This is a genomic window from Nonomuraea sp. NPDC050783, assembly GCF_040802095.1.
Taxonomy (GTDB): Bacteria; Actinomycetota; Actinomycetes; order Streptosporangiales; family Streptosporangiaceae; genus Nonomuraea.
The window spans coordinates 1-56,527 of sequence record NZ_JBFAHK010000030.1 but is presented as its reverse complement, the minus strand read 5'-3'; the positions used below and the strand labels follow the sequence as shown (position 1 = coordinate 56,527).

The following is a 56,527-nucleotide window of genomic DNA, read 5'->3' as shown; positions in this document are numbered from 1 at the left end:
GACGATCCGCAGGTCGTCCTGGCCGTACTGGGAGACGTGCGAGCGCGAACCCGGGGTCATCTGGCCGCCGCTCACCATGATCTTGATGACCGCGCAGCCGCGGTCGTGCCGTTCGCGGACCGCGCCGAGGAGCTGGTCGCGGCCTTCGGCCTCCCCGTTCATGAAGTGGCAGTGCCCGCCGTAAGTGGTGATCGGCGGTCCGGCGGCGAGGATCTCGGGCCCGGCGTCCGGGGTCGTGAGGGTCTCCCGCGCCACCGTGAGCGCGAGGAAGTCCCGCGCGCCGAGGTCGCGCACCGTGGTGATCCCGGCCAGCAGCGCTGTACGTGCCGCTGCCCGCATACCGCTCAGCAGGTCCTCGTCCTGCGCCTCGGCCATCGACTCCACCGGGTTCGTCCCGCAGTCGAAGGCCAGGTGCGTGTGGGTGTCGATGAGACCGGGCAGCAGGCACGCGTCGGCGCCCGGCTCGACCACATGCCCGTCCGGCGGGGGCGAACCCGTCCGGTCCACCGCCACGATGCGGCCTCGCCGCACGTACACCGTCGCCGGCCCCGACATCGTGAAGCCGTCGAACATCGAACCGGCGCGGACGGCGTACTCATCCGGCAGGCCGTTCATCGGACCGGCCGTGTCCGCGCGGCCATGAAGACTCACGGCAACTCCCTTTCCGTTGTACCGATCGCATCGACCACGGGAGTGGGTGGCATCGGGGTTCGTCAGGGCCTGACCCACCGGCCGGGGAGGCCGGCGAGGAGCCTGCGACAAGGGTGCCCGCGCTGTTCTACACCAGCAGCCCGCCGGTCGCGAGCAGGTTCTGGCCAGTCATCCAGCGGCCATCGGGGCCGGCCAGGAAGGCCACCACCGCGGCGATGTCGCTGGGCCGGCCCAGTCGTGCCAGTGCGGTCAACGGAGCCGCTTCCTGCAGGGACTCCGGCGAATTGGTGGAACGCAGCAGGTCGGTGTCCGTGATGCCGGGCGAGACGGTGTTGACGGTGATCCTGCGGCCACCCAGTTCCCGGGCCGCGACTTTCGTGAACTGCTCAACGGCGGCTTTGCTCCCCTGGTAAAGGGCTAATCCGGGGGCGGGTAACAAGGTGTTGACGGTGGAGATGTTGATGATGCGGCCGTCGTCCCGCATCACCCTGCTCGCCCATCGCAGGGCCAGCAAGGCCGCACGAGCATTCACGGCGAAAACGCGTTCGTACTCATCGTCGGTCATCTCAGCGATGGTTGTCTTACCACCGATCTCGCCGGCGTTGTTGACCAGGACGTCGAGCCCCGGCAACCGGGCCCGGGCCTCCTCGAACAAACGCTGCAGATCCTCTTTGGAGCCCGCATCGGCGCGTACGGCTTGGGCACCGCTTCGTCGGGTGACGCGTTCAGCCGCCTCCTCGTCATTGCGGTAACTGAAGACCACGGCGGCGCCCTCGGCCGCCAGCCGCTCGACGATGGCTCGGCCTATTCCTCTGGACCCGCCCGTCACCAGGGCACCCTTGCCTGTGAGCACACCCATTACTAACCTGCATCCGGCCTGCGCGTGTGATTCATCGGATTCGTGATGGTCGGCGCGACGCCACTCCCGTCACTCGGTCGCGTAGTTCCCACCCCGCTCGGGGATCCTGCCATCGCCGTACGAGGAGAAAAAGAATTAATACCGCCAATCTGTGCTTCCTATCGGCCAACCAGCCTCGCGCGGGCGGAATCAGTTCCGTCCTGCCGCAATCTGGTTGAGACATGCCGTGATGACAGCGTGGTGAGCTTGATCCGGTTTGGCGGACGTCCGGGATCAGGGGGCTCGTCCCCGGAAGGATGTCCTTGATGGAGAGCATGGGGAAGAAGAAACCGCGTCCCGCCGAGACGGCGGTGCCGACCAGCGGCGAGCGGCAGGAGCTGGAGGCGCCGAAGCGGAGCACGCTCAGCCGGGCCCTGCCCCGGTGTGTGGACACCGATGCCGTTGGCGTGGACACCTTGAGTACCGGATGTTGAGGTGTCCCGTCTCCAGACGAGGTAGGCGTCGCCGGCGGCTCCGGCGCGAGCGCCGGCATCGGCTCCTGGCGCGAGCAAGCTCTCAGTTACGGGCACGCGCCGGTGGCCAGGCGACTGGCCCCTGGGGCTGGTGGAGACCGTAGTCATCGACTATCCCGGCTCGATCGCGCCGCTCGATCGGTCCCGCCTCGGCGAACTGCTGGAGGAGTGGGTCTTCGGCGGCGCTCATCGGTACGTCGGCGTGCACGTGCGCGTGCTGCGCCGGCATACGGGGCGGGTGCCGCGCGGGGCGCTGATGCCGTTCCCGCTGCCCGAGTACATGCTGGTGCACGAGATCGGTGACGTGCACCTGTTCGCGGCGATGGAAGCCCTGCGGGAGTTGTCGCGGCGGCTCCTCGAGTCCGGCCGAGAAGCCGATCAGCCCGCGGCTCTGCTGGTGGCGTCCGGGCGCGTGCGAGGAGCAGCCCCCGCAGCCCCTGTACAGCACGCTCCTGCCGGGCCTGCGCCCGGTCGGCATCCGGATGGATCGACCGCCGTGAGAAAAGCGTCTCCTCCCTGGCCGAAGCCACTAATGAGCTGGTGGAGCTCTGGATGCGCGACCACGAGTGACCCGGGTCCCTCGTGCGCGCCGATCCGCCCGCCTGACAGCCTTTCGTGGCGTACATGGTCAAGACCCCGCGGCGCTGCGCTGCCGGCGCGAAGGACTCCCCCGAGGCGTTCCGGCGCCGAGCAGGGGTGGCCACGACAGCACGTCGGTGGTGCGGAAGCGAGTCAGGATCCTCTTCCGTCCGTCACCACGATCGCGGTGTCGTCGTCCTGGACGAAGGCCGCCCGCACGACCACCGAGCCGATCGCCCGGTTCAGCCTCCGGCTCGCTGCCGGGCAGCACCCACGCCCTGACCGCCGCCACCCTCAGCCGGGGCGTCCTGCACGGGCCGGCGCGGGCCGGCACGAGTTACCCAGGCGCCGAAGCCCCTGCTCACCACGCCGCACCAGGGCCACATCAAGCGCCTGTCGCAAAAGCAGGTGAGCCATGCGAAGCGAACGACTTCCCCTGTTCGGCGATCGCTCCGGCGAAGGCACCGGCCGAAGGGGCGTGGCCGTCAACAAGATCGTGGAGTACCGCTGGAGAGGTTCATCGGCTAGCGTGCTGCCCGGCGAACGTTGCGGGGTGCCTCGCTGTGGCGAGGAGAATCGGGAAGCCGGTGCGATTCCGGCACGGGCCCGCCGCGGTAACCGGGGAGCCGCCGCGCCAATGATTCCAGGCGCTGCTCGGTGCCGGTATCCGGCTGGGGGTTGTGCAGCAGGACCCGGTGGCCCGGCCAGCCGGGGACGGAGAGGCTGGTGTACTCGAAGCGCAGCTCGCCCACCTCGGGATGGATGACCGACTTGAGCCCTTGCGTGTTCTCGACCACGTCGTGCCGCTCCCACAGCCCAGTGAATTCCGCGCTCACCGTCGCCAGATCGCCCGCGATCCGCGCGAACTCCTCATCCCCGGGATGCCGTGCCGCGTCTGCGCGGAACTGCGCCACCAGGGCCGGTGCCACCGCCTTCCAATCGGCGAAGGACGCTTGGTACCGGGCGTTGGTGAAGAACGACACCAGACAGTTGTGGTCGTACTCGCCGAACCCGAACACCTCGCGCGCCATGGAGTTCGTCGCGGCCAGGCCCCAGTGCCGGTCCAGCACGTACGCCGGCCGCGGGAGCCACGAGTCGAGCACCCGCAGCAGCTGCTCCGGCAGCGGATCGCCCCGGTCCGGGGCTGCTGGAGGATTTAAGCCGGCCAGCAGGTACAGGTGTCTGCGCTCCGCCTCGTCAAGTCGCAGGGCGCGAGCGACCGCGTCGAGCACCTGGGCGGATACGGTGATGTCGCGACCCTGCTCAAGCCAGGTGTACCAGGACACTCCTACCCCGGCCAGCACCGCGACCTCCTCGCGTCGCAGCCCTGGGGTACGCCTGCGCCCCGCCTCCGGCATCCCGACGTCACGCGGGCTCAACCTGGCCCGGCGGCTGCGCAGAAAGCTCTTCAGCTCCTCGCGACGAAGCCTTCCACGGTCGGATTCCTCACGGCCGAAGCCGCGTACCACGGGAGAAAGCACCTCACCACGTTCCACCAGCTTAGATTACCGACGTAAGCGGTCCAGGCCAGGTGGGTGGGTCCGGCGCATCGATAGGCTGGGGCTCCATGCGAGAGCTGCTTACGCCCCGTCTGGCGCTGGTCCCTTGGGAGCAGCGGTTCCAGGAGGACCTCGTCCGGCTGTCAGGTGACGAGCGGGTGATGAGGTTCATCGGCAGTGGTCTGTGGAGCCGGGACTACGCCCTCCGCCGGCATGAGTCCGCCCTCGAACAGTGGGCGGATCGCGGATTCGGGATGCGGGCCGTCATCGACAGAGACGGCGGGGCCTTCCTCGGCCCGGTCTCCCTCGGCGACGCGCAGGCTTCTGAGCTCGCCCCGCCGGTGCTGGAGATCGGCTGGTGGGTGGCTCCCTCCGCGTGGGGTCGCGGCATCGCGACGGAGGCCGCGGCGGCGGTCAGGGACGAGGCGTTCACGCCGCTGGGCGCGTCGTCGTTGGTCGCCTGTTTCCACAGCGCCAACGCGGCGTCGGAGCGGATCATGGCCAAGCTCGGCATGAGCTTCCGCGACGAGGTGTCCGACCGGTACGGCCGGCCCGCCCGCAGGTACGCGCTGACCCGGGCAGAATGGGCAGCACTCAGCTCCGGGCGTTGCTGACGTAGCGGCCAGGTGTCAGGCCGACCACACGCTTGAACTGTCGGGTGAGATGCGCTTGATCGGAGAAGCCCGCCAGGGTCGCGCCTCGGGCGATCGGCACTCCCTGCCGCAGCATGGACTTGGCGCGCCGTACCCGGACCTGTCTCTGGTAGGCCTGCGGGGTCAGTCCGACACTCCCGTGGAAGACCCGGCACAGGTGGAAGACGTTCGGACGCGCGTGTCCTGCCAGGGCGCGCAAGGTCACGTTCTCCTGCGCGTGCTCCTCCAGATACTCCCGGCCGAGCCGGACGGCCTCGCGTTCACGGCCCGGCCGCCGAGGTGGCCGTGCGGAAAGGGCATGCCTGCCGACCAGCAGCACGAGCGCCTCAGCCAGGCACGCCTCCCGTGCCAAGCGGCTCGGCGAAGGTGACTTCGCCGGCCGATGTCATGATCTCGCGCATGAGGTCGAGACCGGGATAGAGAGCCCGATAGGTCCACGAGCCCTCGGCCGGGGGGCCGCCCGCGCCGACGCACGCCGGCGAGCCTGGCAACTGGCCGGAACCCGGGTTCCGGCGCCGCCGGACAGCTGATCCCGCTCGACATCGACGCCGCCCGGCTCGCCCTGGCCCAGCTACCCCGCCAGCGCCGCCGCCAGGTGCTGATCCGCACCGACTCCGGCGGCGGCACCCATGAGTTCCTGGACTGGCTGACCTGGCCCGGCCCGGCGCCTGGGTGGCAGAGCTGACCGGCCTGCTGGACCTGACCGGCCGGCCCAAAGGCATGCGCGTCATCGCCCGCGAAGAACGCCCGCACCCCTGCGCCCAACTGCGCTTCACCGACCTCGACGGGCACCGCTTCACCGCCTTCGTCACCAACACCAAGCGCGGCCAGCTCGCCGACCTGGAGCTACGCCACCGCCGCCGGGTCCGCTGCGAGGACCGCATCCGCTGCGCCAAAGACATCGGCCTGGCCAATCTGCCCCTGCACGACACCGATGCCCGCCGCTACGAACCCAAACGCCGGCGGCTGCGCCTGTTCGCCGTCGCCGGACGGCTGGTGCGCGGAGGCCGACGCCTGCGCCTGCGCATCGCCACGCGATGGCCCTGGGCCGGCACGCTCCTGACCGCGCTGGCCCGGCTTCAAGCCCTGCCGGCACCCACCTGACCAGCACCAAAACGCCCCCCACGAACCAGGAAGGACACCCCTCGGGCCCGTGGAGCCCCGCCCACCCGGCGCGTCAACCGGGCCTTTCATGCTGACCACACAGAGATCGTGAAAGATCGAGGCCAGGGCTTGAGCTGTGGCATTGACCGGCCGTACCACAGCAGAAGCAATTACTGGCCAGCGGTGCCGGTGGACCACAGTGCCTTTTTGTCCGCACTGACAACCACCACATTGCCGTCGTCCTGGACGCCCAGCCAGGCGCCGGGGGAACCCGCCGTCTTCGTGTTCCACAGCACCTGATGGTCCTTCTGGACGACGAGATTGCCGTCCTTCTGCATCACCGTGATCGCCCCGGGTGACGAAGCGGTCCTGCTGCTCCACAGCGGCTTTTGCCCATGCAGCAAAACCAGGTTGCCGTCTCCCTGCTGGACAAGCTTGTACTCGCGGTTGCGCGAGGTGACCATCTGCCCGGCCGTGAGCGACCTACCGGACTGCAGGCGGCCGACAGAGAAGGACCGGCTCCACAGCGCCACCTTCTCGGTGCTGTAGATGACGAGATTGCCGTCGTCCTGAACCGCGAGCCACGCCCCGGGGCTGTCCGCCGTCGCGCTCCCCCACAGGGCCTCATGATCCTTCTGAACGACCAGGTTGCCGTCCTTCTGCATCACCGTGATCGCCCCCGGCGACGAAGCGGTGTCACTGCTCCACATCGGCTCATCGTTGCTGTACAGGACCAGGTTGCCGTCCCCCTGCTGAACCAGGACGTGCTTACCGTTGCGCGAGCGCACCATCTGCCCGGCCTTGAGCGACTTGCCGGACTGGAGGCGGCCGATCGAGGCGAACCGGCTCCACAGCGGAGCTCCTTCAGTGCTGTAGATGACGAGGTTGCCATCGTCCTGCACCGCCAGCCAGGCGCCCGGGCTGTCACTGGTGTCGGTGTCCCAGATTCCCTTGCCGCCTCTGTATGACACGAGATTGCCGTCCTTCTGCATCACCGTGGTGACGCCAGGGCCGACTGCGGACTCGTTGCTCCAGAGCGCCTTGTGCCCCTGATAGAGAACCAGATTGCCATCTGTCTGCTGAGCCAGGAGGTACTGGCCATTGCGGGAGCGGACCGATTGCCCTGCCTTGAGGGTCTGACCGGGCATCAGCTTGCCGGCCTGGGCCGACTGCCTGCTCTGCGTGGCCGTGCGCGAGGTGACCCCGGCCTCAAATGGTGCGGCCCAGGCCGGACTCGAAGCGGTCGCCACTACTGCTGCGAGCATCAACGCGCCACTGGACTTCGCGATAACTGTCATCTCTTCCTTCTGCCACCATTACAGGCCAAACTTTTCGCGGGTAAGCGTACAGCAGCGATGATCGCGTTCAGCGGCCCTCGATAGACGATTTACCGCCAAAAAGCATCTGAATACAGCCAGTCATCGAGGTTCGCGCATCTTAGCTGTAACGCTGGCCAGGCAAGCGGCCATTGCCGCGCCCGCGCGCTCATCCGCCGGCGACGCCTCCTTTCATTGCGCCGGCGCTTGGGATCCTTCGCGCCGGCGCCACTCGCCGGGATGGATCCCCGGAGGAAAGTGACCCTCGAACGCGCCGGCCAGGCTTTCTCGGGATCATTTGTGTTGCTCGGGGAGGCGAACGCCGGTGTCACGATCCGGATGCATGCGCCATGAACTACAGAGGAGTTCGATGGAGCTGTCTCGGATTGATCTAGAGATTGTGACGGCTTTGCAGGAGAACTCTCGGCTGACGAACCGCGAGTTGGCCAAACGGCTCGGCATCGCCGAGTCGACGACACACGAGCGTGTCCGGCGCCTTGTCCACAGTCGGGTGATCAAAAGGTTCACTGCAGAGATCGATCCGGTAGCACTGGGGCGACCGATGCAAGCCATGATCGCCGTCAGGCTTCGCCCGCAGACGGAGGACGTGGTCGAGAGATTTCTCCGCACGGTGATGGACGATCCATGCGTGCTGGACGCGACCGTGGTATCCGGAGAGATCGATGTGATGTTGCGTGTCGCCGTGGCGTCGGCCGAACACCTGCGCACCTTCGCATGGCGCAAGGTCACCTCGACGAAATGGGTGCAGTCGATTACGACTCACCTGGTCTACGAATACCGTGCTCGTCCCGTCATGGCACCGTCGGAGGACAAGTACGCAGGATGAGAGTTCGGGGTGTCATGTCGATCCGGGGTTCGCGATCAAGCCCGTGTGTGCCAGGAAGGCGTCCAGGAGGCCGGGGCGGTACTGCAACTGCTTGAGCCGGCTGCGGATGGCCGCGGCCAGGTCGCCGAGGGTGAACAACGCCGTCAGCCATGAGCGCGTGTCGATCAGGCTGCGCATCAGAGCGTCCACGTGAGTGTCGACGTTGTCCCGGATGAGCACGATCGGCCCGCCGAGCCGCTGACGAGCGGCATCCAGCAGGCGCGCGTCATCGGTCTCGGTGAACCCCTCGCGTTCGTTCTTGCGCCGCCGGTAGAGCCTCAGGCGGTAGATCAGCCGGTTCCGCGGGTGGTCAGGTGTCCTTGACCCAGGTGGTGATCGCCTCTTCGTCGCGTTGCCCGGCGCGGTGCTGTGCGACCTGCGCCTTCACCGAGCTCACCCTGGACAGTGAGGACCGGCTGCGCCGGGCCAAGCACTTCATCACCGCGGGGCTGCGCACAGGATCACTCTCACCGGTGATCGACTGCACGTTCCCCCTGAACGAGGTGGTCGACGCCCACCGCCACCTGGAGTCCAACACCCCGTTCGGCAAGATCGTCCTTACGGTCGAACACCAGAGCCGGCGCGAGCGCACGTGCAGGAAGTGGATCTGCTGATCCTCGATCCCCGTTACGAACCGGGGGACTCGTTCGTGGCGGGTGAGCGTTGACGGCGCCACCTCCGCAGGAAGGCGCCGCGGGCTCGCTCCGGGTCGGCCGGCGCGCGTACAACAGGTGGAGCAGGTCGGCGACTGCAAGTCCGGGACGTCCCCGCCTCTCTTTCGACAATCATCGTACATCTGTGATACGACTTTCGTCGTACGACGAATGTCGAAAGAGGAGGCGGCATGCGCGCGCTCATCATGACCGGACCGTCCCGAGGCCCCGACCGTACGGAGGTCCGGGACATCCCCGACCCCCGTCCCGGTCCGGGCCAAGTAACCATCGACGTGGATCATGCCGGGATCAACTTCGTCGATGTCATGGTCCGCAGAGGCGACCTCGGATATACCCCGGCCTGGCCCTACGTCCCGGGCAAGGAAGTGACGGGCACGGTCCGCGTGGTGGGCACCGGAGTGGAGGGGCTGACTCCAGAGCAAAGAGTGGCAGCGCTTACCGCCGGAGGCGGTCTCGCCGAAATCGCCCTCGCATCGGCCGAGCTGACGGTCCCCGTCCCCAGCGAGGTTCCCTCTCCGGTGGCCGCGGCGGCTCCGCTGCTCCTCAGCAGCGCGCTGCTCCTGCTCACCGACGCGGCACGGTTCATACCCGGCGACGCCGTCCTCGTACACTCGGCAAGCGGCGGCGTCGGCATGGCCATCGCCCAGCTGGTGCCGGCCCTGGGAGGCGGACGACTGATCGGTACGGTCGGGCACCCGGGCAAGACCGCCCTGGCCCTGTCGGCCGGTTACCAAGCGGCCCTGCCCAGGACGACGAGCACAGGGACTGACGACAAGGAACTCATCAAGGCGATACGCACTGCGGCCGACGGCCCCGTCGACATCGTCCTGGACGCGCTCGGGACCACCATGCTGGATGTGGATCTTGAGGTTACCGCGCCAGGTGGACGCATAGTTCTCTTCGGAAACGCGGGGGGAGACGCGCCGGCTCCCCTCCCGCCGCCGTCACGGCTGCTGCGCGGCAACCTCGGGATCATCGGCTTCAGCATCAGCAGTCTGTCGGTCACCGCGCCGCACCGTGTGGCCGCCGCGCTCCGCCACGTGCTCGACCTCCTCGCCGCAGGGCGTCTGGACATGCCGGTGAGCGAGGTCAGCTCGCTGGGAGAGGTCTCGGCCATCCATCAACAGCTCGCAGAGGGGACAACGACCGGCAAGTTCGTCGTCCGGGTGGCGGGGTGACGAGAGCCGGACGCCGGGCCCCGGGCCAGGGGTGAAGCGTCCGAGTCACCACCTCCGCGAGACTCGAGGAACGTGTCGCGTCTACCACTGGCCGGGCCGACATCACGGGCAGCCGGCTGGAACGGATCCGGCCTCGGGCTTCCACGTTGTGGACCTCGTGCCACCCAGGACACGACGACTGCCCGTCGGCGGCGTTCCCCGACGGTGGTCGAGTCAGCCTGGGGTGCGGTGCCGCGATTACTCCCGGTCCGTTTCCCCAGACCGCTCGCCGAACCCGCCGTGTCAACGACGGCCGGAGTTCGGGATCAGGCACACATTCCATGATGGGCCCCGTCGGACAGATCACGGTTCGGGCGTTCCGGCCGGTAGCCGTCCCTCTGATCACGAGCACCCGCAGCGCGTTGATCAAGGAGCTGATCGCCGTCCTGTTCCCTCATCTGGTCGGCCTGACGGCGCGCACGCCCTGCCGGCCGAACTGCTCGGCGATCGCCTTGGTGAGTCCGCCCGCGGCCTGCGCCCGCCACCGCTGATCGTCTCCGACCGCGCGCCCGGCCTGATCAGCACCGCCGAGCAGGTCTTCCCGAGCTCGCTATGCCACAGGTGTCTCGTGCATCGCGCCAGAAACGCGCCGGCCAGGATCAGCGTCGGCGGCCAGTCCGGGGTCAAAGCCGCCTGCGGGCAGATCCTCGACCTCAGCGACCTCGGTATGGATACCCGGCATCATTCGACATCACCGACAAGCCAGCGAAGCATCTCGGGAGTTGCCGCGAAATGGCCCGCATGGCCCGCGGCCGACCCGCGGATCAACCTTGCCGTAGGGATGCGCTCGACAAGCCAGAGCGCATGGCTGACGGGGATGACGGTGTCGAGATCGCCATGCCACAGCAACGTCGGTGTGCTTATGGCCGCCGGGTCGAATCCCCACGGGAGTCCGAAAAGAGCGAGCTCATCATCGACCCAGCCGTCCAGGCCAGGTCTCACCGCCTCGGCGAAGGCGGTGGACAACATCTGCTGAATCTCCGGCCGGGCCAGGACCTCCTGCTCGGCGGGCGGGAGCAGTTCCACGACATTCACGGGTTCGCTCGCGGCGAGGTGTGCTTGGAGCGCGTCCCTCCCCTGCCGTGCCGCCGATGCGCTGTCCTGGTTGTCCTTCATCATTCCGTCGGCCCAGTCGAGCCCAGCAGCATCGCAGGGCGCGGGACTGGCCAGGGCGGCCACGCGGGTGACCCGGTGGGGATGGCGTGCGGCGAAGGCCAGCGCGTGCGGGCCACCGCCGGAAACACCGAACACGGGGAATCGATCCAGGTCCAGCGCATCCGCGATCGCCGCGATATCGGCCGCTCCATCGACAACCCGGCGTCCACGGTGTGGTGTCGAACATCCGAATCCGGGCCGGTCGTAGGTGATGAGCCGCACCTTGAGCTCATCGAACACGTGGCTGTAGGGGTACCGCGCCAGGCGGCTCATGGGGCTGCCGTGGGCGTACAGAACCGGCCTGCCGTCGGGCACTCCCCATTCCTCCACCGCCAGTGACCGTCCGTCGCCGATTTCTATCTCTCGCATCTGTTCCTCGCTTTCTTGGTGAGCGCGGGTCTGTCCACGAAAATGCGTCACTGCGCCTTTGCCATCGAGTCGGCTCGGCCGCGGGCGGCCGGCATTCTCGCCTTTCCTGCCCTCGCCGGCCGAACGCGGAGTCGTCGGCGAGATGCCCGTCGGGCAGCCGGTGAGCCCGCTGAGCCTCCCAGCTAAATGGACGGGCCGCCTACGCTCCCTGTCCCGACGCTGACGGCCGCCTGTCGACCAGCGTCGGATCGTTTCTGGTGTGCACCGACCAGAACCGAGTCCTGGTCGATCTCGGTCTTGGAGCGGTCGGCTTCGAGGTACCGGGGCTGGGATCGTTCGCCGGCGGGAAGCTGCTCGACGGCCTGCGCGCCGAGGGCCTGACGCCTGGCGACGCGGACCGTGACGTACCGGTCAAGGGGCTCACCTTCGCCAACGCTCGGCACATCGTCGATCGTGCCGAAGGGGACTGCTGGAACGGAACCGCAGAAATCATCGGCCCTGACCCGGCAGCGGTGCGGGATCCCGTCAGCGCCGTCATCGAGTTCCTGGAGCCGGGCGAGCCCGTCGTGCCCGGCCTGCCGGCCGTCCCTACGCCCGGCCACACCCCGGACCACACCAGCCTGCTCGTCACAGACGAGGCAAGTGATGATCGGCTGCTCGTTCTCGGCGACGTCATGCCCGCGCAAGCGCAGGTGAGCGAGACACACGGGAACTTCCTGTTCGACGTCAACGCGGACGAGGGCACCAAGACCCGCCTCACGGTGTCGCAGGATCATCAGGACGAGCACACTGTCGTCGCAGGCGGGCACTTCGCCGGCTCGGTATTCGGACGGTTCCTGCCGGCGAGGTATCAGTACGGGTGGGCGATCTCCAAGACCCGCTGACGGCCGCGGCGCAGCGGCGAGAATCGCCCCCTCCCCCATCACCTCATCGGCTGACCGTTTCCAGCCTGTACAGGTCTTACGGTGACTGCCCACGGCCGGTGGCCCGCCAGCGATCAGCGATGCGGATGGTCTCATCTTCGATGCCGCCGGTGGTGGGCTTCACCTCCAGGTCGCGCGTTCGAGGATCCTCGCCAGGCTCGGATTGTTCCAGCCGTCGGCGATGAGGATCTGCGTCTTGGGCAGGTACCACAGGCGCTGGGTGAACCGCCTGGTGCGCTTGCCGGTGGCCATGCTGTAGCACTCGCCCGCCCACTCGCGGTACTCGGCCCTGTGCCCGCGCCCCACCTTCCTGAGGCCCTGGGTGACGGGCTTCGCCCGGAGGAACCTCTCCCCTGTGTTCATGTCCCTCCCGAACCTGCAGGAGGACACGGAGGTGCCCGGCTCCCAAGCGCGATCCCTGCGGTAGCTCTCGATGTGGATGTCGTCGCCACCCTTGATGATCTTCGGCCCGACGAGGTCGAACCCCGGGCACGTGATCTGCCGACGATGGCACGCCGCGGTGTCCACACTCACCCACTGCCGGTGGTAGCCGCGCTCGTAGGTCACCTTCCACGCAGCGGGGATCGTGAGGGTCATACCGCGGAAGGAGAGCTTCTGGGACGCCGACGCATCCGACACCGCCGCCTCAGCCGAGGCGGCCGGCACGACTTGCAGGCTCGCAGCGATCGCCAGTGCCATGACGGCCGCCTTCGTCCAATTGGCGGCGAACCGGAGGCGAAGGTCACCGATCAACGACGCGGCACCGCTCGGACGGCGGCCACCTGCGCCGCCCGGCTCGTCCCCCCGCGTGCGTACTTCTGGGCTCATCCCCGGATCCATCCGGTGTGACACCATGCTCCCCCCGTCACAGCTGCAACAAATCACTTCGGAGTGTGACAGTCGTCCTCGCCGCCCGTCAGTACGAAATCCGCCAAAGTCCGTCGCCATAGCTTCGGTTCTCCCATGCCTGGTGTGGGGTTGCGGGGTTTCGGTCCGCTGGCAGGTGTGTCGTGCTGCACGTGACCCGGAGTGCGGGGCCGGGGCAGGGTCCGGTTCGGGGTCTGCCCGCACCGGCGGAAGGTGTGTTCGATGGCGAAGCGCCGGATGTAGGCACGCCACAACAGGTCCACATCGGGCAGGGTGGAGACCTGTAAGCGGATCATGGCGCCGGGCACGATCGAGCAGGAGCAGGAGTGGTCAAAGCCACGTCGAACACGTCTGCCCTGCTGGACGGAGGGTGACGTCCTCCAGGGCTGAGGTAGACGGCGAGGTTCGCGGCGGCCACCTCGCCCCGCGGCTTGACGGCCCACGCGGCGCCCTGACGATTGAAGATCGGGTAATGAGCAGCACCTTTCCACCTCGCCGGTCGATCGACCGCTCTCCACCGCCTCGGGACATCAGACTGCAGAACGGGAACTCGGGGCCCGGCACGGCGTCCGAGCCGTAGGCGCTGATCATCTGAAGACAGGACCTGACGGCCGCGGCCCGACGAGCCACTGGCCGCGGCGAGCTCGATCAAGCGCTGGCCCGCATTCTGCCGAAACCGCGCAGGACGCGGCCATACGTGCCAGGGACAGAACGGGTGAGAAGTGTCAGCTCAGGACCCGGATCGGCGTCCCGTCCAGAAAGGCGTCGATGTCCTGCACAGCCTCCCTGAAGTACCTGTGGTAGTTCCCCGCGGTGACGTAGCCGAGGTGCGGGGTTGCCAGAACATTGGGCAGTGTGCGCAGCTCGTGTCCGGCGGGCAAGGGCTCGGTCTCGAACACGTCGAGCCCCGCGCCCGCGATGAGCCCTTCGCGTAGCGCAGCGGCCAGAGCGGCCTGGTCGACGATGGCCGCGCGTGAGGTGTTGACGAGGTAGGCACCAGGCCGCATCAGCGACAGCTCGCGCTTGCCCACCAGCCCGCGCGTCCGAGCGCTCAGTACGAGATGGACGGAGACGACGTCGGACTCGGTGAACAGCTCGTCCTTGGTGGCCAGCCGCACGCCCAGCTCGTCGGTGCGCGTTTTGGTCAAGTGCTGGCTCCAGGCGATGACGTCCATGCCGAACGCCTGGCCGATGCGGGCCATCTGCGACCCGATCTTGCCCAGTCCGAGCAGTCCGAGCGTGCTTCCGTGCAGGTCCATGCCGATGGTGCTCTGCCAGGGCCCGTCAGAACGCATCGCCGTGGCTTCGGGGAGCAGATGGCGTGCGAGGCCGAGGATGAGCGCCCAAGTCATCTCGGCGGGCGGGATCGAGGAGCTGGCCGTGCCGCAAACCACGACACCGTGCGCGCGAGCGGCTTCGAGGTCGACGGAGGCGTTGCGCATGCCGGTGGTGACCAGCAGGCGCAGCCGGGGCAACCGTTCGAACACCTCCGCCGTGAACGGCGTGCGCTCCCGCATGATGACGATGATGTCGAAGTCGGCCAAGGCCGCCGCGAGCTCGTCGATGTCGGTGAAGTGGGTGGAGAAGCTCGTGGCCCGAACCCGTGACCAGTCGGCCAGCCCGAGGCCGACGCTCTGGTAGTCGTCGAGGATGGCACAGCGCAACATGACCGGAGAGCCTACTCGAGCCGGCAGGGAGGCGATCGACGCGCCCGGTCAGCTTATGTGGCCGACTGTCCGAAGGCCGGGGGTCGCGCAGAAAGGTGGTGGTGGCAGACCCAGGTTCGTCCCACACTGTTGGATCTCCGCCCGCCCGCGGAGGATGGGCGCCATGAAGCGATTCGCCAACCGCACAGTCCTGATCACCGGTGGCACCTCCGGCATGGGCCTGGCCACCGCCCGCCGGCTGCTCGACGAGGGCGCTTACGTCGTCATCACCGGACGTGACGAATCCCGGCTGGAACGCGCGGCCGGTCACCTCGACGCCGGGCCGCGCCTGCTGACCGTCCGCGCTGACGCCGCGAACCTGGCTGACCTGGATGCGCTGATGCGCCGCATCGAGACCTGGCGCGGCAGCCTGGACGTTGTCTTCGCCAATGCGGGCACGGGCGTCTTCAAACCCAGCGCCGAGCTCACCGAAGCCGACTTCGACCACTCCGTCGACGTCAACTTCAAGGGCGTTTACTTCACGGTCCAGAAAGCGCTCCCGCTGCTGAAGGAGGGCAGCGCGGTCGTCCTGAACGCCTCATGGACGCTGTATCGCGGCCTGCCGATCGCCTCCGTCTATTCGGCGACCAAAGCCGCCGTCCACAATCTGGCGCGCACCCTCGGTTCCGAACTGGCTCCACGCGGCATCCGCGTCAACTCGATCAGCCCTGGCTATATCGACACCGAGATGTACCGCGGCGCCAATGACGATCCGGAGGCCGACGACCGCAACGCCGCACAGGTGCCCTTGGGGACCATCGGGCACGCCGCCGAAGTCGCCGCCGCCGTGGCCTTTCTGGCTTCCGACGACGCCTCCTACATCACCGGGCAGGACCTGGTGATCGACGGCGGCCTCGTCGGCTCCTTCCCCAACCGTTGATCCCGGGAGCAGGACCCGGCTCGGTTCGCGGGAGTCGGTATCTGGGCAGGGGTTCGGTCCCGTCCCGCCCCGGGTTCAGGTGCCGCGCCAGGTGGGGTGTTCTCGCCGGTGAGGCGGCGGCTCATGAGGTCGATCACGGTGATGTGGATCATGGCCGCGGAGCGGCCGGGGCGGGTTTCGTGGTCGCGGGCCGGGCGGCGGTACGGCATCAGCCGGCCGAGGGCGCGCTCGGCCACCCGGCGGCGCGGCAGCGGGGTGAACCCCCGCGGATTCGGTAGCTTACGTGTCATCTGCCCCGTTGTGGCTGGGCGGTGGGGCGGACGGCGTGATCGGTGTCCAGGGCGGCCAGGAGCCGCAGCGCGTCTGCGGACGGGCTGCCGGGGGCCGCCGAGAGCACCAGCAGTTCGAGGCCCGACTCATCCGGCAGGGCGAAGTTCTCCTGGTGCAGCTCCAGGTCTCCGACCAAGGGGTGGTGGTAGGCCTTGCGTCCGTAGGTGCGTGCGCGTACGTCGGCGCGGGCCCACAAGCGGCGGAAGCGTTCGCTGCCCATCGCCAGCTCGCCGATCAGTGAGGCCAGGCGCGGGTCGTCCGGGTATTTGCCGGCCGCCAGGCGCAGGTGCCCGACCACGTCACGGGTGCACTGGTCCCAGTCGGCGTACAGGCCGCGCCCGGTCTCCTCCAGGAAGAGGTGCCGGGCCGTGTTGAGACCCTCCACGGGGCGGCCGTACAGCAGATGGGCGAGGTGGTTGCCGGCGGCGGCGTCGAGACGGTGGTCGACGATGAGCGCGGGCGCGTCGGTGATGAGGTCAAGGACCTGCCGTAGTTCCGGGCGCAGCCGGCCGGTGGGCGACTTCGCCTTGCGGCGCCGCTGCCGGGCCAGCCGGTACAGGTGGCCGCGTTCGGTGTCGTCGAGCTCCAGGACCCGCGCGAGCGCGTCGAGTACCTGTTCCGAGGGTTGCGTGGCGCGGCCCTGCTCAAGGCGTACGTAGTAGTCGACGCTCACCCCGGACAGGTGCGCGACCTCTTCGCGCCGCAGCCCTTGCACCCGGCGGCGGCCGTCGAGCGGAATGCCCGCCCCGGCCGGGTCGACCCGGGAGCGGCGGGTGCGCAAGAAGCTCGCGAGATCGTCCATTGATCCAGTATCTCGCGGGCGCCGGCGGCGAAGGTGGTCCTGCCGTTCCTAGGAAGCCGGGTCCGGTGGAAACAGCGTCCCTGAACGGCGGCTGCCGGGAGGCGGAGGATCGTAGGCACCCGATCCTGAAGGAGTTCCGATGAAGACGCTGATCGTTTACGCCCACCCGGAGCCGAGGTCGCTCAACGGGGCGCTGAAGGACCTGGCGGTGGCCACGCTGGAGAAGGCGGGGCACGAGGTGCGGGTCAGTGACCTGTACGCGATGCGCTGGAAGGCGGTCGTGGACGCCGATGACTACGGCCGCTCCGCCTCCAGCCCGCTGAAGGTCGCCGCCGACTCGGGCCGGGCCTTCGACTCCGGGACGCTGACCGCGGACGTGCTGGCCGAGCAGGAGAAACTGCTGTGGGCCGACATGATCATTTTTCAGTTCCCGTTGTGGTGGTACACGATGCCGGCGATCCTCAAGGGCTGGGTCGACCGGGTCTTCACGTACCACTTCGCCTATGGTGTCGGCGAGCACAGCGACGTCAAGTACGGCGAGCGCTTCGGCGAGGGGACCCTGGCCGGCAGGCGGGCGCTGTTGTCGGTGACCGCAGGCGGACCGGAGTCGCACTACGCCGAGCGCGGGATCAACGGCCCGATCGATGACCTGCTGTTCCCGATCCAGCACGGCATCCTGTACTACCCGGGAATCGAGGTGCTGCCGCCGTTCGTGCTGTACGGCACCGACCGGGTCACCGACGCCGACTTCCCCGACATCGCCAAGGCCTGGGAGGAGCGGTTGCTGACCTTGGACTCGACCGAGCCGATCCCGTTCCGGCGGCAGAACTTCGGCGATTACGAGATCCCGTCGCTGCACCTGAAGGAGGGGCTGGAGCCCGCGGGCCGCTCGGGATTCAGGCTGCACGTGCGGTCCTGAGCTCTGCCTTCGCATGATCGGGGATCGGCACCGGGCGCCGTACGAGATCGGGCTGCCGGGCCGCGACGCTCGCCGCGACGACCTGGTGGACCAGGAGGTCGAGGGTCAGCTCGCAGCCCGCACAGTGCCACGACGGCGGCGGCGATCGAGCTGAGCGCCTGCTGCGAGGTGCAGAGCCGCCGTGCGGCGGCCGGGAAGCAGGTCGCCAGGTCGCTGCCGTGTTCAGGCCAGTCCGCCACACGCCCCAGGACCGACACCCGGCGGCCGGGTCGATGAGTTCGGGATGGCCGGCGGGAGAATCCGCGCGTTGGACGCTTCAGCCGCGATGCCGTGAATGCCGTGAAGGGCGCGAAGGGCGCGCTCAAGGTCTCGTCCAGCACTCCGGGCCTGGCCTGGTTCACTTCCTTGAGTTCGGCGTCGAACGGCCCGCCACGTCCTGCCGGGCAGGACGTGGCGGGCCGTTCTCCTGTGGTGTCAGCGGGTCAGCATCTCACCCCTCCCGCACCGCTCGACTTGCAGTGGTTCTCGACGATGTTCATGCCGATCTGCTCGGAGAACTTCTGCCACTGCATGCGCGCGCCGGTCACCGCCGCGTCGCCCAGCCACGTCTCCCCCCATGCTCGCACCCTGAGGTTCAGGTGGCCCTGGTCGTCCTTCTCGAAGTTGAACGCGACCACCGAGCCCGGCTCCTCGAAGTGCTTCTGGCCGGCCACGAAGTGGAAGCCGTTGCCGTCCGGGTGGTAGTGGTAGGCGTTCAGGTGCGCGTTGATCGGCGGCACCCCGATCTTCTGCGCCAGCGGCTTGGGCAGGGGCGAGGCGTCCAGGGGGATGAACTCGCCGTCCGCCGGGAACTTCGACGGCGCGTTCCTGATCGGGAAGCTGCAGTTGAAGCAGCGCCGCAGCTCCTTGATCGCCACCTCGGGGTCGACGCTCAAGGCGATCGGGCTCGGCCCCTGCGGGTACTCGGAGCTGGGCGGGTACTGCGTCCCCGGGATGTAGGTGACCTTGAACTTGTAGTCGTACAACATCGGGAACTTGACGATGCGCTTGAAGAACTGGTCGAGGGCGCGCCAGTTCGGGTCGTAGCCGGTGCCGTAGGAGTTGCCGTTGACGGGGTTCAGGTTGATCGGCGCGGGCGGCGGTGCCGCCGCCGGCTTGGAGGTGTCGAAGCTGCCGCAGCCCAGGCACTGCATCGGGGCCAGGCCCGACGGGTCGGACTGGGTCACCGGCGTGTTGTTCGCGTAGGAGTAGGCGTTGAGGTGTTCCGGGGTTTCGGGATCGAGCAGCGGGTCCACGGCCAGGAACTTGCCGCCCGCGCTGTCGTAGTCGCGAGCGCCCAGCTTGACCAGCCCGGTCGCCTCCTCGGTGACACCGCCCACGAAACCGCGGGTCGAGGGCCACTTGGCGGGCGGCGTGCCGCGCTGCTTGCCGAACGGGTCCAGGCGCCGGTGCGCGACCTGCAGGGCACCCGAGTCGATCGCGGCGACGTCGCTGCCGTTGAGGTCCTGCGACAGCCAGGTCACGCCCTTGGCCGTGCGCATGCCGATCACCTCGCCGCCGTGCTTGTAGTAGCGCGTGCCGGTCAGCTCGCCGGTGGCCTTGTTCCAGCGCACCTCCCCGCTGGAGAGGTAGAGCGTGGTGCCGGTGTTGTCCCGGTTGAGCAGCCGGTCGCCGTCGGCCTCGTAGACGTAGCTCGTTCCCGACGAGGTGGTGGCCAGCCGGTCCTCCTCGTCCCAGGTCAGGGTCTGGCTCGTGCCGGTGGGCCCGGGGCGGGCGGCCGTCGTGCCGGTCGGGTGGTAGGCGAAGGTGTCGGTCCTCGACCCGGACGGGCCGGTGGTGGTCACCGACAGCGGGGCGTGCGGACGGGGCTTGCCGGTGTCCGGGTAGGTCGACTGGCGTACGGTGTCGCGCGCGCCGTTCAGGCCGTGCTCGGTCTCGGTCTTCCTGTTGCCGATCGCGTCGTAGACGTAGCTCGTCCAGTACGGCACCGGGCCGTCGATGACCTTGCCCGCCCCGAGCAGGCAGTCGTCGGCGGTCGTGCTCCCGGCCGTCCACGCCTCGGTCAGGCGCTTGAGGTAGTCGTAGCCGAAGCACTGCCGGTCCGGCTTCTGCCCGGCCGCGTTCGTCAGCAACGACGTGACGTTGCCCTCCTCGTCGTAGCCGTAGCGCAGGTCCGACTGGGCGCCGATGGTCTTGCGCGTCTCCACGACGAGCCGCGACAGGCGGCGGGTCGCCGTGTGGTAGTCCCGCAACGTCCACGCCTCGCTGTTGACCGCGCCGCGCCGGATCATGTCCAGCTCGCCGAACTCGGTGTAGCGGGTGTAGCCCACGTAGGTGCCGTCGTCGTTGCCGACGGAGCTCAGCTTGCCGAAGTCGTCGTAGGTGTAGCGGAGCTCCTCGCCGCCGAGGTCGCCGCCGAGCTTCGGCACGCTCTCCCACAACAGGGAGCCGTCCGGGCTGTAGCTCGCCTTCGACCGGTAGCTGCCCGCCAGTCCCTGCTCGCCGGCCGGGACGGTGACCTTCTTGTCGGTGACGTTGTATCCGGCGTCGTAGGCGAGGATCTCCGTCTTGTACTCCTGGCCGCCGGCGAACCGGGAGCTGGTGGCGAGCTGGCCGCGCGCGTCGCTCACGGTGTCGTAGGTCTTCTTGGTCAGCAGCGTGCCGGTGTCGGAGTCCTTGCGGGTCTCGTACTCGCGGCCGAGCTTGTCGTACTTGTGCACGACGACCTGGCCGCGGGCGTCGGTGAGCTTGACGAGCTGGTCGGCGTCGTCGTACTCCATCGTGGAGGTGCCCTTGTCCGGGTCCTTGACCTCGACCTGGCGGCCGCGGACGTCGTAGCGGTAGGTCCACTGGTTGCCGGCCGGGTCGGTCAGGCTGGCCAGGCGGCCCGCCTTGTCGTAGGCGTACTTGGTGGTGACGCCCGGGGTCCCGGTCAGGCTGCCGAGCTGGCGCAGCTCCGTCACCTGGTCGCGCGCGTCCTTGAACGTGGCGCGCGGCGTGCCGCCCTTCGGCGGTACCACCAGGGTGTGGTCCCCGCGGTGCTCGGTCGTGGTGGTCCAGCTGGCGGACAGGGGCCGGCCCTCGCTGAAGAGCTCCGACTTGACCTCCCGTCCGGCGCCGTCGTACGTCAGCACCGTCTGCGACGGGATCTTCGCGTCGCCGGAGGTCGGCGCGAAGAGGTCACCGCCCGCCGCGGTTCCCTCGTTGTAGTACCTGCCGTTGCGCTTGACCTCCAGCCCGCGCGAGTCGTAGACGGTGTCGGTGATCACCCGGCCGGTGCGGCCGCCCTCCAGCCACGCCGGTTCCTGGGTCTGCCTCGGCCGCAGGAAGCCGTCGTAGAGGGCGTACGAGGTCTGCGTGTTCTCGTTCGCCCGCAGCGACTCGGTCGACACGTAGCTGGTGCCGTCGTTGCGGATGGTGTACGAGAAGCGCACGTTCGGGCCCTCGCCGCCGGCCTTGTCGCGGCTCGGCATCCACACCGCCGTGAGCCGGCCGAGGCCGTCGTAGGTCAGGTCGGTCCTCCGGCCGTTGACGTCCTTGGTCGAGGTCGGCTCGGCGAAGACCGGGTTCATGACGCTCTCGGTGGCGTTGCCCGCCGGGTCGGTCATGGTGACCTTCGTCGGCGGCCCGGTCGCGGGCTCGTAGGTGGTGACGTTGGTCCGCTGCAGGGCGTCGGAGACCTTCAGCGGGCGGCCGTAGGCGTCGTAGCTGGTTTCGCCGTCGAGCACGTAGACCGGCTTGCCGTCGGCGTAGTCCTTCACCTTCTCCTTCTTGGTGGCGAAGCCGGAGGTCGGCGCCGCGTTCAGCGCCCCGTCGTCGTAGTAGGTCCGCTCGTCGGAGACGGCGTCGCGCGGGAACGACGGCGGCGTGCCGCAGGCCACGCCGACGGTCGTCACCTGGCTGGGCAGGTCGAGGATCCAGCGGTCGCGGTTCTTGGCGTAGGTGGTCGTCGTGCACCGGTCGTCGCCGGCCTTGTCGACGTCGCCGAGGTCCTTGAGCTCCTTGACGTTGTGGTCCTCGTCATAGGCGTAGGAGGTCTCGGTACGGCGCACGCCGCCGGCGGCGAGCGTGGTCCGGCCGAGCGTCCTGCCGGGCTTGACCACGTACGCCTGGGCACTGCCGGCCGTGGCCGTGTGCACCCGGTACGGAAGGCTCACCGTGCCGCTGACCTCGGGGCCGTCCTTGCCGTCCAGCGTGCGTTCCTCCAGCTGGAAGCCCTGCAGGCCGTCGGAGTCCTCGTGCTTGGCGGTCGTGGAGTCCTCGACCTGGGCGTTCTTGGTGCCGCCGTCGCGGTTGAGCCGGTCGCCGTGCATGCCCCGGAAGTAGCGGAACTCCTTCTCGGTCTGCTTCACGCCCGGTTCGGACGCCGGATTGCCGGTGCGGACCTTGACCCGTTCGTAGCCGCGCCACTGCGTCCAGGAGCGGTGCTCCGGCTTCTGCAGGGGGTCGTCGTTGTAGTGCCAGGCGCCGCCGCCGGCGTACTCGTAGGAGGTCTGCTCGATCTTGCCCCCGCCGACGCGCTCGTCGGCGTTGACCACGGCGACCACGTACTTGCGGAACCAGTCGTCGACCGCCTCGCTTCCCTTCGGCGTCCAGCGGGCGGGGAAGCAACGCAGCGTGTTGGTCTCCGGCTTGAGCTGCGCCAGCCCGCTCGCCGGGCAGTCGTCGGCGGCGTAGTTGATCTCGACGCGCCCGCCGGACTCGTTGTTGACGACGTGCAGGCGGTACTTCTGCATCGGCAGCAGGCCGTCCTCGGGCGTGTTCACCCGGTTGGGCTCGGGCGTGCCGCGGAACTCCACCGGCGGCATCGCGGTGCGCGTCCCGCCCGCCAGGCCGACGTGGTTGATCTTCTGCAGCCACAGGGCGGGGTCGGAGGAGTCACCGGTGAGCGGGAAGCCCTGCTCCAGGGTCCAGGAGTCGACGGGCTCGCCGCCGATCGACGTGGTCACCTTGGCCAGCCGCTTGGTGCTCCAGAAGGTCGGCGAGACCTTACCCGCGCAGGTGGAGTCCGTGCATTCCTGGTCGTAGGGGACGTCGGGGTAGCTCTCCTTGGCGTGCTTGGTGCAGTCGGCGTCCTCCCGGCAGCGGTCGGCGGTCTCGAACGCGACCTGTGCCGTGGCCGGGGAACCGGCGCGGGAGCCGTACTCGACGCGCTCCAGCGTCCCGCCCCGAGTGTACTCGACCTTGCTCTTGGCCATGTTGAGGCCGTAGTGGTTGGTCTCCTTGGCGTAGAAGTAGGTGATGGTGTTGCCGGCGCGGTCCACGACCCGGTCGAGGTTCCAGCGCCAGGCCTGCTGGCACCAGGAGTCGCCGAAACCGGAGGTCTTGTTGCACGGCTCGCCGGCGTTGTTGCCGAACACCGGCACCGTCCAGGTCGACTGGGTGCGCGGTTCGGCGCCGAAGTGGTACTGGGTGCCGTCGGTGGTGGTGACCCGCCAGAACTGGTTGCCGTGGTCGCCGTTGTCGCCGCCGGTCAGCAACTCCACGCGGGAGCCGTCGTCGTCCTTGAGCCGCCACAGCTTGCGGTCGGGGTCGTAGAGCAGGTCGGTCGCCTTGCCGTTCAGCGCGACGGAGGCGTGGTCACCGGCCCAGCACATGTCGCCGGTGTCGCCGCTCACGCCGTCGTCGGCGCAGGCCTTGAAGCGCCACTCGACGTAGCCGGACCACAGGTCCCAGCCCTCGCCGACCCAGGAGACCTGGTTGTTCGTCGAGGCGGTACGGCCGTCCACGCTGCCCGAGGAGTAGTTCAGCGCCAGCTCCGGCACCAGGCCGCCCGGCACGGCGGGCGCCTTCAGCGGGTAGGACAGGGTGAAGCTGCCGCTGTTGCCGCCGACCTCCCACTTCATGGCCGGCGCGAGCGACGTGGCCTTGTAGTCGCCGGTCTGCCCCTCCGGCGCGGGGGCCAGGGCGTAGACCGCCTCCTCGGCCTGCACCGCCACGCGGGCGGAGACCTTGCCCGTCTTCGCGTCGTTGCGCGTGGGCACGGCCGTCTGCGTGCGGCACTCGGGCTTGTCAGGGTCGGTCAGCGTGCACGCGGGCAGCGCGACGACCCTCAGGCGCGCGCCGAAGTCGCCGCCGTACGCCTGGCGGAACCCGGAGTAGTCGAGCTCCAGGTCCAGCGCGCCCTTGTCGGACCGGCCGTCGGCCCGGCGCACGTCCAGGGCCAGCCCCTGGACGCCCGCGCGCTCGGCCGCCGCGCGCTCCCACAGGTTGACCCGCACCTTGGCGGGTGCCGCGCCGTCCCCGCCGGCGGCGACGGCGGCGACGGAGACCGGGGACTCGCCGACGCGGGCGGGCCTGGCCCCCGGCTCCGTCTCGACCACGGCGGTGACCGCGGCCGGCCACGTCACCTGCGTCTTGCCGCGCAGCCGGTTCTCCCAGGCGGCGTCGGCCGGGACGGCCGGCACCTGCAGCTTCCGGCCGGCGACGGTGGCCGCCTGGCTCAGGCGCGCGGGGTCGCCCGGCGGCCGGTCCGCGCCCGAGGCGGTGGCCGGCAGCCCCGCCACCAGGGACAGCCCGAGCGTCACGGCCAGGCCGAGCGCTCTGAAGGTCGGTAAGGGTCTCATCTCGTCCCTTCCGGGATCTCGAACGTGATGGTCAGGACAGGGGCCTGGCCCGTGGCGCCCGTGCCGTAGGCGCGGTAGGCGTACCTGTCGCGCTCGTCGGCCGCGGTCAGGCCGAAGGTCGCGGTGGGCCCGCGGCCCGCGGCCTCGGCGACCTCGCCGGTCACGTCGAAACCGATCCACCGGCCGCCGCCGCAGAACCCGCTCTCGTACGTGGTCCGGGCCGAGTACACGGCCGGCTGCGTGTTCCAGGTCGTGCTCGCGTCGACGGGGCCGGTCGAACGCAGGGACACCGCCGAGCCCGCGCAGGTCGCCGAGTGCGCGCCGAACAGGGTCAGCTCCGCGCGCAGGACCCGCGCCTTGCCCAGCCGCGAGACGTCGAACTGGAAGAACGACCTGGCGATGGCCGGCTCGGTCCAGTCCTGGAAGCCGGCTCTGGCGCGGCCGTCGGCCAGGCCGGCGCCGTTCCAGTGACCGGTGGTGGGGAACGCGCTGTAGACGCTGGTCCAGCCGGTGTCGGCGCCGCTCACGATCTCTTCCTGCCGCTGCCGCAGGGTGAACGTGCCGTCGCCGTTGTCGGTGACGCCGGGCGGCGCACTGGCCTGGCCGGGCGCGGCGAGCAGGGCGAGCGCCGCGATCGCGGCGAGCACCACGGCCAGCGCTCTTCCGAGCAGGGGACGATCGACCCTCATGGGGCCTCCTTTGTGTGAGGGACTATCTGCTGACGCGGGCGGGATCGAGGCCGAAGCCGAGCGAGCCGAGGACGTCCTGGCCTTCGCACTCCGGGTCCAGCGACTCGAACCGCTCCCTGGCGCCGCCCACCTGCACGCAGCTGAACAATTCCTTGGCGGCGGGATCGGCGGGTTTGTCGGGCCACACCCCGCCGAACCACTTGAGCAGTTCGTTGTCCTTGCCGCCGCACGCGCTGTCCTGCGACAGGAACGTGTCCGTGCCCGCCCGGCACAGGTACAGGCCCTTCAGTCCCGCCGCGCCGGTGTTCGCAATCGCGACGAGGTCGCGCTGCGCCTGGTAACCGGCGGGCAGGTTGCCGATGTCGCTGCGCCGGTCGGCCGGGCCGTCGGTCTGCGCGTGACGGGTCAGCAGCGTGTACGGCAGCAGGTAGCCGAGCTCCCCGGCGGGGGCCGCGTCCACGATCTGGCCCTCGCAGTCGGAGGTGGTCGAGTCGAAGTGCTCCTGCCAGCCCTCGCGGACCCGGCACCGGATCAGCTTCCTCGTGGTGATCCCCTCCGGCGGGGTGGTGTAGGCCAGGCCGAGCGCGCCGAGGGACTTGTGGCCCTCGCAGCCGGGGTCCTTGCTGGTGAACGCCTGGACGCCGCCCGAGGTGGCCGGGGCGACGCAGCCGTAGAGCAGATGCGTGCCCGGAGTGCCGGCGGGGGCGTAGAAGCCGAGCGTGCCCTCCTTGCGGTACTCCACCGGCATCGGCCCGTTGCCGCCCCGGTGGTCACCGCGGTGGTCGATGTAGCGGCCGTGCGCGGGCAGCCGGGTGCGGTCGGGCACCGGCGAGCGGTACTCCGCCTGGATGTCGGCGGCGGTGCGCACCCCGCTGTGCACGCGGACCTCGTCGATCGCGCCCAGCCACGGGTCGAGGACGCGGCCCTGGAACAGGTCGCGCCCGATCTGCAGGTTGCCGCCGGCGTTCCACTTCTGCGCCGGCAGCGGCGTGGCCGCCCCGCTCTGCGCGCCGTTGACGTAGATGCGCAGCTCCGGCACCGACTCGTCATAGACGCCCGCGACATGGGTCCACTGGCCCTCGACCGGCGCCACCGACGCCATGGCCCGGTACCAGACCGGCGTGGCGTTGTCGGCGTCCGGCACCATGAAGCTCCACGTGGGGCCCTTCTCGCCCTCCAGCCAGCGGTACTGCAGGTAGAAGCCGCTCAGGTAGGTGCCCGACTGCGCGGCTATGGTCCGCGAGCCGACGGCCTGCTTCTCCGGCCGCACCCAGGCCGACACCGTGAAGCTGTCGTCGGTCCGGACGACCGGGCCCTCGGCGATCGCGTGGTCGGTGCCCTCGTAGGTGCTGTCCAGCCGGAAGCCGGTCGTGCCGTTGCGGCCCGCCGTCCAGTTCTGCGCCGGCAGGGTCGCGGCGCGCGGGTTGCCGGTCGCGTCGTGGGTCCTGGTGCCCGTGCCCTCGTCGAAGGCGAACACCGCCTCCTGCAGCGGGGTCCAGGCCAGCTCGTCCAGCTCGGAGGGGCCGTTGGCGGGACGCAGGTCGGACAGCGCCCGGTCGTACACCTTGACCTCGTCGATCGTGCCGGGCCAGTAGTCGCCGATCTGGCGTGCCCACTTGCCGCGGCCGATCAGCAGGGTGTTCGGCGAGTCGCTGGTCCAGTTGCCGTCGTGCGCGGACTGGCCGGCGAGCACGCCGTTGACGTAGAGGAAGATCTTCCGCTGCGCGCGGTCGTACACGCCGCTCAGGTGCGTCCACACGCCGACCCGGGGCAGGAAGCGGTCGTCGGTCGCGACGGCCGAGTCGATCCTGGGCGCGCTGGAGTCCTCCGACATCATGGAGAACGCCCACCGCCTGGTGCTCTCGCCCTTGTACTGCAGCGCGAACCGGCTGACGCTGTCGCCGTCCTGGGAGACGGCGGTCTTCCACAACGATCCCGGGTCGGCGTCCAGCCGCACCCAGGCGCTGACGGTGAAGCTGCTGGTGGTGTCGAGGACGGGGCCGTCGCGGGTGGTCACGAACGAGTCGGCGCTGCCCCGGAGGGCCAGGGCACTGCCGGACCTGCCCTTGGTCCAGGCGGCCTTGCCGGCGGGGAACGAGCCCGGATGGGTGCCGGTCGAGTCCCTGGCCTCGGTGTCCAGGTGCCGGCCTTCGAGTTTCCAGTGGCTGACCGGCGGTGTGGGCCCGTTGACCCGGATCTCGTACTTGCGCACGTTGCTCAGGTCGGGCCGCAGCTCGTTGTCCTGCCCGATGTTGCCGGCCTTGTCCTCGATGGTGACGTCGAGCCTGATCGGGTCGGCGGTGACCGGCGCGATGTCCACGGTGGCCGAGCCGTTCACGGCCGGCACGAACTGCCAGCCCTGCCCGCTGACGCGGTAGCGGAATCCGGCCGCGTCCCCGAGGTTGTCCGCGTCGAAGAAGAAGCGGCCCGACTTGCCCGGGGCGCCGCTCGACTCGCCCTCGGGGTAGTCGGGCGAGAACACCGTGGGTTTGCGGTCGGGCGGCGTCGTGTCGACCGTGATGTCACACCAGCTCCCCCAGCCCGACTCCGCCCCGTACGGGTCCCTCGCCTTGACCCGCCACGCGATCGTGTCGCCGTTGGCGTACAGGTCGCCCGGTAACGTCACCTGGAACTCCGAGCCGGACTCGTACTCGCCGACCACGAACTCGCGCAGGGGACCGGCGCCGCCAGGGCGCCAGACCTCGAACACGGCCGACAGGCGCCCGCCGTCGGGGTCGTTCAGCCGAGCCTTCAGCGTCGGCCGGTTCGTCGTGATGTACGGCTGGTCCGGGACGTGGAAGCAGCCGGGCTTCGGCGACGCGGTCTGGTCGGTGGGCGTCTGCGGGTACTGGTTGAACCGGATGATCAGCTTCGGGTGCTGGCCCTGGGAGGTGGTGTCCCACTTGCGCCAGCCGTACTTGTCGCCCTCGGGGCCGGTGAGCCGGAAGGTGACGTATTCGGTCCTGGCGACGTGGTTCGACCAGGACACGTCGGATCCGACGTCCCAGCCGACCCACCGGGGGGCGCAACCCGTCCGCCCGAAACCGTCCTCCCAGCGCTCCTGGACGTGCCCGACGCCGGGCTGGTTGTTCCAGGTCGTCCCGCTCCAGACGCCCTCGGAGTGCGCCAGCCAGTAGGTGCTCTTGGCGCAGGTCGAGGAGTAGCCGCCGAGAATGTTCAGCTCGGCGCCCAGCACGTGCTTGTCCCGCATGGAGCGCAGGTCGAAGTGGTAGAACGAGCGGACGGTGACCGGCGGCCAGTCCCAGTCCCCCGAGTAGCCGGCGCGGGCGCGCCTGTCGTCGCCCATGTTGGCGCCGTTCCAGTAGGAGTCGTTCGGGAACTCCTTGTACACCGACGTCCAGCCGAACTGGCCGACCGGCCACCACTGCTCGGCGATCCGGATCGGGAACCCGGCCTCCGGGTCGTCCAGGATCTTCGGGTCGGGCGTGATCGTGATCTCGTCGCCGTCGCCCCCGATCGTGGAGTGGCCGCGGCGGGACCCAGGACCGCCCGACGGCGCCGAGTCCTGCACGACCGACGTCGGCGACTGGAAGATCTCCTTGCCCTTGCCGGTGACGGCCTTGCGCACGCCCTTGTCGGTCCTCACCGTCAGGCCGTCGGCCTTGAGCCGGATCTCCCGCACCGCGGGATCGCGCGCCGCCTCGCGGTTCTTGACGATCAGCGCGTAGCCGAAGCCCTGCGTGAACGTCTCCATCTGCAGGTCCACGCCGGGCAGGACCTCGGCGTAGACGGCCCTGTCGCCGTCGAGCTTCGGCGCGGGCAGCTCGGCGGGCCAGTGGAGCACGAGCCGGTCGTCGCCGCCGAACTCCGCCAGCGGCGCGGTGCCGCCGCCGGAATAGACGGTCGGGGTGACGGTGGCGGCGGGCCCGACCCGGCCGTCCTGCAGCACCCGGACCGTCGTGTCCACGTCGGCCCAGCCCTCGCCACGCCGGACGCGGACCGGCTCCGGCGACTGCTCCATCGAGTAGGAGCCGTCGGGCTGGGCGAAGACCTGGCTGCGCTCCGTCCGCTGCGACAGCACCTCGGCCTGCCGCCCCGTGGCCCTGGCCTGCTGCTCGGGGGTCGGCGCCGCGGCCTGCGCCGCGGCCTGCGAGATCATCAGGTTCGGCAATAAGATCAACAGCGCTGAAACGCCGGCGAGGAGAGCTCGCACGTTCGCCCCCGAAAGTGAAGTGGCCCGACATGGCGCAGGCCGACGAGACGCACATCACCGCCGTGCACACCGGGAGCCTGAACGTGATCCATAGTTCGTGATCTTCGACCGACGAGGAAGACAGGGAACAGCCAATCTGCCGGAGGATTCGTGCCAACGGCTCCGTTCCGGGCGCGCCCAGCAGAGGACGGCGGCCACGCAGCCGTTCCCCGGCGCGGCCGGCCCGTGGCCGACCGACGACACCAGCGCCGCCTCCAGCAGCGCCGTCCGGCGCGGGCCGGGCCGCTCGCCGCGCAGCATGAGCCAGATCAGCTCGGCGAGGCCGATCCGCCCGACGAGGTCCTGGACGGGCCGCCCGCGCAGCTCGACGACGCGGGGAGCGCCTGCTCGGCCCGCTCGTTCACGACACGGCCTCGAACTCGTCGTTGTGCTGCCCGAGCAGCGGGGCGGCGCCGCGGGGGCGCAGGGCGGCGCCGTCGACGAGCACGCCGTTGCCGGTGACGGCCACCGGTCGCCCGCCGGATCCGGCGAACGGCACCTCGGTCAGGAAGCCGCGGTGGCGTACCTGGTCGAGGGCGAGTGCTTGGGGGACGGTGAGGACGCGGGCGGCGGGCACGCCTTCGCGGGAGAGCGTCTCCTCCCACTCCAGGGCGGTCCTGGCCCGCAGCGCCTGGTTGAGCTCCCGGTTGAGGGCCTGCCTGTGGGTCTTGCGCGTTTCCCGCTCGGCGAAGCGCGGGTCGGCGGGCAGGTCGGGCCGCCCGATGAGCCGGCACAGCGTCTCGAACTGGGCCTGCTGGTTGGCGGCGATGTTGAGCGGCCCGTCGGCGGCCTCGAACGTGCCGGACGGGGCGGCGGTGGCGTTCTGGTCCCCCATCGGCTCCGGCTCGACCCCGCTGACCAGGTAGTTGGAGACGGTCCAGCCCATCGCGGAGATCGCGGCCTCCAGCATGGACAGGTCCAGGAAGCAGCCGCGCCCGGTGCGGTGCCGTCCGGCCAGCGCGGCGGAGACCGCCAGGGCGGCCATCAGCCCGCCGACGGTGTCGCAGACGGGGAAGCCCACCCGCAGCGGGGCCGTGTCGGGGGTGCCGGTGACGCTCATCATGCCGGACAACCCCTGGACGACCTGGTCGTAGGCGGGGGCGCCGCTCATCGGGCCGCTCTGCCCGAAGCCGGAGATCGCGCAGTACACCAGAGCGGGGTTCAGCTCGCGCAGGCGGTCCCAGCCGTAGCCGAGCCTGGCCATCACCCCGGCCCTGAAGTTCTCCAGCAGGACGTCGGCCTCCGCGACCATCGTCTCGAAGGCGGCCCGCCCGTCCGGGCTTTTCAGGTCGAGCTCGACGGACTTCTTGCCGGCGTTCTGGGCCAGGAAGGAGGCGCCCAGGAGCTCGCGGTTGAGGCCGGGGTCCGGCCCGAGCTGCCGGGCGAGGTCGCCGGTGCCGGGCCGCTCCACCTTGACCACCTCGGCGCCGAACAGCATCAGCTGGTAACTGCAGTACGGCCCGGCCAGCACGTTGGTCAGGTCCACGACCTTGACGCCGTCCAGTGGCAACTGCTGACGGTGCATTCACGCTCCATAGAGTCAGGCCAGAGGGTGGCCGAAACCGCGCTCCGACATTCGCTTGGCCGCCTCACGCAGATCCGCGACGAACTCCTCGACCCGGTCGCCGGTGAAGCGGACCGTGGGGCCGCTCAGCGTCAGCGCGGCCACGGTCGCCCGCGAGCCGCCCAGGACCGGGACGGCGACCGCCGACAGGCCGGGCTCCCGTTCGCCGTGGCTGACCGCGAACCCGTCGGCCGCGGCCTGGGCGATCCATTCCCGCAACGTCGCCAGGTGGGCCTCGCCGTGGGGGGAGGAGCGGGCCACCCGGGCGAGCAGCCGCTCCGGCGCGTCCTTGAGCAGGATCTTGGAGGAGGCGCCGGCCCACAGGGGCAGCTCGTCGCCGACCCGCACCACGTGGCGCAGCGGCTGCGGGCTCTCCTGCTGGGCGATGCAGATGCGGCGGGTGTCGCGCAGCACGTAGAGGTTGACGGTCTCGCGGTGCCTGGCGCCCAGTTCCCGCATGAGCTGGACGGTCTCGGGCGGCAGCTCCCACGCCGAGCGGGCCAGGTGGGCCCAGCGCCACAGCGCGGGCCCGGCCGTGTAGCCCTTGGGCGTGGCCCACAGCAGCCCCATGTGCTCCAGAGTCTGCAGCAGGCGCAGGGCCGTGGTCTTGGCCAGGCCGGTCTCCTCGGCGACCTCGCGGATGGTCAGCGTCCGCCGGTCCTCGGTGAGCAGCGAGAGGATGTCGAACGCGCGCTGGACGCTGCGCACCCCCACGCTCTCCCCCGTGTCCGCAGGAATGTTCGGAGGCACGGATCCTCACAAGTGGCTTGAAGGTGAACCTGCTGCCCGCCCTCTCACGTGGTCCGTACGCTAACACCGAGTCCGCTTGGCGGTCCATACGCTCCATCAAGCGGAATACGCGACCTCCTGCCAGGACCTTTGCCACGCTCATCCGGCCCGGCCGGCGACGTGCGCGGTGTCACGGGCTGATCACCGCGACGTCGGGCGTACGGAGCGGGAAGCGTTCCAGCACCAGCGGGTCATGGCCGGCGACCACGAGCCCGGGGTCGCCGGCCAGCTCCCTGACGCGGTCGAACGCGCCGTACACGCCGGGCATGCTGTGCAGGATCGGGAAGGGACGGTCGCCCTCGATGTTCTCGTAGAAGTGGGCGGCGTCCGAGGCCAGCACCACCCGGCCGCGGGCCGTCCCGACCCGCACCACCTGCATGCCCGCCGTGTGCCCGCCCACCAGGTGCACGCTCAGGCCCGGCACCACGGAGGCGTCCCCGTCCACCACCAGGACCCGGCCGCCCTCGCGGGCCTCGCGCAGGCGGGCGAGGTCGTGGTCGTCGAGCAGCCAGCGCTCGCGGGAGATGCGCTCCGCCCACGGGCCCGTCCAGTAGTCGAGCTCGGCCCGCTGCACCACGTAGCGGGCCCGGGGGAACTCGTGCGCGGTGCCGGTGTGGTCGTAGTGCAGGTGGGTCAGCACCACGTGATCGACCGATTCCGCGCTCACCCCCAGCTCGGCCAGGGCCTCCACGGGCGAGCAGCGGTAGTCCAGGCCCGCCACCCGCGCGGCCCGCCCGGGGGCGATGCCGGTGTCGACGACGACGGTGTGCTCGTCCGAGCGGGCCAGCCAGACGTAGTACGCGGTCGGATGGGAGCCGTCGCCGCCGGGCTCGTAGCCGTGGAAGTGCTCGCCGCGGCGGGCGTCCCGCCGCGCGTAGCGGACGGCGAGCACCTGGAAGCCGCTCACGCCATCGTCCGCCGGGCGGGCCGGAGCCCGAGCCGGCCGGTCGGCACCTGGTACGTCTCCCGCCCGGTGGCGACGGCGGCCACGTTGACCAGGCACACCACGGCGGTGATGACCGAGACGCCGAGCCAGCTCCCCGGGCCGGTCCCGGCCACGGCGGTGGCCACGGTGGGCGCGAACCCGGCGATGGCGAAGCCGACCTGGGTGCCGATCGCCATGCCGGACAGCCGGACCCGGGTGGTGAACATCTCCCCGTAGAAGGAGGGCCACACGGCGCTGGTGGCGCTGTGCACGACGCCGAACATCAGGATGCCCAGGATGAAGATCAGCGCGTAGCTGCCGATGGAGATCGACCACAGGTAGGCGAACATCAGCACCGCGCACCCGAGCGAGCCGGCGATGAACACCGGCTTGCGGCCGATCCGGTCCGACAGCCTGCCCCACAGCGGGATGGAGATCACCGCGGCGACGTTGGCCAGCACGCCCACCCACAACATCGGCGAGCGCTCCAGGTGCATGGTGTTGACCGCGTACGACAGGGCGTACACGGTGAAGATCGTGCTCACCGAGGCGATGACGGCGGCGACGACCACGCGCAGCACGTCCCGCCAGTGCTCGCGGAAGAGCACGGCGAGCGGCATGCGCGCCACGGTGTTGGTGGCGACCTCCTGCTCGAAGGCCGGCGTCTCCTCCAGCGTGCGCCGGATGACCAGCCCGGCCACGGCCACCACGATGCTCGCCCAGAACGGCACCCGCCAGCCCCAGCTCAGGAGCTGCTCCTCGGGCAGCGCGGCGATCGGCAGGAAGACCGCGGTGGCGATGATCTGGCCGGCCTGGGTGCCGTTGAGGGTGAAGCTGGTGTAGTAGGCGCGCCGGTCCTCGGGGGCGTGCTCCAGCGTCATGGAGTTCGCGCCCGCCTGCTCGCCCGAGACGGAGAACCCCTGCAGCAGCCGGAGCAGCACCAGCAGGATCGGCGCCAGCACCCCGGCCTGGTCGTAGGCGGGCAGGCAGCCGACCAGGAACGTCGAGCCGCCCATCAGCACCAGCGTGGTGACCAGCACCCGCTTGCGGCCGAACTTGTCGCCGACGTGGCCGAGCACGAACGCGCCGACGGGCCGGGCCAGGTAACCGACGCCGAACGTGGCCAGCGCCAGCAGCGTTCCCGTGGCGGGCGACGAGGCGGGGAAGAAGATCTTGTTGAAGACCAGCGCGGCGGCTGTGCCGTAGATGAAGAAGTCGTAGTACTCCAGCGCGCTGCCGATCCAGGCGGCGACAGCGGCTTTGCGGGGTCTACCCTGCACCGTCACGGGACTCTCCTCACACTGCGATCGGGGAAGGGCGCAGTGTGAGGAAACTAACTCACCAGTTCGTACATTACAAGAGTGCCGGTACGGACCGCGGGCCGGAGATCACCCGCTCGTCCGGTGACCTTCCGCGTGCTGCACCGCGAGCCGGATGGGGGCGTTGCCCGCCCCGTAGCCCTGGTAGCCGCCGACGCGCTGGACGAGCTCGAAGAAGACCCGGCCCACGGTGACGGTGTAGCAGTGCAGGAACTCCCCGTGCTCGTCCCGGTCGTACAGGACGCCGAGCCGGCGCAGCTCGGGATCGACCTCGTGGCGGGCCTCCAGGTCGTCGTAGTAGTTGTCCGGGATGGGCAGCAGCAGGCGGGGGTGCTCGCTTCGCAGCCGGCGGGCGGCGGCCACGACGTCGGCGCAGGCCAGCGCGACGTGCTGCCAGGCGATGCCGGCCGAGCCGACCTGGGCCAGGTTGAGCACCATGCGGACCGAGCCGTCGTCGTTGGACATGGCGCGGCTGCGCAGCAGGCCGTAGGGGTCGGGCAGCTCCAGGCTCTCCTGCGGGCGCAGCCCGAGCACGCTGCGGTAGAACAGCGCCGCCTCGTCGAAGTAGTGCCACGGCTGGGCGAGGGCCACGTGGTCGACACCGGTGACAAGGCGAGGCACGGGTCGGGGCACGGGCTCGGGCACGGACTCCGGGTCGGGCACGGGTTCGGCGGGGGCGAAGTCGGCGAGCCAGGCGTCGTCGCAGAAGAAGATCTCGGTCCCGTCCGGTGCGGCCACCGCCTCCAGCTTGACCTCCTCCGGAGCGCGCTCGCGGGGCAGCACCGGCGCGAGCAGCGACTCCGCGTGCCTGGCCGCACCGGCGGGATCGGGGCCGTCCAGGCCGATGGCGATGAGCGCGGGCTCGGTGCCGGTGGCGTTGAGCAGCAGCCGCGCCCCGCCCTGCGCCCACAGCTCGACCGGCTTGGTGGGATGCGTCCCCGCACGCGCGAAGCCCAGCACGGACAGCACCTCGCCCAGCTCACCCCCGTCGGCCAGCTCCACAAAGGCGAACCCCGTGGGCGCAGGGGGCGCGGCAGGAGCGGCAGGCGCGGGCGGCGCGCCGGGTCCGGCGGACACCGCCGGCCGGGCGGCGCTGCCCAGCCTCTGCTCCAGCGCGATGAGCGAGCGCATGCCGTCCAGCGCGGTGCGCTCCGCCGACGCCTGGCGGAAGACGTCGTTGAACACCTCCAGCGACAGCGGCCCCGCGTACCCGGTGCGCAGCACGCTGGCGGTCAGCCCCGCCAGGTCGAAGTTCCCCTGCCCGGGGAAGCAGCGGTAGTGGCGGCTCCACTGCAGCACGTCCATGGCCAGCAGCGGCGCGTCGGCGAGCTGCAGGAAGAAGATCTTCTCGCCCGGGACGGCCTCGATGCCGATCGGGTCGGAGCCGCGCGAGAGGATGTGGAAGCTGTCCAGGCAGGTGCCCAGGTTCGCGTGGCCGGCCATGCGGACGACGCGCCAGGCGTGCAGGTACTCGTTGACGTGCCGGCCCCAGGCCAGCGCCTCGTAGGCGACGCGGACGCCGTGCTCGGCGGCCCGCTCGGCCAGCAGCCCGAGCTGCTCGGCGGCCAGCTCGTCGTCGCCGATCGCGGCCGGGGAGACGTTCGAGCAGACCAGCAGCAGGTCCGCGCCGAGCCGCTCCATCACCTGGAACTTGCGCTCGGCGCGGCGCAGGTTGCGTGCCAGCAGCTCGGCGGGCACCGCCTCGAAGTCGCGGAAGGGCTGGTAGAGGTCGATGCCGAGCCCCAGGTCCGCGGCTCTGGCGCGGATCTCCTCCGGGGAGAGCGGGCAGGCCAGCAGGTCGTTCTCGAAGATCTCCACCCCGTCGAACCCGGCGGCGGCGATCGCCTCCAGCTTCTCGGGAAGGGTGCCGCTCACCGACACGGTGGCGATGGACTTGCGCACGGTTCCTCCTTCACACGGCGATGAGGTCGGTGAGGTGGGCCAGCATCCGCTCGGCGTCCGGCTCGCGGCCGGTGAACAGCCGGAAGGCGTGCACCGCCTGGAAGACGACCATGCCGCCGCCGTCCAGCGTCCGGCAGCCGAGCGCGCGCGCCTGCTTGAGCAGCTCGGTCTCCAGCGGCCGGTAGACGATGTCGGCCACCCACAGGCCGGGGTGCAGCAGCCCGGCCGGCAGCGGCAGTCCCGGATGGCGGGCCATCCCGGTCGGGGTCGCGTGCACCAGCCCCTCGGCGCCGGCCAGCAGCTCCGGCAGCTCGGCGGCGCTCGCGGGGCAGGCGCGGCCGGGGCCGAAGCGGGCGGCCAGCTCGCCGGCCAGCGCGGCGGCCCGCGCCGGGTCGGCGTCGACCAGGGTGATCCGGTCGGCACCCATCGTGAGCAGCGCGTGCGCCACCGCGGCTCCCGCGCCCCCGGCGCCGAGCTGCACGACCCGGCGCGTGGGCGCGTCGGGCAGGCCGCGGGCGAAGGACTCGGCGAAGCCCGTCCAGTCGGTGTTGTGGCCGATGGCCCGCTCGCCGTCGAAGACCACGGTGTTGACCGCGCCGAGCATGCGGGCGTCCGGTGACAGCTCGTCCAGGTGCGGGATGACGGCCTGCTTGCAGGGGTGGGTGATGTTGAGCCCGTCGTAGCCGAAGCGGCGGGCCGTGCGGACCAGCTCGCCCACCTCGCCGCCCACCCGGTCGGTGTCCAGCAGCCGGTAGACGTAGGGCAGGCCGTGATGCGCGGCCTCGCGCTCGTGCAGCGGCGGGCTGAGGGAGGTGCCGATGCCCGAGCCGATCAACCCGACCAGGAACGACTTCATCAACTTCTCCCTTTCAGCGGTACGGCAGCCGCTTGAACACCAGCGCCCTCCTAATGTACGTACTAGTGAGTTACTTGACCAGCTCCCCTCCCCCGGGTCGCGATCGCCGTTCGCGACGGGGTCGGCTCCGGCAGGTGCCGTACCGTGCGGGCGGCGCCCGGACATCAGCCTCGTCCCGACGGACGCATGACGGGACGAGGGCAGAGTGGCGGACCAGGAGAAGGCCAAGCGCCGCATCACCAGCGTGGACGTGGCGCGGGAGGCGGGGCTGTCGCGCGCCACGGTCAGCTTCGTCCTGAACGACACGCCGGGTCAGTCCATCCCCGAGGCCACCCGGCAGCGGGCGCTCCAGGCGGCGGCCCGCCTGGGTTACACGCCGTACGCGCCCGCCCGTACCCTGCGCAGCGGCCGTAGCGACGTCGTGCTGTTCGTCCTGCCCGACTGACCGCAGGGCCCCACCATGGCGGAGCTGGTCGACCGGGCCGCCCAGGTGCCGGCCGACGCCGGGCTGACCCTCATCACCCACGTGCACATCGGCAGGGACGACGATCTCGCGCGGCTGTGGACCGCGCTCGCCCCGGCGGCCGTGTTCGGCATGCGGCCGTTCACGGCCGGCGAGACGGCCGCCATGAAGCACGCGAACATCGCGGTGGTGCTGCCGTCCCCGGAGCAGAGCGGCCACGATGTCGGCTCGACCCTGTGGCTCAACGGCGTGGGCCGGCTACCGGCGCAGTACCTGATCGGGAAGGGGCACACCCGGCTCGCCTACGTCCTGCCCGACGACCCCCGGCTGAGAGCGCTGGATCAGGGGCGTGCCGAGGGAGCGGCCCAGGCGTGCGCGGAGGCCGGCCTGCCGGTACCGATCGTCTCGACCATCCCCCTGGACACCGCCGCGGCCGAGACGGTGGCGGGCTGGCGGCAGCCCCCGGCCGCCGTGTGCGCCTACAACGACGAGGTGGCCCTGGCACTGCTGGCCGGCATGCGGAAGCTGGCATGCGGTACGGGCTGTCCGGGTGGCCCTGCCCGGCGTCGGCGTTCTCGTTGAGGTAGGCGAGCACCTGGCAGCTGATCGCCGGTCCGCCCCGGTCCCGCGCGGCCAGGGCGACCGCCGCGGCGAGGGTGCCGCCCGCGCTGTCGCCGGCGACGGCCGGCCTGTCCGGGTCGAGGTGCAGGCCGCCGGCGTGTTCGGCGGTCCAGGCGGTGGCGGTGTAGGCGTCGTCGAACTGAGCGGAGGGCGGCGACTCCGGCACGCGCTCGTCCAGGTTGGGCCGGTGGAGCGGGACGCTCGATCACCAGGCCCAGGATCGCCGAGTAGAAGGCCACCTCGGCCTCGAGATCGCCGACGAGGAGCTCGGTGAACGCGAAGCGCTGGCCGACGGCCATGGTTCCTCCTGGCGAGTGGTGAGCCCCGGCGCGAAGGCCAGTACACCGGCCGGCGGGCGGCAGCGGACGCGGATGTTCCACTGATCGGGAACATCGCCGCGAACCTCGCAGCGCGGAGGAACACCCCCCGCGCACGTGCGGCAGCAACTCGTGCAAGCCGCTCACGACTTCCGGCGACAGCGCGGCACCTGCGTGGCCATCGGCCTCGGCCCACCACCCCGCCTGCGTCGTGGACGTGGACGTGGTGGCGACGGACCCGTTCCACGCGCTGGAGCACGGCGGCCGGCTGTCCGTCCTGCCGAACCGGCACGTGCCACAGGAGTACGCCAGCCGCCCGGCAGGACGAAGCACTGGGCGGTTCGCCGGGATGGCCTGCTGATCCGGGATGCCAGGGCCGCACGCCCGAGCAGCGGGCGGGCGCGAGGTCGTGCGCACGGCAAGGGCCTCTCACCTTCACCCCGTCGCAGCCACCGGACACAGCATCGACTACTACGCACAGGCTCGCCCTTCACCAGCTCAGCAGTTTCGAGCGGCCGGTCGGGGCCGGCGGCCGCGCACGCAGCACCCGCGCGCCCATCGGGAGCAGAGCCACGCAGAGCAGGCCGGTGACCAGCGCATCGGCGATCGAGGCACTCTTCAGCACGCCCATCCAGGTGCCTCCCGCCAGCAACACCATCACGGAGCGGGCGGTGCCGAAGACGCCCGCGCGCCAGGCGGCGATGGCCAGCAGGAGCGAGCCGGCGTACTGGCCGGCCGAGGCCCAGGCCGGTACGCGCCACGGTCCGTAGGAGATGTCGACGTACTCCTTCATGACCGCGTCGGTCGCCCGGTCCAGCCCGAGGACCTCGGTGAGCTGGAAGGCGGTCTGGTCGGCACCGGCGAAGTACAGCCGGGCGAAGAGCCCGGCGACCAGCAGAGCGGCGCCCCAGAAGGCGAGCTGGCCGCCTACGCACCGGGCCAGGGCGATGAAGGCGGGGAAGAGCAGCAACGCCCCCAGCGCGAAGACCGCGTAGGAGAGGGTGAGGAGAGCGGGTTCGGAGGTGTAGGCGAGCAACTGGCCGTAGGCGGCGAACGGCTGCGCCTCGGCCCACGCTTGTTGCTGAGGGGTGAGAGCGGTGACCGTGCTCACGTGACGCAGCAGGTATCCGGCGCACAGAACCACCGGTCCCAGGACAAGCGTCACACCGCCGATCCACCGGCCGGGAAAAGACGTGTTCATGGCGAGAGCCTGTCAAGGGCGAGCAGGCGGATCATCCCCCGATCGTCAACCATCACCCCTGTCGAAAGTCGGGTCCCGTGTCACGGCGTCGGCTTTCGACGCCACGGGGTTCGTGGACGAGCGCCGGGTCCGGGGTCCTCGGTCCTCAGGCCGGGATCCAGTTGCCGTGGAAGCCCGCGGGGATGCGCACCGGGACGTGCACCTCGGCGAGCGGGGGCGCGGCCAGGTCGGCGGCGTCCAGGATGGCCAGGTAGCTCGTACCGGCGCCGCGGTCGTGCGCGAACGTCATCAAGAAGCCCTCGTTCTCCCCGGTCCCGGTCCCGGCCCGGGGTACGAAGACGGCCTCGCCGCAGGTGTGGCCCGGAGCCAGGCGGTGCACCGCCCGCTCGCCGCCGCCGGTGAGGTCGTAGGCGTAGATCTGCGACCGCTCAGGCTCGGGGGCCAGGGAGAAGCTCGTCGTGTAGCCGTAACGGTGGGGCAGCCCGAGCACCGAGTCGGCCACCCGGGGGTATTCGCTGGGCTCGTCGTCGAGCGCCTCCTCGGCGACCGCGCCCGACCTCAGGTCCAGCGTCCAGCGGTACACGACCGGAAGCCCGCCCTCCAGGTCGTCGGCGCCGCCGCGCCACAGCGCGGGGACGCGGGTGCCGGTGACGGTGATCGTGTCGCCCCGCGGGTGCTCGAAGGCGTTCATGGTGTGCCACACGTAGCACGGGGCGACGTCGAACCAGCGTACGGGCGCGTCGTCGCCGGCCGTACGCGCCAGCACGCCGAACCGGGCGCGGTGCGCGTCGTCCCACCGCCACGGCGGCCCGCCCGCCGCGGCTCCGGCGCGGTCGAAGACGACCGGCAGATCCATGAAGATCACGTGGTTGCGGGTGATGGCGAAGTCGTGCATCATCGTCGCGCGCGGCACGTCCACGACTCGCCTCTGCACCACCTCGCCGGCGGCCGAGACGCGGTAGAAGGTCAGGTACGGCGGACGCAGCTGGTAGCCGAAGAACAGCAGCTCACCCGTGATCGGGCAGGTCTTCGGGTGCGCGGTCATCGGGGTCTGGAGGGCCCCCTCGAAGGTGTACGCCCCGATCGTGGCGAGCTCCGGCGTCATCTCGTACGGGAAGCCGCCCTCCTCCAGGGCGAACAGCCGGCCCGCGTGCGCGATCAGGTGGGTGTTGGCCGTGGTGACCCGGTAGTCGATCCGGTTGCTCTCCTGGTCGTAGGCGAGGGCGAAGCGGGATCGGCCGGGGTGCTCGTACAGCGGCGTGCGCACGTACCGGTTGCGGTACCAGCGTGCCCTGCCGCCCTCCAGCGCGATGGTGTGGATCATTCCGTCGCCCGCGAAGGAGTGCGGCGACCAGCCGGTACGCGGGTTGGGCCCGTTGCGGAAGAACTGCCCGCTCAGCTCGGCCGGGATCTCGCCGACGACCTTGGCGGGCTCCAGGGTCACCTCCTCGGCGACCGGTGCGTTGTTGCCGGCCAGATGCAGCGGCACGGTTTCGGACATATGGGAACTCCTGTCGGTATGAGTGGGGACGCCGACAACCGTGCACGAAAAAATCCGGGGACAACAGTCTTGTTCTTCCCGCCCGCCTCAGCCGCCCGGGCACCCGAAGCGCGAGCGGACAGGGCAGGCATGGCCAGCAGGCCGATGACCAGGAGCGAGCCGGCCGTCGCCAGGACGAGGCGGGCGGCGATCACGCCGCGGAACCAGGAAGGGTACGCCTTGGCGGCGGCATCGACGAAGGCTCCGGCATCGAGGCCACGCAGGCTCGGATCATCCGACTTACGAACGGCCGCCCTGATGTAGCGCGTGGTGAACACCTCACCGGGCATGATCACGCATCCGAGCACGAGGACGATCGCCTGGAAGATCCAGGACAGGATCGGGCCGGTCCCGCTTCCGCCCGGGTTGAGCACGGCGAGCGCGACGAGGCACACGCCGATGGACACCGCGAGGACGACGCTGGCCCGGCTCGCCCCGTGGCTCGTTCCCGCCATGAGCACCCACCTCCTGTACGGCCCCGGCAAAGCCCGCCACGACGACCACCTGCTCGCGGTCCACCAGGCGGCCGGCTTCACGGGACGGGACGCCGAGCAGGCCATGAAGACCGTCTTCACCTTCGTCCTGGGGTAACGCCCTCGGCGTGGCCTCCGAAGCGGCATGCAGAGCGCGCCTGCGCCGCACCGGCGGCGGCGAGCAGGCGCAGATCCGCGACGCGTTCGACTACGTGACGGTGAAGCCGCTGCACATCCGGCTGCTCGTCCTCGGCGTGGGGACGGCGGACCGGCGCATACCCGTACTGCTGGGCCTCGTCGTCCTTACGATCCGCGCCTACGTGATCCTGGCACGCGCGGGCCTGGCCCGGAGCGCTCGACCGCCTGCGGGCCTTCCCCTTCTCCCCCGCCCAGGTGAGCCTCGTTCGAGACCTGGAGGACGGCGAGCTGACGGTGCAGATCCGCCAGCGGATCAACGCCCGCCGCAACCGCCTGGACCCGAGCTTCGGCGTGCTCGCCGGCCCGGGGCTCAGCGAGGCGTTCGACAGCGCCTACCACGTGCCCACGCAGCTCCTGCACGAGCTGGAAGAGCTGCTCAGCCGGCTGCCCGGGGCCGGCGTGGGCATCGCCGGCCCGCGGGGATCGGGCAAGTCGACCTTGATCCGGCGATACCGCGAGGACCTTCCCGCCCGATCCCGGCCCGGCGACCTGCGGTTACGGGTGTCAGCCCCGGCCGACGCGGTCGATCGGTACGGGGACAGCCTCACGCCCGAGATCCTCGCCCGCCGGCCATCCGGCCTCGTCATGACCGTCGGCCCGGACCACTTCACCGGGTCGATCCGCCTCCGGCATCGCGAGCGGGATCCCATCGATGAGGTGAGGGTACGGGCGCGCCGCACCTGCCTGTCAGGCGGGCTCTCGCGCGGCCTCCTGCGGGCGGCCCGCCCAGGCCCGGCCTTCCTCGCCGACCCCGGCGACGGCGCACCCGGTGGCCATGGCCGCCGTCGACGACGACTGGTACGAGTGCGAGATCGACACACCGTCCGGCACGTACTGTCCCGGCGGGGTGAGCTCGCCGTGCAACGGCGAGCCGATGGACACCTTCGTCAACAACGCCGACTACCCCGACAGCTGGTCCAACCTCAATCTCGACCGCATCCTGGCCGGCAGGCCCGGCAGCGGCAGCGTCCGCTGGCGCAGCTACATCCGGTTTCCGCTGCCCGCGAAGAGCGGCCCGTTGAGCACGATGGCGTCCGCGCTCGTCCTCCTGTGGTTGTGCCGGCCGGGCACCGCATGTACGCGAGGCCGCCGCACGCAGCGGGAGTGCCGTCGTGGCCGGGGGCCGGTGGCGAACGTGGCATGTCACCGGCCCCCGGCCAGGCGATCGGCCGCCTCGGCGATCCTTTCGTCGGCGGCCGTCAACGCGATTCTCACGTGGCGCTTTCCACTGGCGCCGTAGAATTCGCCGGGAGCCACGAGGATGCCGATGCCGGCCAGTGCCTCCACGGATTCCCAGCCGTCGCGGGAGGGCTGGGCGGCCCAGAGGTAAAGGCCGCCCTGGGCAGGCGCGATTCGCCATCCGGCCCGCGCCAGCGCGGACGACAGGATCGATCTTCGCCTGAGGTAGCGTTGCCGCTGAACGTCGACATGCTCGTCGTCGAGCAGGGCGGCGGCCATCGCCGCGAGCACGGGCCGAGGAGGCAGCAATCCGAGATGACGGCGAAAGTCGCGCAGCTCGGAAAGGATTTCCCCATCACCCGTGACGAATCCGGCACGATATCCCGCCATGTTCGATCGCTTTGACAGCGAGTGCACGGCCAGCAGGCCGCGATGATCGCCGCCGCAGATCTCCGGATGCAGGACGGAGTACGGTCCGTCGCCGGAACCGAGGTCGATGTAGCACTCATCGGAGGCGAGCACGACGCTGCGCCCGCGCGCCCAGCAGACGATCTCTGCAATGCGCTCCGGTGGGAGAACGCCACCCGTGGGATTGGAGGGCGAGTTGATCCAGGCCAGGGTCACGCATTCGTCATCGGAGCGGTCAGGCCAATCGTCCGCTACGGGCTCGGCGCCGGCGAGCAGCGCTCCCACGGCATACGTGGGGTAAGCCAGCTCCGGATGGACCACCCGGTCTCCCGGCCTCGCTCCCAGCAGTCGCGGCAGCCAAGCGAGCAGTTCCTTCGACCCGAGCGTGGGAACCACCAGGTCCGGGTCGACCCGTACCTCGTGGCGGCGCAGTAGCCAGCCGGCCGCGGCCTCACCGAACGCCCGCTCCACACCGTCGAGAGACGACTGCCCGGCCGCCTGGACGAGGGCCTGTCTCACCGTCTCCGGTACCGGGTCGGCAGGTGCTCCCACAGACAGGTCGATGATGCCGCCCGGGTGCCGCATGGCAATGGACTTGTACGGCGAGAGGCGGTCCCAGGGAAATTGCGGAAGCGATGCGGAAATGCCGCCCTCCAACAAGGTCAACGCCTCTCCTTACGTGCGGTCCGAGCACTGGAATGAAATCTTGCGAAAGAGTCTTGCAACATCGTGTGACATGGACCCGATAACTGGATGAAGAACATTTGGCATGCCCGGCGCCGCGCAGCGCCGCCCTCGTTACAAGATCACAATTTGATGATGATAGAGCACGATACGCCCATATCGCCACTTCGGCCTATATATCGGCGCGATACTTAGTCGCCATACAGTCCACCCAAAATCCTTCATCCTGCCATCATTGGGAAATCTCCATTTTCCTTGTTATATCTCTCGAAGCTGCGGTAGACCTGGAAGTGGCGCAGCCAAAGGTATTGACCACTGAGCGTGGACGGCCTTACGACTCGCCGTGAAGTTGCCTGCATCACACGGCAATATCTCCTTCCGGTGACCGCCTTCAAACACATGGCTTTGCCATGCAGAAAAGCAGGTGAAGGATGGCAAGAGACGCTGTAAATCTTCCTGGCTCCGCAAAACCCGCCCCTCCGGCGGAGATCACCGAAAACCGGCTCCCCTGTATATCCGACGCTACTCTGCGCGACTCCGCGCACATGGCGGGCGTCGAATTCACACCATCGGACACGGCACTCATAGCCGGCCTGCTCGCCAAGACCGGAGTGAACCTCGTCGAAGTCGGAATGGTGTCGGGCCCCTCCAGTCCCGACGCCCCCGGCATAATCGCGGCACACGAGGCGGTGGGCCCTGAGCGGTGTCTGAGCCTGGTCATGGTCAGAGAGCGCAAACAGGTCGCCTCGGCCCTGAAGGAGGCCCGGCGGCTGGGGTGCCGCTCGGTGATGCTGTCGATCCCGACCTCGGAGGAGCACGCAGCGCTGAAACTGCCTTCAGCCAGCACCAAGTACCTCATCTCGCTGGCGCGCATGGCCATCGAGACGGCCAAGGAGCACGAGTTCCACGTGACCTTCAGCGGCGAGGACGGCGCGCGGACGGAGAAGGAACGGCTGGTCGCATACGTGGGCGCCGGCTTCGAGGCGGGCGCCGACAGGTTCCGGCTGGCCGAGACGGTCGCGATCCTCCTGCCGTGGCAGTGCGCGGACATCATCTCCGATCTGGCCCAGATCGACGGGGCCGAGATCGAGATGCACTCCCACAACATGCTGGGAATGGCGGTCGCCAACTCTCTGGCCGCTTTCGAGGCAGGAGCGGCCTGGATCTCGACGAGCGTGGGCGGCGTGGGCGAACGGGGCGGGAACGCGCCCCTGGCGGAACTCCTCTGTGCCCTGCGCGTCATCTACGGCGACGATCGCTTCGACCTGTCGCACCTGACGCCGCTGACCGACACCGTCCTCCCCAGGACGGGTCTGGGGCAGGCGTTCATGCCCGGTCCGACCACCCCGCACGCCTTCGCCTACGAACTTCCCGGCCAGCTCGCTCATCCAGCGGCTTACGAGACCGTACCGCCCGAGGTGGTCGGCAACCAGCGCAAGCTGCGCGTGCGCAGCCGCGTGACGCCCGGCCTGATCCAGTGGGCGCTCAACGGCTCCGGCATCGAGGTGGACGTGCCGTCCTTCTGCCAATGGCTTTCCGCACGAAACGGCGGCTCCTTGCTCGACCGTGAGGCGATCCACCGCCTCGCCTCCGAGTTTCAGCTCTCACACGAATGAGTTTGGAGAGGAAATGACACAGCTCAATGGCGTCTGCCCCGAATGCGAGACGCCTCTCTCGACCCCGCCGATCATGGCGGGAGAAACCCTCTCCTGTCCCGAGTGCCTGCTCACCCTGCGGGTCGAGGACGTGAATGACGGCACCCTCGTTCTCAAGATGGTCGAGACGCAGCTCCGTGACTGGGGCCAATGACGGAATCCGTCGGAAGGAGCGGCCCCGATGGGCGGCAGAATCGCAGTCGTAGCCGACCGGATCAGCTGGGAGGAACGTCAGCTCATCAAGGCGCTGGAAGAGCTGGGTCTTCAGGCCGAATGGGTCAACGACGAATCGCTGTGCCTGGGTCCGCAGAACAGCGGAGGACTCAGCGGGTACGATCTCGTCGTCGTCCGCAGCCGCAGCTACACCCGTGGCGGCCTGCTGGCCGCCATGACGGCGACCGCGGGAATCCCCACGGTGAACTCGGCGCCGGCCATCCAGGCGTGCGAGAACAAATTGGCTCTGCGCTGCCTTCTGCAGCAGGCGGGGATGCCCGTACCGGACTTTCGGCTCGTGGTCTCCCGCGACGACTTCAAGACCGCGATAGCGCAGATGCCGCTCCCTTTGGTCCTCAAGCCGACCTTCGGCGGAATGGGGCGGCGTGTACATCTCATCCGGGAAACCGATACAGCCCAGTCGCTCTATGACTACATCGAGGATCTCGGTCACGCTTTCGAGCAGGCCTGTCTCGTGGAGCCGTACCAAGGCGACCGCTCCGTCCGCTGTTTCGTGGTGGGACGGCGTATGGTCGCGGCGGCGGAGTTCGTCAGCGACGGCGACGAGTGGCGCAACAACGCGGCGGTCGGATCGCGCCAGCGGCCGATCCGGCACGAACCGGAGCTCGAACTGATCGCGGAGGAGGTCGCCGGCCTGCTCGGCGACGGGGTCTACGGCATCGACCTGTTCGCGACGTCGGCGGGTTACGTCATCAACGAGGTGAATCACGCGCCCGGGTTCCGTGCGGTGGCCAAGGCGACGGGCGTGGACATCCCCGCTCGCATCGGCAGGCTTGTTCAGGAGATCCTACGATGATCCGCATCGGCGTGGCGGGAGCCTCGGGCCTGGCAGGCGGCGAGCTCATCAGGCTGATCATGCAGCATCCCGAACTGGAGCTGACATTCCTGGGCGGTTCTCGCACCGTGGGGCGGCGACTCGTGGATCTGCACCCCGGCCTGCGCCACGATCCCGGACTCGTCGTCGAGCCGGTGACGCCCCGGCTGGCGGAACGCTGCGACGTGATGGTCCTGGCGACCCCTGCGGAGGTTTCGGCCGCCCTCGCCCCGGTGCTCGCGGAGCGGCTCCCGTGCCTGGTCGACCTGAGCGGGGCGTTCCGGATCACCTGCTCCGACGTGCACAAGCGCTGGTATCCGTCCGTCGACAGGCCGGACGGGCTGGTGGAGCGGTTCACGTACGGAGTCCCGGAACTGCTGGGAGACGAGCTGGCCGAAGCCCGGCTCATCTCCCTGCCCGGCTGCTACGCCACCGCGATCACGCTCGCGCTCGCCCCGCTCGTTCTCGGTTCGGGACTGCGCGTGGACAGTGTGCTGGTGGACGGCAAGAGCGGGTCCAGCGGCGGCGGCCTGCGCCCGCGGACGGCGGACCTGCATCCGTACCGCAGCGGTGCCATCACCCCCTACGCCCCCACGGGGCACCGGCACGCCGCCGAGGTGGGCCAGTTCTTCGCCCGGCGGCGCGCCGGCTCGATCGGCTCCCTCGCCATGTCGGCGTACGGGGTGTCGAACGTGCGCGGTCTGCTGGCGAGCTGCTACGTCCAGGCGAGGGGTGACCAGTTGGACGATCGGTCCCTGCACCGGGCGTATCTGCGGTTCTACCGGCAGCAACCGTTCGTCCGCGTCCGCAGGCACGCCGAGACCCTCATCCCCGTGCCGGATCCCCAGGCGGTGCTCGGTTCGAACTTCTGCGACCTCGCCGTCATGCGCGACGATGAGGGAGATCGTGTCGTCGTGCTCGCCGCCTTGGACAATCTGGTCAAGGGCGCGGCCGGTCAGGCGGTGCAGGCGATCAACAGGCGTTTCGGCCTGCCCGAGGAATGTGGTCTTGGCATGCAGCCGGTGGTGCCGGCATGAGCGGCACCCTCGTCGTGAAGGTCGGGGGAAGCTGTCTCACCGACCTCCCACCACCGTGGTGGGACGACCTCGCCCGGCAGGCCCGCGACCGTCGCCTCCTGCTGGTGCACGGCTGGTCGGGGCCGCTGAGGCGACTCGATCCCCGGCACGGCACGCCGTCCGCCTTCCTCCTGGACCGCTTCGGCAACCGCAGCCGATGGACGACCGAGACGGTGCTCCGGGACATCGAGAAGGTCAGCGACCTGATCGCGGACGAGATGACCGGCCTGCTCCGGGCCCGGGGGGTCACCCTGACCCGTTGTCCCGGCAGTGACGGCCTGCTCCGAGCGGGCCCCGGCGAGCGCTGGTGGTGGCGCGACAAGCAACTGGTGGAGCTGGACAATCTCGTAGGCCCGATCGTCGGAGTGAACCTCGACCGGCTCCCGGACGGCTCCTCCTGCCTACTGATCACGCCGCTGGCCCGCGACCCCGCCGGCCGGGTCGTGAACAGCGACGCCGATCGGGCCGCCGCCGCCCTGGCCGGTGCGGCCGGCGCCGACTGTCTCGTGCTCGTCACCGACGTGCCGTACGTGCTACGCGAGGGCACGCCGATCCGTCATCTGAACGCGGCCCAGGCCCGCGATTTCCGTGATCGCGGCGCCACGGGCGGCATGCGCAAGAAACTGCGGGCCGCAGGCGAGGCGCTGGCGGCCGGCGTAGAGCAGGTCGTCCTGGGAAACGCGTCCGTCTCGGAGCTGATCGACGGGACCTCCGGCACTTCGATCACCAAGAACTGAGGGGAACTCATGGCCGCCGTCCACGAACCCGTGCACGCGCCGCACCATCCGCCCACCGCCGCCCGCTACTCCTCGGCCGTCCGCCTCCCGGCGGGCGCAGAGGGATCGCTGCTGTTCATCAGCGGGCAGGTCGCGAAGGACGACCGGGGCAACCCGACGGCGATCGGCGACCCGGCAGCCCAGACGCACGTCATCTTCGACCTCATCACCGACATCCTGCGCGAAGCCGGCGGTGACCTGAACAACCTGGTCAGCGTCGTCATCCACCTCGTCAACATCGCGGATCTCCCGTCCGTCTCCAAGGTACGCAACGAACGACTGGCCGATCCGCTGCCGGCCAGCACCCTGGTCGCGAATGTCGCTCTGGCCAGGCCCGAGTTCCTGGTCGAGCTCACCGCGACCGCCTTCGTGCCGTCCCGCGCGACCTGACATCGAGAGGAACTCCCTTGGCATCCCCACGCGTACTCGTGGTCGACAACGGCAGCCTCTCCGTCAAGGCGCTCTGCCACCGCCTGGAATCCCTGGGAACGGTCGCCGACGTGGTGCCCTGTACAGAGGTGCCTCGGAAGCTGGACGGCGGCCACCAGGCCATCGTCCTCAGCGGCACCAAGGTACGGGCCTACGACCTGGAGCACTACAAGCCGCTGATCGAGCTCTACCGCGACGCGGACGTCCCCGTCCTGGGCATATGCGGTGGTATGCACATCATGGGAACGGCGGCGGGCGCCCGCCTGGTGCCCGGCGAGCAGCGTGTCGGCAACCACCGGGTGCACCTGGACGACCGCCAGGACGTGTTCGCCGCGGCGGATCGCACGGTGTCCCTTTTCCAGCGGCACACCCTCTACCTCCGGCAGGCGCCGCCGGGATTCCGTGTGATCGGCTGGTCGGAGGACTGTCCCGTCGAGTTCATTCGCTCCGAGGACGGGCGGCTGATCGGCTCGCAGGCCCACCTGGAGTTCCGGCGGGACGGGCTCGCCATCCTGCGGGGCTTCGTCCGCCTCATCGACACCCGGCCAAGGAATCTCACATGGTAACCACGACACCTCTGCCCGCCGAAGCCGTCGAGTGGTTCTCGGCGCCCAATCTGGCGTACGTCTCGACGATCGAGCCCGACGGCCGGCCACAGCTCTCCGTCGTCTGGGTCACCACCAGCGCCGACGGCGTTCTCTTCTCCACGATCAAGGGACGGCGCAAGCACGGCAACCTCCTTCGGGATCCCCGTGTGAGCATCCTGGCGGTCGACCCTGCCAGCCCCTATCGATACTGTGAAATAAGGGGAAGTGCGATCATTCGCGATGATCCGGAAGGAGCGCTCATCCAGGAGCTGTCCCAGCGATACACCCGGGCGCCCTTCACGGATCGGCAGGACGCCCAACGCGTCATCGTGACCGTCCGCCCCGAACGGGTCTTCGTGAAACAGTGACGTGATCGCCGATGGCCGGAGGTGCCGATGACGAACGAACTGATCGCGTTCGCGATCGCGTCCTTGCTGGTCTCCATGGCGCCCGGACCCACCACCGTGGTCATCCTGCGGCAGTCGATCCGCTCGGGACGAGCCGCCGGGGCGGCGACGGTCCTGGGCAACGAGACGGGCTGGTTGGTGTGGTGCCTGGCGGCGGCCCTCGGGCTTTCCGCGCTGCTGCTGGCCTCGCAGCTGGCCTTCGACATCATGCGGATCTCCGGTGCCGCCGTCCTGGTCTGCGTCGGCGCGAGGACCTTGTGGCAGGCGCGCTCCACGCGCGATCCCGCCGCGGACGGCGGCACTGCCGTGCCTGCCGAGACATCCTTGCGGCACTGCTACCGCATGGGGCTCCTGACCAATCTCGCCAACCCGAAGGCCGGGGTGTTCGCGCTCTCCTTCCTGCCGCAGTTCGTCCCGGACGGGGCGCCGGCACTGCCGACGTTGCTGGTGCTCGCGGTGGGTTCGGCTCTCATCGACCTGGTCTGGTATCTGGGCATCGTCCGCCTGGTCTGCGCGGCCCGGCGGCTTCTCTCACGGCCGGCCGTACGGCGGTGGCTCGAGTACGTCTCGGGCACCGTCCTGATCGGGCTGGCCATGCGCCTGGCCCTGACCAGCAGATCATGAAGGGCCTCGCCCTCTGCCCGCGAGGCTTCGGAAAAGACCGGCCGTTCGCCGCGAATCGCTCCCTTCGCCGTGCCCCATCTTGCAACGGACCAGGATTCCCAAGACCGGGAGAACGGCCGCGCCGCCGTAACCAGCCGCCGTGACCGAGCGACAGGTTCATCATGACGCGCTACCGCTGTCTGGCGACGGCCTACCGATACAGATCGACGCCCGGGACGAGGATCAGCCCGAGCTGGTCGCACGCCTGCGCCTGCTGGACAACCGGGCGGCGACGCAGACGACGACCCGTCCCTGCTCCCACATGCCTGGATAAGGAGTTCCACGGGCGATGAAGTCGTACCCGCCGGAGTTCAAGGCGGACGCCGTCGCGTTGTATCCGTCCGATCCGGGACGGACGCCGGCCTCGGTGGCCGGGGACTCGGGGATCAGCCGGGAGACGCTGCGTAACTGGGTGCGTCAGGCGCAGGCCGACGGCAGCGCGGGCGCCAAGGCGCGGGGCCCGGCCAGGAAGCCGGCACGGGGCCCGCTATCGTCCGATGACGTGCTGGAAGAGAAGAACAAGCAGCTCAAGGCCCGGATCGGGGAGCTGGAGCTGGAGCGCGACATCCTGCCCTGGGCAACGACAGTCGCCTTCAGAACGAGATCAGCCTGCTTCGGGCATGTGGCAGTGTTCGTGCCAGCGCTATGAGCGCGCCGCCGATCCGCATGCGACGGAGACTGCCTCGTCGTCGGCGCCCAGGAAGCGGTGGACCCTGATCAGGGAGGGACTACGGCCCTTGTTCTTGTCAGTGGAGATGGTCGGCTCGACCGCGATCTCCGACACGCCGCGCCGTGCCCGCCGCCGCGTGTCGGGGCCGGGGCACAGGCCGGGGCATCCGGCTCCCCGGCGCCGCTGTCGATCCAGGCACTCGCGAAGAGTTCGTGGATCGTTGTGGCTCCCGCCGCTCGGGCACCGACCGGGTAATGAGACTAGGCTCTGATGTATTGGGATGTGGCCGTGAAGGGATCCGATCATCAGCAGCGACTTTGTCTCTCCATGGGAGGACCGGCCGAGGCCGGTGCGCCGCCGTATTACCGAAGCAGCCATCCTGAGCGCCCGCAACCAGAGCCCGGCCGACGTCGCCCAGTGGACCTGCCCGCATGGGCAGCATGCCGGGCACGGCTGCGTCGCGTGCTATCACGCCGCCGCCGATGCCGATCCGGCACAGCCGCTGTGGGAGGTCGCGGCGTGGTTCACCACGGAGCGGCCGATTCCCATCAGGGCGCTGCAGGACGTGCACCGCCACGGCCGCGACCTCACGCTCACCCAGCCGTCGACGCCCCTCGTCTACCTTCTGAGCGCACGCGTGAGAGCCGCCCTGGGCGCGGAGGCGGTGGCGGGAGTGGTGGGTTTCCTGGTGCAGAACCGGCACATCGTCGACGAGTTCACCGTGACGGAGATCCGTGCCGCCCACTCCTGAACGTTCCTCTGCCAGGGTCCGTGCGATCCCGGTGTGGCGTTCAGTGAGCATCACGCGGCCAAGAGCGCCGTTCACCCGGGGCAGGCGCGTCCACCAGATCACGCTCGTCTGCGTCTGCGGTAGGCGCGCTGCTGACATGCTCGCGAGCAGTACGCGCGCGGCCTCCCCGACACCGGCTGCTCCACCGGCTCACCGCACACCCGGCACCGACTTTCGTCACGCTTTACGTCACGCTCTTGGGCGACGAGCAGCTCGACGCCGTCGAGCAGGCGGGCCAGGCCGAACTCGAACGGGTCCTCCGGCTCGTCGTAGCCGCCCGACTCCCACAACCAGGTGAGCGTCGGATAGCGGTCGAGGTGGGCGTAGAGCGAGTCGCGCGCCCCCCACCACTCCTCGTGACTGACACCGCTGCTCTCCTCGGCCCGCCTGGTCTCCAGCAACCGCAGCGACTCGGCGTCGACGAACCTGCCGACCAGGTCGACCACGGCGATCATCCGGGCCGGCGTCAGGCCGGTGTCGCGCACCGCGGCGAGCATCGAGTCGTAGTACGCCACCGCGTTGGGCCCGGGGACGTGCCGGCCGCCCCGGATCTCCGCCAGCCAGGGATGCCGCCGGCGCAGCTCGTACCCCTGACGCGCGCACGCCTCCAGCCGCGCCCGCCAGGTCGGTCCGTCGGGCGCCGCGACCCCGGCCAGCACCGCGTCCTGCATCAGGTCGACCAGATGGTCGCGCCCCGGCACGTGCCGGTACAGCGACATCGTGGTGAAGCCCAGGCGCTCGGCGACCTTGCGCATCGACAGGCCGGCCAGGCCCTCGGCGTCCGCCACCTCGACGGCCGCGCGCACGATCCCGTCCGTGCTCAGCCTGGCACGCGGGCCCTGGTTCCACAGCAGTTCCACCCCGAGATCGGGGTCGTCCGCCTTGCTCATGCCATCCTCCTCGTTTATGGTATACACCCATGTACGCCATAAACAAGCAAGACCTGTACGTTTCCCCGCACGGCGACGACGCCGGCCCCGGCACCCGGGAAAGCCCCTTCGCCACCCTCGACCGGGCCAGGCTCGCCGCCCGGGAGCTGTCCGGCGACGTCGTCGTCCACCTGCGCGCCGGCACCCACACGCTGACCGCCCCCCTCGCGCTCACCGGCGAGGACGGCGGTCGCGACGGCCATCGGATCACCTACCAGGCCTTCAACTACGGCACCCCCGAACAGGAGACGGCCGTCGTCAGCGGCGGCCGGGAGATCACCGGCTGGCGCGAGGAGGACGGCCACCTGGTGGCCGACGTCGGCGACCTGGACACCCGCCAGCTCTACACCGGCGACCCGCTCCGCCGCGCCGAGCGCGCCGGCATCGACGCCCTACCCGGCGACGCCACCCGTACCGTCACGGGTTACGTCACGGACAGCGCCGCCCCGCTCGCCTGGCGCAGCCCGTCCGACGTCGAGTTCGTCCACCGGGGCGTCTACCCGTGGACCGAGGCCCGCATGGGCGTCGCCGCCGTCGCCCCCGACGGCGACGGCGCGGCGATCACCATGGCGCAGCCCGCCTTCGCCCGCGCGATCGAGCTCTACAACTTCTCCTGGGAGGAGCACGTCCAGGCCGGCCCGCCGCTGCCCACCAGGATCGAGAACGACGCCGCCTTCCTCACCGAGCCGGGCACCTTCGTCCTCGACCGCTCCCGCCCCGGCCGGCATCGGCTCCGCTACCTGCCCCGCCCCGGTGAGGAGCCCCGCGTCGTGGCTCCCGTCCTGGAGACCCTGGTACGCGTCACCGGCGCGCACGGCGTCTCCTTCCGCGGCCTGGTCTTCGCCGACGCCACCTGGCTGCGCCCCAGCGGCCCGGCGGGCTTCCTGCACTACCACGGCAACGGCTACTACGACGGCGGCCCCATCGAGAAGGTCGTCATCGTCGAAGGCCAGGCTTGGGTCACGGTGCCGGGCCGATCCGAGACGATCCCCGCCTGCGTCGTCGCCGAGGACGCAGGCGACGTCGTCTTCGAGGGCTGCCGGTTCACCCGGCTCGGCGCCGCCGGGCTCGGCCTGACCGGCGGCTCGGGGCTGGTCGTGCGCGGCTGCGACTTCGACACCCTGTCCGCCGCCGCGATCACGGTCACCGGCGGCAGCGACGTCCTCGTCGAGGACAACCTGGTCGAGCGCGTCGGCCTGGACTACTCGGGCTCCCCCGGCATCGCCCTGTCCGGCACCGACGGCTGCACCGTCGCCGGCAACCACGTCCGCGAGGTCCCGCACTGCGGCATCGTGGCGGGACCCAGCCGCCGCACCCGTATTCTGCGCAACCTCGTCACCGGCACGATGAGCGTGCTCGCCGACGGCGGCGGCGTCTACCTGTCCGGCCCTCAGGGCAGCTCGCACGACGACGGCGCCGAGATCGGCGGCAACGTCATCAAGGACACGCGCACGCCGTACAACTTCGGGCTTTACACCGACTACGGCGCCGCCTGGGTGACCGTCGAGGGCAACGTGGTCGCGGGCGCCGACAACACCGCCGTGCTGCAGGTGTCGCCGCCGCTGGACAACGTCGTCTACCGGGGCAACTTCTGGGACGCCGACCCCTCCGGCGCCGACGCGGTCCCGGACGGGGTCACCTACGAGGACAACACCACGCTGGCCGAAGGGCTGGACGAGGCCACCGCGCACATCCAGGCCCGCGCGGGACTGCGGCGCGGCCGGGGGGGCAGCAGCGTGACCTGACGCCCCCGGCGTGAACGTCCCCGCCGTCGGGCCCGGCACTGATCCGGCGGCGCTGCCGAGTTCCCGCTCCTCGCCAAGGCGAGCCTCGGACAGGTCATGGAGCATCCGGCGGTCCCGGCGCGGGCCGCGCGCACCGCCGCGTCCAGCCCATCCGCCGATGATGTGGGGGTGGCCCGGACCTCTGTCCGCCTCCCTCTCGCCGGCCGGACGCGGACGCGGCCAGGAACTCATCGCGGCCGCCGCGAAGCCAGGGATTCAGCTGTCGAAGGCCCGTACCGCGGCGGCGATCGGTTCGAGCCGCGCGATCAGCTCGTCCAGCTCGTCCGCGCTGAGCGCGTCGTAGACCGGCGCGGCCAGCTCGTCGGTGAGCGCCTCGATCCTTTGCTTGGTCTGCCGGCCGGCGTCGGTGAACGTGCCGGCGGCGTCCAGGAGGCCGCGGCGGCGCAACCCGTCGATGACGGCGCTCAGCCGGGCCTGGGGCAGGTGGTGGATGCGGCCGAACTCCTCCGCCCTCATGCCGAGGGAGACGGCCATGAGGACGTGGGCCTCGGTGCCGCCGATGCCGTGGGCGAGAAGGGCGGCGTTGTGGCCGTCGCCGCGGTGCTCCCGCAGCAGCGTCGCCGCGTGCCAGAGCCGGGCCACCGGCTCCTCGGGCACGTCGAGCGCCCGCAGCCCCGCGTACAGGGGCCGGCCCTCGATCGGCGCGCTGACCGCTGCCCGGGTGGCGAGGTCGGCGGCCCGCGCCAGAGCGGGCGTGCCGGCGAGCTCGCCGATCATCTGCCGCAGGGCGGCGGTGCTGCCCTGCTCGCGCACGGCGATCGCCTCCTGCGGGGTGATCTTTCCCCACACCCAGGGGATGTGGCGGGCCACCTCGCCGTCGGCGAAGTTGTAGAAGACCGCGTGGACCACCTCGGCCGGTACCGTCCCGAGCGGCGCGGCGCGGCCCGCGAAGTATCCGTCCCAGTAGTTGCGCATGCCGACGGCCAGGAACGCCTCGTTCGCCACCTCGGAGAAGGTGACGGTGCCGATCGGCTCGACGAGGTCGAACATGCGGTGGATCTTGGCCTGCGGGTGCTGCGGCATCGGTTGACATCTCCCTCGGTGGTGACAGCGCCCTCGTGGGGGGCCGTTCACCTTGGCTACGAACGACGCGGCCCGGATCCGACAACTCCGGCCGATGATTTTCCGGTCGATTCTGCCGGACGGCATCACCGGCTCGCGTCCGGGCTGCGCGTGTTGCGGTCGTGGCACAGGGGCGCGCGGGCGTAGCCGTGCGTGTGGCAGTGATCCCGGTGCGTCGCGCGGCTGGTCCTCCAGGCCGCGCGGATGAAGCCCCTCGGCGCCGTCACCGCGGCCCAGAGCCCGCTCACCGGAAGTTGTTTTCGTTATACGTTGTTCGGGTGTTGGGGCTTCCGTTTCGTTTCCGCTGGAGGACGTCATGAGCCGGGAAGACCCCGCCGAGCGCGATCCCGCCTGGATCTTCGTGACCAACCACACCCGCGTGCTGGTGGTCCTGGCGACCGACCCGCGTGCGCGGATTCGGGACATCGCGGCCGCCATCGGCATCACCGAACGTGCCGTCCACTCGATCATCGCCGATCTGGAGGAGGCCGGTTACGTGCAGCGGGTACGCGAGGGGCGCCGCAACAGCTACCAGGTCATGCCGGACGGCCGGCTGCGCCATCCCAGCCAGAGCGCGCTTTCGGTGCAAGGGCTCATCGACCTGTTCATGGGCACCATAGTGATCCCCGGCACCGGGCGTGATCCCGGCCAGGACGACGAACCACCGGACGCCCCGGCCCGGGACTGAGCCCGCCCCCAGGCAGCCCTGCCCACACGGATGCCGGCCGCCGTCGATACTTAGCGCCCGAGGATCGGGGTAGAGGACATCGCTGAAGTGGCTGCGGCGGCGGGCCCGGCGCTCGATCGCCGTAGCACGGGACA

The 56,527-nt window shown here is 70.2% G+C and carries 50 protein-coding genes, 4 pseudogenes and 1 riboswitch (1 of these 55 cut by a window edge); of the genes and pseudogenes, 27 read left to right on the top strand and 27 right to left on the bottom strand.

Annotated features, from left to right (window positions below; all coding sequences use genetic code 11):
• The 3 genes and pseudogenes from AB0H75_RS44390 to AB0H75_RS44380 form a co-directional block, all read right to left on the bottom strand.
• Positions 1–651: the 5' portion of an amidohydrolase family protein gene (locus AB0H75_RS44390; protein ID WP_367806963.1), read on the bottom strand. It extends 573 nt beyond the left edge of the window; the window shows 651 of its 1,224 coding nt (coding positions 1–651); it begins with the start codon at positions 649–651; its stop codon lies beyond the left edge, outside the window.
• 127 nt (positions 652–778) lie between these two features.
• Positions 779–1,510 carry an SDR family oxidoreductase gene (locus AB0H75_RS44385; RefSeq protein WP_367806961.1) on the bottom strand — a complete coding sequence of 244 codons (732 nt, stop codon included), beginning with the start codon at positions 1,508–1,510 and terminating at the stop codon, positions 779–781.
• 1,625 nt (positions 1,511–3,135) lie between these two features.
• Positions 3,136–3,250, top strand: a riboswitch (cobalamin riboswitch).
• Positions 3,249–4,070 (bottom strand): annotated as a pseudogene (locus AB0H75_RS44380) (helix-turn-helix transcriptional regulator); the annotation flags it as partial. Its footprint overlaps the riboswitch before it by 2 nt.
• Before the next feature lie 98 nt (positions 4,071–4,168).
• Here AB0H75_RS44380 and AB0H75_RS44375 point away from each other — a divergent pair.
• Positions 4,169–4,714, top strand: a complete 546-nt coding sequence (locus tag AB0H75_RS44375) for a GNAT family N-acetyltransferase (RefSeq protein WP_367806959.1) — start codon at positions 4,169–4,171, stop codon at positions 4,712–4,714.
• On the opposite strand, the gene AB0H75_RS44370 is transcribed toward AB0H75_RS44375, so the two are convergent.
• Positions 4,695–5,072, bottom strand: a complete 378-nt coding sequence (locus AB0H75_RS44370) for a helix-turn-helix transcriptional regulator (RefSeq protein ID WP_367806957.1) — start codon at positions 5,070–5,072, stop codon at positions 4,695–4,697. The genes AB0H75_RS44375 and AB0H75_RS44370 overlap by 20 nt on opposite strands.
• 240 nt (positions 5,073–5,312) lie before the next feature.
• On the opposite strand from AB0H75_RS44370, the pseudogene AB0H75_RS44365 reads away from it, so the two are divergent.
• Positions 5,313–5,857, top strand: a pseudogene (locus tag AB0H75_RS44365) (IS1380 family transposase); the annotation flags it as partial.
• A 170-nt stretch (positions 5,858–6,027) separates the two neighbouring features.
• Here AB0H75_RS44365 and AB0H75_RS44360 read toward each other — a convergent pair.
• Positions 6,028–7,155 (bottom strand): hypothetical protein, encoded by a 1,128-nt coding sequence (locus AB0H75_RS44360; RefSeq protein WP_367806955.1) that lies wholly within the window; start codon positions 7,153–7,155, stop codon positions 6,028–6,030.
• A 388-nt stretch (positions 7,156–7,543) separates the two neighbouring features.
• Here AB0H75_RS44360 and AB0H75_RS44355 point away from each other — a divergent pair, with 388 nt between their 5' ends.
• Positions 7,544–8,020 carry an Lrp/AsnC family transcriptional regulator gene (locus AB0H75_RS44355; protein ID WP_367806953.1) on the top strand — a complete coding sequence of 159 codons (477 nt, stop codon included), beginning with the start codon at positions 7,544–7,546 and terminating at the stop codon, positions 8,018–8,020.
• Positions 8,021–8,032: 12 nt separating this feature from the next.
• On the opposite strand, the gene AB0H75_RS44350 is transcribed toward AB0H75_RS44355, so the two are convergent.
• Positions 8,033–8,197 carry a hypothetical protein gene (locus tag AB0H75_RS44350; protein WP_367806951.1) on the bottom strand — a complete coding sequence of 55 codons (165 nt, stop codon included), beginning with the start codon at positions 8,195–8,197 and terminating at the stop codon, positions 8,033–8,035.
• A gap of 176 nt (positions 8,198–8,373) precedes the next feature.
• On the opposite strand from AB0H75_RS44350, the gene AB0H75_RS44345 reads away from it, so the two are divergent.
• From AB0H75_RS44345 to AB0H75_RS44330, 4 genes and pseudogenes are all read left to right on the top strand, one after another.
• On the top strand, positions 8,374–8,673 hold the full coding sequence (locus tag AB0H75_RS44345; RefSeq protein ID WP_367806949.1) for a zinc-binding dehydrogenase: 300 nt from the start codon (positions 8,374–8,376) through the stop codon (positions 8,671–8,673).
• A gap of 230 nt (positions 8,674–8,903) precedes the next feature.
• Positions 8,904–9,911, top strand: coding sequence for a zinc-binding alcohol dehydrogenase family protein (locus AB0H75_RS44340; RefSeq protein ID WP_367806947.1), 1,008 nt, complete (start codon positions 8,904–8,906; stop codon positions 9,909–9,911).
• A gap of 401 nt (positions 9,912–10,312) precedes the next feature.
• Positions 10,313–10,441, top strand: a complete 129-nt coding sequence (locus AB0H75_RS44335) for a hypothetical protein (RefSeq protein ID WP_367806945.1) — start codon at positions 10,313–10,315, stop codon at positions 10,439–10,441.
• Positions 10,387–10,560: pseudogene (locus tag AB0H75_RS44330) on the top strand (transposase); the annotation flags it as partial. The gene AB0H75_RS44335 and the pseudogene AB0H75_RS44330, both read left to right, overlap by 55 nt.
• A 71-nt stretch (positions 10,561–10,631) precedes the next feature.
• Here AB0H75_RS44330 and AB0H75_RS44325 read toward each other — a convergent pair.
• On the bottom strand, positions 10,632–11,474 hold the full coding sequence (locus AB0H75_RS44325) for an alpha/beta fold hydrolase (protein ID WP_367806943.1): 843 nt from the start codon (positions 11,472–11,474) through the stop codon (positions 10,632–10,634).
• A 257-nt stretch (positions 11,475–11,731) separates the two neighbouring features.
• Between AB0H75_RS44325 and AB0H75_RS44320 the strand changes: the two genes are divergently transcribed.
• Complete coding sequence (locus tag AB0H75_RS44320) at positions 11,732–12,358, top strand: hypothetical protein (RefSeq protein WP_367806941.1); 627 nt, start codon at positions 11,732–11,734, stop codon at positions 12,356–12,358.
• A 159-nt stretch (positions 12,359–12,517) separates the two neighbouring features.
• Here the strand turns inward: AB0H75_RS44320 and AB0H75_RS44315 are convergent, their stop codons facing one another.
• Positions 12,518–13,096: a hypothetical protein gene (locus AB0H75_RS44315; RefSeq protein WP_367806939.1), complete on the bottom strand. Its 579-nt coding sequence runs from the start codon at positions 13,094–13,096 to the stop codon at positions 12,518–12,520.
• Between the two features lie 893 nt (positions 13,097–13,989).
• Positions 13,990–14,931: a D-2-hydroxyacid dehydrogenase family protein gene (locus AB0H75_RS44310; RefSeq protein ID WP_367806937.1), complete on the bottom strand. Its 942-nt coding sequence runs from the start codon at positions 14,929–14,931 to the stop codon at positions 13,990–13,992.
• 163 nt (positions 14,932–15,094) lie between these two features.
• Here AB0H75_RS44310 and AB0H75_RS44305 point away from each other — a divergent pair, with 163 nt between their 5' ends.
• Entirely contained in the window at positions 15,095–15,850 is a 756-nt protein-coding gene (locus AB0H75_RS44305) for an SDR family NAD(P)-dependent oxidoreductase (RefSeq protein WP_367806935.1), read from the top strand.
• Positions 15,851–16,136: 286 nt separating this feature from the next.
• Here AB0H75_RS44305 and AB0H75_RS44300 read toward each other — a convergent pair whose 3' ends face one another.
• The gene (locus AB0H75_RS44300) at positions 16,137–16,982 is read right to left on the bottom strand and encodes a helix-turn-helix transcriptional regulator (RefSeq protein WP_367806933.1); all 846 of its coding nucleotides are present in this window, start codon (positions 16,980–16,982) and stop codon (positions 16,137–16,139) included.
• Positions 16,983–17,121: 139 nt separating this feature from the next.
• Here AB0H75_RS44300 and AB0H75_RS44295 point away from each other — a divergent pair, with 139 nt between their 5' ends.
• Entirely contained in the window at positions 17,122–17,901 is a 780-nt protein-coding gene (locus AB0H75_RS44295) for an NAD(P)H-dependent oxidoreductase (protein WP_367806931.1), read from the top strand.
• Positions 17,902–18,383: 482 nt separating this feature from the next.
• Here the strand turns inward: AB0H75_RS44295 and AB0H75_RS44290 are convergent, their stop codons facing one another.
• The 9 genes from AB0H75_RS44290 to AB0H75_RS44250 all read right to left on the bottom strand — a co-directional run bounded on the left by AB0H75_RS44290 (position 18,384) and on the right by AB0H75_RS44250 (position 36,724).
• Positions 18,384–24,467 (bottom strand): RHS repeat domain-containing protein, encoded by a 6,084-nt coding sequence (locus AB0H75_RS44290; protein WP_367806929.1) that lies wholly within the window; start codon positions 24,465–24,467, stop codon positions 18,384–18,386.
• On the bottom strand, positions 24,464–25,156 hold the full coding sequence (locus tag AB0H75_RS44285; protein ID WP_367806927.1) for a DNRLRE domain-containing protein: 693 nt from the start codon (positions 25,154–25,156) through the stop codon (positions 24,464–24,466). Before AB0H75_RS44285 ends, AB0H75_RS44290 begins: the two co-directional genes overlap by 4 nt.
• Positions 25,157–25,178: 22 nt before the next feature.
• Positions 25,179–29,276, bottom strand: coding sequence for a LamG-like jellyroll fold domain-containing protein (locus AB0H75_RS44280; protein ID WP_367806925.1), 4,098 nt, complete (start codon positions 29,274–29,276; stop codon positions 25,179–25,181).
• A gap of 454 nt (positions 29,277–29,730) precedes the next feature.
• Entirely contained in the window at positions 29,731–30,894 is a 1,164-nt protein-coding gene (locus AB0H75_RS44275) for a CaiB/BaiF CoA transferase family protein (RefSeq protein WP_367806923.1), read from the bottom strand.
• Positions 30,895–30,909: 15 nt separating this feature from the next.
• A complete protein-coding gene (locus AB0H75_RS44270) occupies positions 30,910–31,641 on the bottom strand; it encodes an IclR family transcriptional regulator (protein WP_367806921.1) in 732 nt (243 codons plus the stop codon).
• 211 nt (positions 31,642–31,852) lie between these two features.
• On the bottom strand, positions 31,853–32,629 hold the full coding sequence (locus AB0H75_RS44265; RefSeq protein WP_367806919.1) for an N-acyl homoserine lactonase family protein: 777 nt from the start codon (positions 32,627–32,629) through the stop codon (positions 31,853–31,855).
• Positions 32,626–33,933 (bottom strand): MFS transporter, encoded by a 1,308-nt coding sequence (locus AB0H75_RS44260; protein WP_367806917.1) that lies wholly within the window; start codon positions 33,931–33,933, stop codon positions 32,626–32,628. Before AB0H75_RS44260 ends, AB0H75_RS44265 begins: the two co-directional genes overlap by 4 nt.
• Before the next feature lie 102 nt (positions 33,934–34,035).
• Entirely contained in the window at positions 34,036–35,868 is a 1,833-nt protein-coding gene (locus AB0H75_RS44255; RefSeq protein WP_367806915.1) for a bifunctional sugar phosphate isomerase/epimerase/4-hydroxyphenylpyruvate dioxygenase family protein, read from the bottom strand.
• 10 nt (positions 35,869–35,878) lie between these two features.
• Positions 35,879–36,724, bottom strand: coding sequence for a shikimate dehydrogenase (locus tag AB0H75_RS44250; RefSeq protein WP_367806913.1), 846 nt, complete (start codon positions 36,722–36,724; stop codon positions 35,879–35,881).
• 205 nt (positions 36,725–36,929) lie between these two features.
• Between AB0H75_RS44250 and AB0H75_RS44245 the strand changes: the two genes are divergently transcribed.
• Entirely contained in the window at positions 36,930–37,169 is a 240-nt protein-coding gene (locus AB0H75_RS44245) for a LacI family DNA-binding transcriptional regulator (protein ID WP_367806911.1), read from the top strand.
• Positions 37,170–37,184: 15 nt separating this feature from the next.
• The gene (locus tag AB0H75_RS44240) at positions 37,185–37,769 is read left to right on the top strand and encodes a substrate-binding domain-containing protein (protein WP_367806909.1); all 585 of its coding nucleotides are present in this window, start codon (positions 37,185–37,187) and stop codon (positions 37,767–37,769) included.
• Between the two features lie 13 nt (positions 37,770–37,782).
• On the opposite strand, the pseudogene AB0H75_RS44235 reads toward AB0H75_RS44240, so the two are convergent.
• Positions 37,783–37,974, bottom strand: a pseudogene (locus AB0H75_RS44235) (alpha/beta hydrolase fold domain-containing protein); the annotation flags it as partial.
• Between the two features lie 362 nt (positions 37,975–38,336).
• On the opposite strand from AB0H75_RS44235, the gene AB0H75_RS44230 reads away from it, so the two are divergent.
• On the top strand, positions 38,337–38,486 hold the full coding sequence (locus AB0H75_RS44230; protein ID WP_367806907.1) for a hypothetical protein: 150 nt from the start codon (positions 38,337–38,339) through the stop codon (positions 38,484–38,486).
• Between the two features lie 129 nt (positions 38,487–38,615).
• On the opposite strand, the gene AB0H75_RS44225 is transcribed toward AB0H75_RS44230, so the two are convergent.
• The 3 genes from AB0H75_RS44225 to AB0H75_RS44215 form a co-directional block, all read right to left on the bottom strand.
• Positions 38,616–39,326, bottom strand: a complete 711-nt coding sequence (locus AB0H75_RS44225) for a hypothetical protein (protein WP_367806905.1) — start codon at positions 39,324–39,326, stop codon at positions 38,616–38,618.
• 145 nt (positions 39,327–39,471) lie between these two features.
• Positions 39,472–40,827 (bottom strand): carotenoid oxygenase family protein, encoded by a 1,356-nt coding sequence (locus AB0H75_RS44220; protein WP_367806903.1) that lies wholly within the window; start codon positions 40,825–40,827, stop codon positions 39,472–39,474.
• On the bottom strand, positions 40,767–41,273 hold the full coding sequence (locus AB0H75_RS44215; RefSeq protein ID WP_367806901.1) for a hypothetical protein: 507 nt from the start codon (positions 41,271–41,273) through the stop codon (positions 40,767–40,769). Before AB0H75_RS44215 ends, AB0H75_RS44220 begins: the two co-directional genes overlap by 61 nt.
• Here AB0H75_RS44215 and AB0H75_RS44210 point away from each other — a divergent pair.
• The gene (locus tag AB0H75_RS44210; RefSeq protein WP_367806899.1) at positions 41,266–41,457 is read left to right on the top strand and encodes a hypothetical protein; all 192 of its coding nucleotides are present in this window, start codon (positions 41,266–41,268) and stop codon (positions 41,455–41,457) included. The genes AB0H75_RS44215 and AB0H75_RS44210 overlap by 8 nt on opposite strands.
• Positions 41,458–42,224: 767 nt before the next feature.
• Here AB0H75_RS44210 and AB0H75_RS44205 read toward each other — a convergent pair.
• Both AB0H75_RS44205 and dapC read right to left on the bottom strand, forming a co-directional pair.
• The gene (locus AB0H75_RS44205; protein WP_367806897.1) at positions 42,225–42,431 is read right to left on the bottom strand and encodes a hypothetical protein; all 207 of its coding nucleotides are present in this window, start codon (positions 42,429–42,431) and stop codon (positions 42,225–42,227) included.
• A 249-nt stretch (positions 42,432–42,680) separates the two neighbouring features.
• Complete coding sequence (gene dapC, locus AB0H75_RS44200) at positions 42,681–43,790, bottom strand: succinyldiaminopimelate transaminase (RefSeq protein ID WP_367806895.1); 1,110 nt, start codon at positions 43,788–43,790, stop codon at positions 42,681–42,683.
• 449 nt (positions 43,791–44,239) lie between these two features.
• Between dapC and AB0H75_RS44195 the strand changes: the two genes are divergently transcribed.
• The 11 genes from AB0H75_RS44195 to AB0H75_RS44145 all read left to right on the top strand — a co-directional run bounded on the left by AB0H75_RS44195 (position 44,240) and on the right by AB0H75_RS44145 (position 51,870).
• Positions 44,240–45,424: a hypothetical protein gene (locus tag AB0H75_RS44195; RefSeq protein ID WP_367806893.1), complete on the top strand. Its 1,185-nt coding sequence runs from the start codon at positions 44,240–44,242 to the stop codon at positions 45,422–45,424.
• A gap of 13 nt (positions 45,425–45,437) precedes the next feature.
• Entirely contained in the window at positions 45,438–45,617 is a 180-nt protein-coding gene (locus tag AB0H75_RS44190) for a hypothetical protein (RefSeq protein ID WP_367806891.1), read from the top strand.
• Between the two features lie 27 nt (positions 45,618–45,644).
• Positions 45,645–46,493 (top strand): RimK family alpha-L-glutamate ligase, encoded by an 849-nt coding sequence (locus AB0H75_RS44185; protein ID WP_367806889.1) that lies wholly within the window; start codon positions 45,645–45,647, stop codon positions 46,491–46,493.
• Entirely contained in the window at positions 46,490–47,548 is a 1,059-nt protein-coding gene (argC, locus tag AB0H75_RS44180) for an N-acetyl-gamma-glutamyl-phosphate reductase (RefSeq protein ID WP_367806887.1), read from the top strand. Before AB0H75_RS44185 ends, argC begins: the two co-directional genes overlap by 4 nt.
• Positions 47,545–48,324, top strand: a complete 780-nt coding sequence (locus AB0H75_RS44175; protein ID WP_367806885.1) for a hypothetical protein — start codon at positions 47,545–47,547, stop codon at positions 48,322–48,324. Before argC ends, AB0H75_RS44175 begins: the two co-directional genes overlap by 4 nt.
• 9 nt (positions 48,325–48,333) lie before the next feature.
• Entirely contained in the window at positions 48,334–48,753 is a 420-nt protein-coding gene (locus AB0H75_RS44170) for a RidA family protein (protein ID WP_367806883.1), read from the top strand.
• 17 nt (positions 48,754–48,770) lie between these two features.
• The gene (locus AB0H75_RS44165) at positions 48,771–49,358 is read left to right on the top strand and encodes a type 1 glutamine amidotransferase (RefSeq protein ID WP_367806881.1); all 588 of its coding nucleotides are present in this window, start codon (positions 48,771–48,773) and stop codon (positions 49,356–49,358) included.
• A complete protein-coding gene (locus AB0H75_RS44160; RefSeq protein ID WP_367806879.1) occupies positions 49,352–49,747 on the top strand; it encodes a PPOX class F420-dependent oxidoreductase in 396 nt (131 codons plus the stop codon). Before AB0H75_RS44165 ends, AB0H75_RS44160 begins: the two co-directional genes overlap by 7 nt.
• Positions 49,748–49,774: 27 nt before the next feature.
• The gene (locus tag AB0H75_RS44155; RefSeq protein ID WP_367806877.1) at positions 49,775–50,410 is read left to right on the top strand and encodes a LysE family translocator; all 636 of its coding nucleotides are present in this window, start codon (positions 49,775–49,777) and stop codon (positions 50,408–50,410) included.
• Positions 50,411–50,738: 328 nt separating this feature from the next.
• Positions 50,739–51,098, top strand: coding sequence for a transposase (locus AB0H75_RS44150; RefSeq protein WP_367806875.1), 360 nt, complete (start codon positions 50,739–50,741; stop codon positions 51,096–51,098).
• A 370-nt stretch (positions 51,099–51,468) separates the two neighbouring features.
• Positions 51,469–51,870 (top strand): hypothetical protein, encoded by a 402-nt coding sequence (locus AB0H75_RS44145; protein ID WP_367806873.1) that lies wholly within the window; start codon positions 51,469–51,471, stop codon positions 51,868–51,870.
• A 98-nt stretch (positions 51,871–51,968) separates the two neighbouring features.
• Here AB0H75_RS44145 and AB0H75_RS44140 read toward each other — a convergent pair whose 3' ends face one another.
• Complete coding sequence (locus tag AB0H75_RS44140) at positions 51,969–52,799, bottom strand: TetR/AcrR family transcriptional regulator (protein WP_367806871.1); 831 nt, start codon at positions 52,797–52,799, stop codon at positions 51,969–51,971.
• Between the two features lie 29 nt (positions 52,800–52,828).
• On the opposite strand from AB0H75_RS44140, the gene AB0H75_RS44135 reads away from it, so the two are divergent.
• Positions 52,829–54,583 (top strand): right-handed parallel beta-helix repeat-containing protein, encoded by a 1,755-nt coding sequence (locus tag AB0H75_RS44135; RefSeq protein ID WP_367806869.1) that lies wholly within the window; start codon positions 52,829–52,831, stop codon positions 54,581–54,583.
• Between the two features lie 255 nt (positions 54,584–54,838).
• Here the strand turns inward: AB0H75_RS44135 and AB0H75_RS44130 are convergent, their stop codons facing one another.
• Positions 54,839–55,666 carry a MarR family winged helix-turn-helix transcriptional regulator gene (locus AB0H75_RS44130; RefSeq protein ID WP_367806867.1) on the bottom strand — a complete coding sequence of 276 codons (828 nt, stop codon included), beginning with the start codon at positions 55,664–55,666 and terminating at the stop codon, positions 54,839–54,841.
• 355 nt (positions 55,667–56,021) lie between these two features.
• On the opposite strand from AB0H75_RS44130, the gene AB0H75_RS44125 reads away from it, so the two are divergent.
• On the top strand, positions 56,022–56,393 hold the full coding sequence (locus tag AB0H75_RS44125; protein WP_367806865.1) for a helix-turn-helix transcriptional regulator: 372 nt from the start codon (positions 56,022–56,024) through the stop codon (positions 56,391–56,393).
• Positions 56,394–56,527 lie beyond the last annotated feature (134 nt).

Coding starts and splice junctions, on each gene's coding strand:
- AB0H75_RS44385 (WP_367806961.1), bottom strand. CDS start 1,510: ATGGGTGTGCTCACAGGCAAGGGTGCCCTGGTGACGGGCGGGTCCAGA.
- AB0H75_RS44375 (WP_367806959.1), top strand. CDS start 4,169: ATGCGAGAGCTGCTTACGCCCCGTCTGGCGCTGGTCCCTTGGGAGCAG.
- AB0H75_RS44360 (WP_367806955.1), bottom strand. CDS start 7,155: ATGACAGTTATCGCGAAGTCCAGTGGCGCGTTGATGCTCGCAGCAGTA.
- AB0H75_RS44355 (WP_367806953.1), top strand. CDS start 7,544: ATGGAGCTGTCTCGGATTGATCTAGAGATTGTGACGGCTTTGCAGGAG.
- AB0H75_RS44350 (WP_367806951.1), bottom strand. CDS start 8,197: ATGCGCAGCCTGATCGACACGCGCTCATGGCTGACGGCGTTGTTCACC.
- AB0H75_RS44340 (WP_367806947.1), top strand. CDS start 8,904: ATGCGCGCGCTCATCATGACCGGACCGTCCCGAGGCCCCGACCGTACG.
- AB0H75_RS44325 (WP_367806943.1), bottom strand. CDS start 11,474: ATGCGAGAGATAGAAATCGGCGACGGACGGTCACTGGCGGTGGAGGAA.
- AB0H75_RS44315 (WP_367806939.1), bottom strand. CDS start 13,096: ATGGCACTGGCGATCGCTGCGAGCCTGCAAGTCGTGCCGGCCGCCTCG.
- AB0H75_RS44310 (WP_367806937.1), bottom strand. CDS start 14,931: ATGTTGCGCTGTGCCATCCTCGACGACTACCAGAGCGTCGGCCTCGGG.
- AB0H75_RS44305 (WP_367806935.1), top strand. CDS start 15,095: ATGAAGCGATTCGCCAACCGCACAGTCCTGATCACCGGTGGCACCTCC.
- AB0H75_RS44300 (WP_367806933.1), bottom strand. CDS start 16,982: ATGGACGATCTCGCGAGCTTCTTGCGCACCCGCCGCTCCCGGGTCGAC.
- AB0H75_RS44295 (WP_367806931.1), top strand. CDS start 17,122: ATGAAGACGCTGATCGTTTACGCCCACCCGGAGCCGAGGTCGCTCAAC.
- AB0H75_RS44290 (WP_367806929.1), bottom strand. CDS start 24,467: ATGAGACCCTTACCGACCTTCAGAGCGCTCGGCCTGGCCGTGACGCTC.
- AB0H75_RS44285 (WP_367806927.1), bottom strand. CDS start 25,156: ATGAGGGTCGATCGTCCCCTGCTCGGAAGAGCGCTGGCCGTGGTGCTC.
- AB0H75_RS44280 (WP_367806925.1), bottom strand. CDS start 29,276: ATGATCTCGCAGGCCGCGGCGCAGGCCGCGGCGCCGACCCCCGAGCAG.
- AB0H75_RS44275 (WP_367806923.1), bottom strand. CDS start 30,894: ATGCACCGTCAGCAGTTGCCACTGGACGGCGTCAAGGTCGTGGACCTG.
- AB0H75_RS44250 (WP_367806913.1), bottom strand. CDS start 36,724: ATGAAGTCGTTCCTGGTCGGGTTGATCGGCTCGGGCATCGGCACCTCC.
- AB0H75_RS44240 (WP_367806909.1), top strand. CDS start 37,185: ATGGCGGAGCTGGTCGACCGGGCCGCCCAGGTGCCGGCCGACGCCGGG.
- AB0H75_RS44225 (WP_367806905.1), bottom strand. CDS start 39,326: ATGAACACGTCTTTTCCCGGCCGGTGGATCGGCGGTGTGACGCTTGTC.
- AB0H75_RS44220 (WP_367806903.1), bottom strand. CDS start 40,827: ATGTCCGAAACCGTGCCGCTGCATCTGGCCGGCAACAACGCACCGGTC.
- AB0H75_RS44210 (WP_367806899.1), top strand. CDS start 41,266: ATGGACACCGCGAGGACGACGCTGGCCCGGCTCGCCCCGTGGCTCGTT.
- AB0H75_RS44195 (WP_367806893.1), top strand. CDS start 44,240: ATGGCAAGAGACGCTGTAAATCTTCCTGGCTCCGCAAAACCCGCCCCT.
- AB0H75_RS44190 (WP_367806891.1), top strand. CDS start 45,438: ATGACACAGCTCAATGGCGTCTGCCCCGAATGCGAGACGCCTCTCTCG.
- AB0H75_RS44185 (WP_367806889.1), top strand. CDS start 45,645: ATGGGCGGCAGAATCGCAGTCGTAGCCGACCGGATCAGCTGGGAGGAA.
- argC (WP_367806887.1), top strand. CDS start 46,490: ATGATCCGCATCGGCGTGGCGGGAGCCTCGGGCCTGGCAGGCGGCGAG.
- AB0H75_RS44175 (WP_367806885.1), top strand. CDS start 47,545: ATGAGCGGCACCCTCGTCGTGAAGGTCGGGGGAAGCTGTCTCACCGAC.
- AB0H75_RS44170 (WP_367806883.1), top strand. CDS start 48,334: ATGGCCGCCGTCCACGAACCCGTGCACGCGCCGCACCATCCGCCCACC.
- AB0H75_RS44160 (WP_367806879.1), top strand. CDS start 49,352: ATGGTAACCACGACACCTCTGCCCGCCGAAGCCGTCGAGTGGTTCTCG.
- AB0H75_RS44155 (WP_367806877.1), top strand. CDS start 49,775: ATGACGAACGAACTGATCGCGTTCGCGATCGCGTCCTTGCTGGTCTCC.
- AB0H75_RS44150 (WP_367806875.1), top strand. CDS start 50,739: ATGAAGTCGTACCCGCCGGAGTTCAAGGCGGACGCCGTCGCGTTGTAT.
- AB0H75_RS44140 (WP_367806871.1), bottom strand. CDS start 52,799: ATGAGCAAGGCGGACGACCCCGATCTCGGGGTGGAACTGCTGTGGAAC.
- AB0H75_RS44135 (WP_367806869.1), top strand. CDS start 52,829: ATGTACGCCATAAACAAGCAAGACCTGTACGTTTCCCCGCACGGCGAC.
- AB0H75_RS44130 (WP_367806867.1), bottom strand. CDS start 55,666: ATGCCGCAGCACCCGCAGGCCAAGATCCACCGCATGTTCGACCTCGTC.
- AB0H75_RS44125 (WP_367806865.1), top strand. CDS start 56,022: ATGAGCCGGGAAGACCCCGCCGAGCGCGATCCCGCCTGGATCTTCGTG.